Origin of the sequence: Marinilabilia rubra (assembly GCF_003121985.1) — a bacterium.
GTDB classification, from domain to species: Bacteria; Bacteroidota; Bacteroidia; order Bacteroidales; family Marinilabiliaceae; genus Marinilabilia; species Marinilabilia rubra.
This window is the reverse complement of sequence record NZ_QEWP01000007.1, coordinates 57,672-115,342: the sequence shown is the minus strand read 5'-3', so window position 1 is coordinate 115,342 and position 57,671 is coordinate 57,672. Positions and strand designations below refer to the sequence as shown.

The window sequence follows — 57,671 nt, the reverse complement described above, 5'->3', positions numbered from 1 at the left end:
GAAGAGGGAAAGGTTCGCCTTACCTCGATGAAAGACTCGGTACGTATTCTTGGGATTTGCAAAAAAATTAACAAACAGCTCAACCGCGAGCAGAAAGTGGTGGTTCTGGTTCGATTATACGAACTTGTAAACGCCGATCATAAATTTACCGAACAACGCATGGCTATCATTAATACGGTGGCCGATGTGTTTAAGTTGCCGCGGAATGAAATCAGCAATATTGAGAGTTTCATTATTCATAATGATCCTGAGAAGCTTGATTTTGCCGGGCTTTTGATGGCAAAAGATGAAGATCCCGGATTGAAAGAAGGGCGTTTCATTCATGCCCCCGGATTGCATGGGGCAATAATTATTCTTCGCGTCAAAAGTGCCGATCTTTATTTTATGAGATATACCGGCGATCAGGAAATATTCCTGAATGGCTTGGTTATCAATAGTCGTCGCATTTATCTTTTTCCCAATGGCAGCTTTATAAAAGTGCCAAAGGGAAAACCGATCTACTTTACTGATGTTGTCGGGCATTTTATGACCGATGCCGACTCCTCCCGTATCACGTATGAAGTCAAAGATGTGGGGTTTCAGTTTAAAACCGGCGATATTGGTCTTCGTAATATTGAAATTGCGGAAGAACAAGGTAAGCTGATTGGAATAATGGGGGCTAGTGGTGCCGGTAAAACCACTCTTCTTAATGTGCTTTCAGGGATTGAAACCCCAACCAAAGGACAGGTTCTGATAAATGGATATGATCTTCACCATGAGAAAGAACAAGTAGAGGGCGTAATTGGTGTTATCCCTCAGGATGATCTTTTGATTGAAGAACTTACCGTATTTGAAAACCTTTATTACAATGCCAAGCTTTGTTTTAAAGACAAGGGCGAGGAGGAAATAACTCAACTTGTCAATGAAACCCTTAAAAGCCTTGGATTGTATGATCGTCGGCAATTGAAGGTTGGGTCCCCTCTCAACAAAATGATTAGCGGGGGGCAAAGAAAAAGGCTCAACATCGCTCTTGAGCTGATAAGAGAGCCCGGAGTTCTTTTTGTGGATGAACCTACCTCCGGGTTGTCATCACGTGATTCGGAAAACGTGATGAACCTGCTTCGGGAACTTTCACTTAAGGGGAAACTCATTTTTGTTGTTATCCACCAGCCATCGTCTGACATCTATAAGATGTTTGACAAGATGTTTATTCTCGATACCGGTGGATATCCTGTTTACTATGGAAACCCAAGTGAGTCATTGATTTATTTCAAACGTCTCGATGCCCAGATTAACAGTGATGTTGGAGAATGTCCCACTTGTGGTAACCTGAACCCGGAATTAATTTTTAACATCATTGACTCTAATGTCATTGATGAATACGGAAACTATACTGATAAGCGTAAGGTCGCTCCTGAGGAGTGGCACGACCATTATAAAGAGATAATAAATATTCCGGAGGTTAAGACTGTAGAAGACAAGCCACCCAGAAGTTTGAATATTCCATCGTGGTTTAAGCAGTTTAAGATTTACACTTTACGTGATTTCTACTCCAAAATTAGTAACAAGCAATACATTCTCCTGAATTTGCTTGAAGCGCCTTTGTTGGGTTTTATTTTGGCCTATTTGGTGCGGTACATTGCCGATCCAACCTCCGACGTTTATATTTTCCGTGAGAATGAAAATATCCCTCCCTACATTTTTATGGGGATTGTGGTGGCCTTGTTCTTTGGTTTAATTATCAGTGCCGAAGAAATATTTAAAGATGCCAAGATATTAAAAAGGGAAGCTTTCTTAAATCTTAGCAGATCAAGTTATTTATTATCCAAAATTTTGATTCTTTTTACCATCTCAGCCATTCAGATGCTTTTATTCGTTGGTGTTGCCAATGCGGTTTTGGGTATTAAGGATATGTATCTGGAATTTTGGATTGCTTTATTTTCGATATCAGCATTTGCCAATATTCTTGGGTTAATCATTTCTGCTTCATTTAATTCTATTATAACCATCTACATTCTCATTCCTTTGCTGATGATTCCACAAATGGTATTGGGTGGGGCAATGTTTACTTTTGATAAATTGAACAAGGATTTTACCAGTCCGGATGTTGTTCCTGCTGTTGCAGAGTTTATGCCGTCAAGATGGGTCTATGAAGGACTGATGGTACATCAGTACAAACAGAACAACTTTAAAAAGAATATTTTTGACGTAGAACGAAAGGAAAGTGCTGCTGATTTTAAGCAGGTTTATTACATCCCTGAACTGAGAAGTATAATTTCTGAATCCGTTGAATACGTTAATGACGGGGATAATATTTCCCGTGATCAATATGAAAAAAATGTGGAATTGATCCACAATGAAATCAATCTTGAGATGAATCGGGTTCCTGCGATTGATTTTACTGAGCCAGAACGAATAAATCCTGAAGATTTTTCTCCGGAGCTTGCTGCCGAAATTAATGATTATCTCGATAAACTTTTGGCTTACTATCAAAATGTATTTTATAAGGCCAATACCATTAAGGAGAAATTTCTCACAGCTAATATTACCAGCAACAAAGATAAGTTTCAGCGCATAAAAGACGATTATTTCAACGAAAGTATTGAAGATATTGTCAGAAAGGTGTTTGATAAAAATAAAATTTTAAGAGAAGAAAATCATCTTATCCAGATGGTGGATCCGATTTACCAAAAGCCGGAGCCTTCTAACTTTTTGGATTTCAGGACTCATTTCTTTGCTCCATCCAAGTACTTTGCAGGCAAATATTTTGAAACTTTATGGTTCAATATCACTGTCGTTTGGGTTCTTACCATCCTTCTCTATGTGATTCTCTATTTTGATCTGCTTAAAAAAGGTCTTAATTTTGCTGGGAATATTAAATTGACTGGAAAAAAAAGGAAGTAACCTTTTTTTAATCAAACAAGTATATAAAGAACGAATTCAAAAACAATAAGCTATGGTTAAGAAACTAATGTTTGCCCTTTTTATACTAGCTTCTGCTAATTTGTTTGTTTCATGTGCAGGCGGTTCAGATAAAAAGAAAGCCGACCAGAAAGATGAACTAACTTTACCGGATTCTATGACAGGCGATGCGCCGCTGAAACTATCAGAGGAGATCATAGGTGATGTGATACAGAATATCTCCTCACCCGTTGAAATGGCCAACCTGATTAAATCTACCGGGGTTGATTTCTCACAACAAATGCTTAACAGCCCTGAAAATATTTCTGATTACAGTACCAGTTTTAAAAGAGCTCTGAATCTTGGGGTGTATAGTGCTGATCTTGGCTATATCAATACTTATGACAAGAGCAATATTGTAGTGTCATATTTGTTGGCGGTTAAAAGTTTGGCAGATGGAATCCGTGTCGGACAATTTTTTGATTTTGAGTCCTTGAAGAGAATGGCCAGTAATTCAAGCAATCTGGATTCCCTCATGCAGATATCAGTCTCCAGCTTTAATCAGATGGATAATTATCTGCGTCAACAGAATCGTAGTAATGTTAGTGCTCTTGTAATTACCGGCGCGTGGTTGGAAGGACTTTATATCGCTTCTAATGTAATAGAGGAAACTAATAATGAAGATTTGATTAAGCGTTTAGGGGAGCAAAAAGAAGTTGTGGATATTCTTTATATCATTCTTCAGAATTATGATCAAAACCCCAATTTCAAAGTTCTTATTGATCATGTAGGCGATTTGAAAGAACTCTATAAGAATGTTAAAATCACCAAGGAAGTTGGTGAACCCAAAAGAATTGAACAGGATGGAATGCTAATAATTGTACAGGACGAAGTAAGTCATGTGAATATTTTGCCTGAAGACCTTGGCACAATAATTGACAAAATTAAAGAAATCCGAGCCGATATCGTGAGTTGATATTGAGGAAATTGTATTTAACTTTGTTGCCTGTTTATTGAAAGATTAAATTATTGTACCATGAGAAAAATATTATTTTCATTCCTTTTCATATTTGCCCTGGGGTCAAGTGCTCTTTACGGACAATGTGACCAGGATGCTCTATTGAAGCAAGCACTTTCCCAGATGGGGGATGGACAATATATAAAAGACTTTGCTGTAGACCTCCAGGGAGGTGGAGAAAAGAAATTCTCTGTAATGCTTAATAGTCGAAGTCTTTATAAGTTCAATGTTGTCAATGGAAGCGGGAATTCAGGAGAAATCCTAATGCAACTATATGACGGAGACAAGTTGCTCGTTACAAACAAAGTAGATGGGAAAGTTTATCCTGCATTTGGCTTTATTTGTAGATCTGCAAAAGTTTATAGTCTTGTTTTCTCATTTCCCGAAGGCAGCGGATGCGCCCGGGCTATTCTTTCACTTCAAAAACAATATTCGGCAGGTGAAAGCTTTTAAAAAAAGAATTGGGAATCCATTCATAAAAGAATAGCTGTAATTAATAAAGAAAATCTCTGCATTTAAGTGAATGTTGAGATTTTCTGTTTTTTATAAGCAACCATTTTTGTTTTTTTGCGTCTATTTTAAGACGATTTTTTAATTCTAATCTCAAAATCTTTGTATCATGAGTTTTAAGAAACTTTCGATTAACCTGCCCGAGCGCATTTTGCTCGCCCAAATTGTGTTAGTTTGTGCCGTTTTATTAATGGTAGTCCTTTAACAAGTCTGTTAGGACACTTTTTAATTCGGAACTTTAAAGCAGCCCTAATCCTGATGAGGCTGCTTTTTTAATTAAAAGACGTTTCTTATCCCGTTGAAATTGGTTCTAAATTCAGAAGGTGTGCAGTTTTGCTTTTTCTTAAAGATCCGGTTAAAGTTGGAGATGTTATTAAATCCACATTCATAGCATATTTCCGAAACACTTTTTGTAGTCTCAATCAACATGCGGGTGGCATAACCCAATCTTACTTCATTTACAAAATCCACAAATGACTTTCCGGTTCTTTGCTTAATTAAACGGCTAAATGAGACTATAGACATATTCAACAGTTTGGCCGCATCCTCAAGCTTAATACGTTGTACATAATTATCTCTTACAAAATTGTAAATCTTTTCAATCTTGTCGCTGTTGTAAAAATCGTTGTTTTTCTGAAAAGAGATATTGGTCAGTAATCTCTGGTCTCTGGAAATGGCAAGGTCGTAAAGCAGGGATTGAAATTCTATATACGAATCAAAACTCCTTTTTTTACTCATGTGGATGAGCCTGTCTGCGGTCATTGAAGTTGTTTCTTTCGAGAAGAGGATTCCCCGGTTAGAGTTATGAAAAAGTTCACGTATGGGTTTTAAAATGTTCTTGTGCAGAAGTTGGTTCTGAAACAGATCTCCCGGGAATTGGAGCGTTATTTCATGTAGTAAACCGGATCCGCTGTTTTTGTAATTTTCCCATCCATGGTAGAGGTTTGGACCCACCATTACCAATTCCAGATCGTCAATTTCTTCTATATGGTCTCCAACTACTCTTCGCGCTCCGCTTGCATTTGCTATGAAGTTTAACTCATATTCCGGGTGAAAATGTACCGGAAAATTAAAAAGTCTTCTTTTTCTGTCAAAAACAAGAAAACAATCATCTTCCTGAAGAGGGGTTATTTCTCTGTGAATCTTGTTGTTCATTGGATGTTATATTTAATAACTAACCAGGATTTATATGACAAATATAAACTAAATTGATGATAAAATACTATTGTAATGACGGATTAATATATGGACTGTAAATTCACAATGGTCAGAAAAATAGTGTTTTGGAAGTCTTTTTTTGGTTTGATGGAGTGAATCTTAAAAAATAGTGATATATTTTGCATTAGTTGGGGTTGTATTTTATGTGGTTTCTGATGCTGTAAGGTGTCTTATTGCTGGTTGGTTGTCCGTTAGATTTCTTTGCAAACCTCTGAAGGATTTTTCCTGAACTGCTTTACAAAGCACTTTCGAAAATATTTGACATCGTTAAATCCAACATTTTGAGCAACCTCAGGTATGGGCATTGATTTAGTCTTTAACAGCTCATAGGCTCTTTTTAATCTGATTGTCCTGAAAAAAGGGTTTACAGACTGGCCGGTTAAGCCTTTTATTTTTCGATACAGGGTAATAGAGCTCATATTCATTTCCGAAGCAAGATTTGAGACGTCATATTCAGAGTCTGAAATATGGCTCTCAATGATTTGGTGCAGTTTGTTAAGGAATTGTTCATCGGCAGAAGAAATTGCAATATCCGTTGGTGTGGTTTTTATATCTGTTAAAAACTTTTTTTGTAATTCTTCTCTGGAGTTTAGAAGGTTTTTTATTCGAACTAAAAGAATATCAGGATTGAATGGCTTGGCGATGTAATCATCTGCGCCGGTCTCCAGTCCTTTTACCATCATCTCGTTTGAATTGAGCGCAGTAAGCATGATGACTGGTATATGTGAGGTGTTAAATTCAGTCTTAATTTTATTGCAGAGCTCAATTCCACTCATTTCAGGCATCATTATGTCTGTGATAATCAAATCCGGTGTGTGCTTCCGGATGTGCTGCATTGCTACGAAGCCATTTTGGGCAAAGGTTAGTCGGAATTCTTTATTCAATAATATTTTTAGCAACTCTACCAGCTCGGGGTTGTCCTCTGCAATCAAAATGTCAGGTAATTTCTTTCCTCCTTTTTTAACAGGTTCTTTCTCGTCGTTTAATGTCGGGGGCAGCTCTTCCTGTTGTCCTGATCTCGAAACTTCAATAAATGGGAGTTTTATATGAAATGTTGTTCCTTCGCCGGGAGTGCTCTCAAGGAAAATCGTTCCATGGTGAAGTTCTACCAGTTGCTTGGTTAGATGCAAGCCAATGCCATACCCCCTTTGGTTGGAGGAGGATTCTTTGACACGGTAATATCTGTCAAATATTTGGTTAATTTTTTCCCTGGGAATTCCATTTCCGGTGTCTTTTAATAAAATTTCCAGGCCGTGATTGTTTAGGTCAGTGTTGGATTTATCAGGGAAGATATTGATCTCGACGCTTCCGGATTCTTTGTTGTATTTAATGGCGTTGGAAATTAAATTGCGAATAATGGTTTCCAAATCCTGTGGGGAGAATGGAAATATACAGGAGTTTATGGTTGAACTGAAGTTTATATGAATATTCTTTTTTGAGGCTAGCTCCTGAAAATCACCCGTTATATCTTTTATGAATGCGATAACATCACTGTAGCTGTATTCTGTTTTCTTTTGGTGTTCTTCAATCTTTTGGGTTTCTAATAACTCGTGAATAAGTCTTAGAAGTGTTTTTGCGTTGCGGTAAATTATTTGCAAAAGGCGTGGATCCTGATTTTTTGTTTTCAGCATTTTTTCTACCGGAGCAAGAATGAGGGTTAGGGGAGTGCTTAATTCGTGTGATATATTTATAAAAAAGTCAGATTTTAGTTTGGAGAGTTCTTCTGCTTTCTCAGCCTTAAGGCGTTGAATTTTCAATTTGTCAGAGTACCTGGCCCTGATGAACGAATAGCGCCATATAAAGTATAAAAGAAGAAGAAAAGCAGAAATATAAATTCCGTAAGCCAAGTCTGTTTTATAGTAAGGGGGTGTTATTTCCAGATATATGTAATCGCCCTCGTGGTTCCAGTAATTATCGTTATTGGAAGCTTTTACTCTGAATTTATACTCACCTGGTGATAAATTGGTGTAGGTGGTAAATTTTTGATGACCAATGTATTTCCACTGTTGATCAATGCCTTCCAGCATAACTGCATATTGGTTTTTTTGAGCATTAATATAATTTAATGCTGAAAAATACAGGTTTATTGAAGCCGACTGTTTAAAGTTCAGGGTTAGGGTGTCATTGGAAAATATTTGTCTCTTTTTTTCTGTAATTGGAGCATGGGATATGTCTGTGATATAAACCGGAGGAATCAGGGAATTTGATTTTATGTTTTCGGGATTGAAATAGACCAATCCTTCAGCCGTACCAAAGAATAAAATTCCTTCATTGTTTTTGTAAGCTGCTCCAGGGTTGAAAAAATTACTTGGCAAGCCATCTTCCTGAAAGTAATGATGCGTTTCGCCGTTTTGTGGATCAAAAGAGGCAAGACCATTGGAGGTGCTTATCCAGAGCCTTCCGCTGTTGTCTTCTAGGATGCCTGAAACAATTTCGTTGGGTAAGTCTATGCTGTCGGTAAGATTAAAAAATGTATCCGAGTTTTTATCATATCGATGAATGGCCATGTTGGTTCCCACCCAAAGTTGGTTTTTGGAGTCTGTCAGCAATGAGTAGATCCAATCTCCGGATAAATTGTGCTCGTTGTCGTATTTTTTTATTGTGAAGGTTTCAGGGTTAATCCGGTCCAGACCTTCATAGGTTCCAAGCCATAAAAAGCCATTTTTGTCTTCGGTAATGGTTAGTGTAAAATCACTGCTAATGGAGTTCTTTCGAGGATGGAATTTGAATTGTTTAAATTTTTCCTGTGCAGGGTTGAAAAAATTGAGTCCGCCTCCGTTTGTTGCAACCCAGATATTATTTTGTGAGTCTTTAAAAATGTCACGTACATCATTGTGTCCTATTGAATAAGGGTTTTTTGGATCATGGATCCAGCTTTGCTTTCCGCCTCCGTAATTATAAAATCGTAGACCTGTTAAAAAACCGCCTGTCCATAAATTTTCTTCAGAATCGATGTGGAGTGCTAAAATGGCATCTTCTGATAACTGGATTGAATATCGACTCTTTTGAGGGGGAATGTACGATCCCTTTTTTAAATCGTAGATGTTAAGTCCTCCTCCATCGGTTCCTATTATAAGTAATGAGTCCTTGTTTTCTATAATGGCAGATACATTGCTGTGAGTCAAGGTGCTCTTTTTGTGAGGATTCCTGGTAAGTGTTTTAAATGCCTGGCTGTTGTTGTTGAGCACGTAATTAATGCCGCCTCTTTGTGTGCCAACCCAGAAATTTCCCTGGCGGTCTTCAAAGAAACACTGGATATTGTTATCATTTAAAGAGGAAGGATCTTTATCGTCGGGGTAAACAACTTTTAGATCCAGGGCATGGTTGGTTACTTTGTACAGTCCGGCCCGGTTGCTGCAAAGCCAAAGGTCGCCGTTATTGTCACTGTTGATGTTCCAAATCCATTCCTCTTCAAAAGACTCAGGCGTGTTCTGGTTCGGAGTAAACCGGGAAAATTCACCTGTGTTTTTATTGTATATATCGAGACCTCCTTCATTTCCGATGAAAATTCTTTTGTATTTATCTTCATGTATAGAATAGATAAAGTTAGATCTTATAGTACCGGGAGTTTCTTTCCTGTAATTCTTCGTTATTCCGGATTCCGGATTATAACAAAAAAGACCCTCCGATTTTGAGCCCATCCATAATAAATTGTCGCTGTCAAAGAATAATTCCGTGATATTTCCCAGTTCTAATTGGGTGTTACTGTTACTGTCAATGTTCAGGGGGAGCAACAGTTGCTTTTCTTTATTGTATCTGCAAATGCCATGATTGCCCCAGCTTACATAAATGGTGCCGCCCTTGTCTTCGGCTATAGCCGGAACATAGTATTGAACTTGCTTTTGGTTTTCTCTGTTTAAAAGAGGTATTCTGTTAAAAGTTCCTTTTTGCTCATTGTAAAGATTTAATCCGTAGTTGGTTGCCACCCAGAAATTCTTGTTTTGATCCTCCAGTAGCTCATAGATTACATTTCCCGATATAGATGTGGTGTTATCTGCATCATGCAGGAATATCCTTGTATTTACCCCGTCGTAGCGATGCAGGCCGTTTTCGGTTGCAAACCAGATAAATCCAAGATGATCTTGAATGATGTCTGTAATGCTGTTGTGATTAAGCCCGTTATTTGTATTGATGTGTCGGAAACTAAAATCGAGAGACTGGTTTTTGGCAGACATTCCGGAATAGGCTGTAATTAAGATGAGAAGAATGGTTAAGATATACTTCATGGCCAATGTAATCTCTTTTTGATTGTATTAAGATACACAAATATTGCTTGATCTTTTTAAAATAATCCTAAAAACTATGCAGCGAAAATAAGATGCAAAATTTGTTTTTTATTTTTTGTGATATAATAATCCTATAAAAAGATAAAATAGTATAGGATGGTTGGTTTTTTAGGAAAACAAAAATTTTGAAAAATTCACATTGTATTGTTTGAGTTGTTTTGGCTGAAATGGGGTCAAGAACCAGAAAAAGAGATGTTAAGGCTGCAGTTGGGTGTTTTTGTGTGTAAATAATGAAACAAATGCACCCTTAAAATGAAAGAAATGTTTCCATGATTTATGGTTTATGATGATAAATTTGCATTGGTGTTGTTTCCTTATGAGTGGTCTTTGGAAAGAAGACAATGAAAAAAGCTTCAATCCTGACTTACGTAAAAAAGTAAAAAACGATTTTTTAACTATTAATCAAAACTGTTTATGAAAAAAATGATGAGAGTTTTTCTCGTAATGTTTTTGGTGTCCTTACATATTAATGCTTTTGGACAACAAAGAACTTTAACGGGGACTGTAACAGATGAGAGTGGTTTGCCTTTGCCGGGGGTTACGGTGGCTGTAGAGAATACGACCAAAGGAACCATTACCGATGCAAATGGAAATTACACTATTGATCTTCAGGAAGGGGAAAATAGTCTGGTTTTTTCTTTCATTGGCTTTGAGTCGCAAACCATTGATGTTTCAGGGCAAACCAGTTTGGATGTTACCCTGAAAGAAGCGGTATTGGGTATTGATGAAGTGGTGGTTGTTGGCTATGGTACGGTAAAGAAAAGTGACCTCACAGGAGCTGTTGGAAAAGTTGGTGGCGAAGAGTTGAATGCTATGGCTACCGCTGATCCCGTCCAGAACTTACAGGGTAAGCTTGCAGGTGTTAATGTGGTTTCAAATTCAGGAGAGCCCGGAAGTGGAACGCGCATTCGGGTAAGAGGTATCGGAACCATAAACAACAGTGATCCGCTTTACGTTGTGGATGGGTTCCCAATGAATAATATGAGTAATGTTGATCCTTCAAACATCGAAAGTGTGGAGGTTTTAAAAGATGCTTCTGCTACTGCAATTTACGGATCAAGGGGAGCCAACGGGGTTGTACTTGTTACTACCAAAAGCGGAAAAGAAGGAAAAGCCAGGTTTGATGTGAACAGCTATGCCGGGGTTCAGGTTATTAACGAGCGGATTGATATGGCAAATGGGTATGAGTTTGCTGAATTGAGAAAAGAAGCCTATGAAAATGCCGGATTGACTGTGCCGAAAGTTGAAATGCTGGATTACGTTATTAATAATCAGTTAGAAGGCACGGATTGGCAGGAAGAGTTGTTTAATGTGGCTCCTATTCAGAATTATTCTTTGTCTGTTTCGGGTGGTACTGAAAGTGTGAACTACAATGTTGGCGGTACCTATAATTCTCAGGAGGGAACCATTGACAATAGTGGAATTGACAAACTCTTTCTTTACTCCAATACTCAATACAATTTTTCAGAAAAAGTGTCTTTGGGAGCCAATTTGAGTTATACTTTCTACGAAAAAAATAACAATAATAACAATCAATATGGTGGCTCACTGACTGATGGTTTGCAAATGGATCCATTAACGGCTGCATGGGACGACTACACCAATAATTACGGAAAGCGGTTTATTACCGGAGGTACTACCATCGCAAATCCTGCAAGAATTGTAGATGAGGCCGAACATAATACTTCATCGGCTCATCGTCTGATTGCTAATTTTGATTTAAACATCAAAGATGTTTTCATTGAAGGGCTGGCTTTTAAAACCATGTATGCCGCCGATATTCATTTGGGAAAATCAAAAGCCTATTATCCTGAATTTTATATTGCTCCTGATCAGAAAAGAGACAAAAGCAGTCTTTATGAACAACGATTTGAGCAGATGGACTGGGTGTGGAATGGATACTTTTCATACAACAAAGATTTAGGGACGCATTCTGTCAATACTACTCTGGGTGCAGAAACTCAAAGTTTTAATTACAATGCGATCAATGCAACTGCATTCGATGTGCCATTCGATGAAGACCTGATGTATTTTGACCAGGCTCAGGATCCTGAACAAAAAACAGTGAATGGCGGAGCTGGAAAAACAACTCTTATGTCTTATTTTGCCCGAGCCAATTACAGCTTTGATAACCGCTATTTGTTAACAGCAACATACCGTGCTGATGGGTCTTCCAAATTTGTAGGAGACAATCAATGGGGGTATTTCCCTTCCTTCTCAATGGGGTGGAATGTTACTGAGGAGTCTTTTATGTCAGATGTTTACTTCTTTGACCAGCTGAAGTTTAGAGCTGGCTGGGGACAGGTAGGTAACGAGGCTTCGGTAGCGGCTAACAGCTATTTGGCTACAATGAACACAGGATATACTTATGTTTTTGGCAATTCACCTGTTGATGGAGCCAGAGCTGGAGCCTTGAGTAATCCTGATTTGAAGTGGGAGGTCACTGAGCAGCTCAATGTCGGAGTAGATATGATGTTCCTTGATCAACGGTTAAGCGCCAGTATCGATTGGTTTGACAGAGACACCAAAGATATGATCTTGCGCACTCCTATACCCTATTATGTTGGTTCCGGTCGTCCTGCGCGCAATGCCGGTACTATGAATAATACGGGAATTGAAGCTTCACTGACCTGGAACGAAAACAAAGAAGATTTCCAGTATTCCATTAGCTTGAATGCATCATCCATCAAAAATGAAGTGACCAGTTTGGCCGGAGGCGAGCCTATTAGCGGTGGAAATGCTCAGAAAATGGGTTCGGTGACACGCACAGAAGAGGGGCATGAGATTGCTTATTTCTACGGTTTGGAAACCGATGGCATCTTTAATAATGAGTCAGAACTCAATAATTATACCTGGACCGATCCGGAATCAGGATCGACAAAGGCCATTCAACCAAGTGCTGGTTTAGGAGATCTTAAATTTGTTGACCAGAACAATGATGGTGTTATTAATGAAGATGACCGTGTGAAACTTGGTAGTGCCATACCTGATTTTACAGCTGGATTAAATCTTCAAATGGCTTACAAAGGATTTGATTTTAAGGCCTTCTTTTATGGAGTTTTCGGGTCGGAAGCAGTGAATGTGCTGAAGTATTACACACATGGCTCCTTCTCTCAGTCTAACTATCATACCGATAAAATGAACCGGTGGACTCCCGACAATCCGGATACCAACGAGCCAAGGGTGATCTCAACAGATCCCAACCAGAATAGCCGGTTTTCAGATCGTCATGTCGAAGATAACTCCTATATCCGTTTGAGAAACTTGCAGATAGGTTATACCCTTGATGAGGGATTCGTTGAGTCCATTGGTCTGGGAAGTGTCAGGTTTTACCTCAATGGCGACAACCTTATGACTATTACGGATTACAGTGGTTACAACCCTGAAATTGCAGGAGGCGGAGATTTATCGAACGGAGTAGACTTTGCTACTTATCCTATGGGAGTTACGCTCACCGGTGGAGTTAATATTAAATTCTAGTTCTGCCTGAAAAGGATGATTTTAAGTAAAGTCGAAAAATAAAATAATATGGATATGAAAAGAATGAAAAATATAGTCCCTTTTCTTTTAGGGTTTTTGATAATGGGGTGTTCCGATTTTTTGGAGGTAGATCCAATTAACACCCAAAGTGAAGAAAACTTCTTTGATGAACCTGAAAACGCCATTTTGGCTGTAAACGGGTGCTACGACATCGTTGGGATGACTGAAGGTCCTGGCCCTGACGGAAACTGGATGACTCACAATTATGAGTTCTTTTGGGGAGACATTTGCAGTGATGATGCGGAGAAAGGGAGTCAACCTTCCGATTTTCAGGATATAACTGACTTGGCTACATGGGATGCCAAACCTGAAAACGGACCGGCCAATGCATTGTGGATAAAGATTTATGATGGGATGTCCCGGTGTAATACCGCTTTAACACAATTAAAATCCAGTCCTTTGGAAGATGAACTCCGGCAAAGGCTGATGGGTGAAGTTTATTTTTTGAGAGGGTATCTGACTTTTTACGGCGCTCGTGTTTTTGGAGGAATCCCTGTTTTTACAGAAAATGTAACACCCTCTGATTTTGGGGCTGTTGAGCGCGCAACACTTCATGAGACTTTTCTGCAAATTGAGTCTGATTTCGAGGCTGCTATTGGGTTTTTGCCCTATAAAGGAGAATACGGTGCTGAGAATATGGGACGTGCTACAAAAGGTGCTGCCCGGCATTATTTGGCAAGGTTGTATATGTATATGATCGGGACTGATGCTGAGAATTCTGAAATAGGATGGCAGGATGTGTATGATCAGACCAATGCGATCATTCAATCCGGCGAGTATGAGTTGGTTGCCAATTATGCAACCATTTTTGAACCTGAAGGGGAGAATAATGCCGAATCTATCTTTGAACTTCAGATGCTGGAAGGAAGTGTTGAAAATGCCCCTGAAAAAACCGGTAGTAACTTTAGCCAGTTTCAAGCCAACCGACTTGATTGGGGATGGGGATTTAATAATCCCACTGTTGACCTTTTTGAGGCTTTCGAAGATGGCGACCCCAGGTTGAGTTGTACCGTTTATGGTCCTTCTTACAATGAAGGTATCATGGGAGGCCAAAAATGGGACTATGATTTGAGTGAGCAAATGACGCCCTATTTGAATCGAAAAGCAGCTTTGATGCCTGGTGAGCGTCCCAGCATTTCAAAAAGCAGCAGCACCAATATCCGTAAAGCACGCTATGCCGAAACAATGCTGAATCATGCAGAAGCGTCCTATCATTTGGGTAATGAAGCAGAGGCCAGAAATATGGTCAATATGATTCGGGAAAGAGCCCGCAACAGCACTTATGCCCGCGGCTTTACAGAAGGTTCTTTGGATTACATACTTACAGGGTTTGCAGATAATTTGCCCGACGTTGAAGCTTCAGGAGATCAGCTACTACAGGCTATTTACCATGAACGCAGGGTTGAGCTGGCCATGGAGGGACTCCGTTTTTGGGACCTGGTACGTACCAATCGATATCTGGATGTACTGGAGAAAATAAGGACCACCTTTATGGATGCTGAAGGAAATAATCTGCGTTATGAGAATATAAACCTTGAAGCGAATGCTCAAAGTCATTCGATTACTGGCCCCAACGGAACTGTAGTTCCGCTGGCCCCAATTCCTCTGAGAGAAGTAGCAGACTGGGGAATCGATCAGAATCCGAATTATTAAGTAATTAATTTGCTTACACTTAAAAAAGAAAGCATTATGAAAAATATTTTTAAGAGTATTTCCTTCCTCCTTTTGCTTATGGCAGGCCTTTTTACCGGCTGTCAGGACAAAGAATGGAGTGAGGATTATGATATAGAATGGCCGGTTTCCGAAATTTCACAGATTTCAACAAATGAGGCCCAAATAGAAGATGTAATCACCATCACCGGCACCAATCTTGACTATGTAAATGATGTGCTGGTGGGAAATACAACTTGCGAAATAATCGAAGACGAAAGTTCAGCTTCACAACTGACCTTTAAGTTACCCAGAAGGGTTGAGAGTGGAAATGTCTCTGTGCGTAATGAATATGACAGGACATATGTTTTTGAGGAGTTTTTAAATGTTTCTTATCCTAAAACATCAGTGAATCAGTGGCCGGCAGAAATTACAGCTGGTGAAACGTTTAAGATTCAGGGGGATAATGTGGATTTGATTACATCTGTAGTGGTTGATGGTAACGAAGTTGCTATCAGAGCCGGTGATGATACAAACTCCATTACTGTTCCAACAGCAGGTATGGCACTGGAAATAGAGAGTACTATCTCTATAAGTGTTACTGCTCTCGGCGGTATTGAGGGAGCAGCCAAAACCACAGGTGTTTTGGTAGAGGAGCCCACCGATATTTATGATCCTGTTGAGCCTATTGTTTTATGGACGTTTGAAGATGGTGAACCTGTCACTGAAGCAGCTGATGCTGCTCCAGATGTTGCAGAACGCAACTATGGAGGTCTCGTTGCACCGCGCGGAGATAATTATTATTCCGTGCTAAAAACTCAAACCGGTGGATGGAGCAATTTCATGTACATTGTTAAGCAGGGGCCATTTGACTTGAGTGAGTTCCATGAACCTCATATTACTATGCTGGTCAATACCAATGGCAAACGAGGATATATTAATCCGTTTATGACTCAGGATGGTGAAATCAAAGATAACCATCTGACCAATGGCAATGCCAATGACCGGATGAAATATGGTGATAATTATGCCGTTGAAACTCAGGGATGGGAATGGCGTTCTTACCCGATTAGTAAATTGTTCCCCGACTTCGATCCTAAAGGAACATTTGAAGAAATCAGTATGCGTTTCACTTCCGGAAACGTTGGAAACGGAGATGCTCCTGAGGACTTTGAAATTCATGTAGATCAGATCATGATCACCGATGGATTGCAATTACCGGTGGTTACTGTTATGGACTTTGAAGAAAGTGCTCCTGCCTGGGAAGATGAGGGTAAAGGTTTTGCCGGAACGGTGATGCAAGCGGCTCCTACCGGAGGTTTTGCTCAATATTACAATGTGAGTGGAACTTCTCCCGGAAGCTGGACCTGGACGGGTGCGATTGCCGTGTATGAATCCATTGATCTGACAGAGGTTGTGGATCCACATCTAAGCTTCCTGGTAAATACCAATGGTAACAAAGGATTCTTTCAATTTGAGACCTATCAGGATGATGTTAAATGGGGTGGAAGTATTCCTAACACTTATGAGGTAACTACTGAAGGCTGGACGGCCATAACTCTTAGACTTTCCGATGTCTTTACCGGAAACTGGGGCGGAGACGGAGATGCTTCTGAGTTTGATCCCACGAAAGCAATGGATTATCTGAAGATTGGTTTTACTACCGGGAATATTGAAGAAGGAATGCAATATGAAGTGAATATAGATGAGGTACATATTTCTGACGGAGGTATGTGGTAATAGAAATAATAACCGGGAGAGAGAATTTTTTTCTCCCGGTTATTTTAATTTTTTGTTTATGAGTTGGATAAAGAAAATATTCCTTTTGTTTGTGTTTTTATCAGGGAGCCTTGCTTTTGCCCAAAATAGTACTGTGAGCGGTATTGTTTTTGAAGATCTTAACGAAAACGGGAAGTTAGATAGTAATGAAGTCGGAGTAGAGGGTGTTGGTGTTTCATCTTTGTCCGGTATTGTTGAAACAGACTCCCGTGGGGGATTCAAGCTTGAAATATGTAAAAATGACATTGTTTTTGTTATCAAACCTTCAGGTTATCACTTTCATCTCAATGAATATAATATACCCAAATACTTCGAACAAATATATCCCCAAGGAAGTCCCAAATCTCTAAACTATGCAGGGATAAGACCTACACTGCCAAAGGATACTCTTTTATTTCCTTTAATCCCCTCAGATACTCAAAGTGGTTTTAGGGTTAACATGGTGGCGGATCCCCAAATGCCGCGGAAACGAGAAGTCTGGTTCTTCCGTGAAACCATTATTCCCTCTCTTTTAACGGCCAACTCCGAAGTAACAATCTTTCTTGGCGATATTGCTGATAACAACCTGGATGTGTTTCCACATTTTATGGGGTCTTTAAAGGCATTAGAAAATCCGGTTTATGCAGTTTTTGGGAATCACGATGTAAATTACCGTTCTCCTGATAATTCATTAAAAGCTGAAACTTTTCGCTCCTGGTTTGGGCCTGATTATTATGCTTTCAATTATGGAAATACTCATTTTGTTGCTCTAAACACGGTCGATTACTTCGGATGGAATGATGAGTATAAAAAGAAAGGCAGCTATTTTGGTGGTATTGATTCCACCCAACTGCAATGGTTGGAGCAGGATCTTGCTTTAGTTGATGAAAATTTCCGCATTGTATTGTTGACTCACATTCCCCTGCATCCTGATTATTTTAAAAAACAGGACTTAAAAAAGATTTTCTCACTGCTTGAAGACCGAAGAGAAGTGACAATAGTTTCGGGGCACTTACATCAAAATAAATCCTGGGCTTACGGGCCGGAGCTGTATTGGAATGGAAAATCGCAACTGCGAAGTGTTATTGCAGGGTCTGCTTCAGGGTCTTGGTGGAGTGGCCCTTATGCTTCAGACAGCATCCCTCAGGCTACTTGTGTAGATGGCTCTCCTCAGGGGTTTTATCAATATGCTTTTAGGGATGATGGTTTTAATTACCGGTTTGTTCCTGCTCAAAAAAAGGAAGATTATCAATTGAGAATATCCTCTCCCCACAGGATTGTCAAGTATAACCCGGAGAAACCGCATCGTGTGGTTGTTAATGTATTCTCCGGAGATGAAAGATGTAGTGTGAAGTTTTCCATAGATGGAGGGACCTTCACGGGGATGAAGCAATTTACTGGTGTTGATCCCTTTGTTGAACGAACCCATTTTAGAAGAATTAACGGAGATAATTGGTCCCCCGGTATATCTCAAACAGACCATTTATGGGAGGGGGAATTGCCTCTTAAACTTGAGCCCGGAATTCATACAATAAAGAGCGTGGTTGGATTTCCGGATGGTAAAAAGTATTCTGCTACTACTCAGTTTGAGTTAGTTGATGATGGACAGTAAAAATGGGAAAATTTATGAAATATATATTAGGAGTGTTGATCGCGATAGTTTTGCTGTCGTCTTCATGTGAAAAAGATGATAATAAGAGTCCGCTGAATGAACTCAAGAACTTTGAAATCTTAGAATTGGATGTACCCTTTCAGATTTCAGATAATGTTGTTTCAGGTTTTGTTTCTGCAGGAACAATCCTGACAGACAGGACGATTGTTTTTGAAATTTCCGAAAAAGCTTCTCTTTTGATTGATGGAACTGAGCAAGTGTCCGGTGTTTCTAAACACGACTTTACAGATGAGGTGGAGGTCGTGGTGGTTGCTGAAAACGGTGCCAAAAAACCTTATACCATTATTGTTGGCAAAATGGCCAATGAGGAACCTGTTTCGTATGCAGGGAATGATACTGTTATCTATGTTGAAGAAGGAGTGACCAATAAGGAAGTTGTACTCGACGGCTCAGGGTCAATCGATGAAGATGGCGAAATAGTCTCTTATCGATGGGAAGAGGAGGGAGCCCAAATTTTGACCGGTATGTCGGGAGAAGTCAATCTTCCTTTAGGAAAACATACCATTACTCTAAAGGTTGAAGATAACCTTGGAGCAACACATGAGAGTCAGTTGACAATTTATGTGAGAGAAATTCAGGCCTACACCCCGTTAGACTTAGATGCATCCACCGCCACTCAAAACCTTTTGTTAAATCTTGGGAAGATTGCCAATGGTCCTGAGTTTGCTTTTGGGCAGGAATTTCCCATGTCATTTAAGCTTAATAGTCTGCGTTGGAGTCTTGAAACTTCTGATAGTAAAGAGGTAACAGGTGATCATCCTGCGGTATACGGCATTGACCCTCATTATATGCTCTATAAGTCGGAGGATCAGAAACAACTCCATATTGATGAAGCCCTTTATGCTTATCAAAATGGCGGAATCATCACTTTCGATTTTCACCAGCAAAGCCGCTACAATCACAAAATTTATATGGATGATATAACCGATGATCGTGACAAATCTTTGATGTATGATATCGTGAATGATAATGATGGAGCCCGGGATTGGTTCTTTGAAGAATTGGACCAGGTTATTGCTATGATTAATAATGATCTGGGATTCCCGGTTGTTTTCAGGTTATATCACGAAATGAATGGAGGTTGGTTTTGGTGGGGAAGTAAAGCTACCAATCACTCCAAACAATTATATATTGACTTTTTCAGATTAGCTGTTGATTATATTCGTGACCGGTCGAACCTTGTCCTTTTTGCGTGGTCTCCAAACGTTCCGTTCGATACCGATTATTATCCCGGTAATAATTACGTAGATATTGTGGGGGTTGATTACTATGAACCTTCTGCCAGTCAGTTAACTTCGGTTTTGAAACAGGTTTCTTCATTTGCTGCAGAGAATAAAAAGATTGCAGTTCTTTCTGAAACAGGGCAACGAGATAATTACATAAATAATTACCCTGACTTCTGGACCTCAACCATTCTGAAAGGGATTAAGGATGGGGCCGATGAAATTAAAATTGCCTGGGTGCTTGGATGGTTTAATGCCCCCTGGACTTCATCCCAAAGTGATTTGTTTATCCCTAATGCTGAATCACCCGCTTCTGCCAGAAATGATTTTGTTGAATTCTATCAGGATGGTACCACACTTTTTCTTCAGGAAACCCATGAAATGCAGCTTTATGAAACGCCATAACCCATTAGCTCTGGTCTTCTGTAATATATTTCTCTATTGTGGAAAAAGAAAGTAAAGCGAGATGAGATAAAGTGGTCTTATCGGGCCTATTTGTATTTTATTGAAGATTCCATAGCCTAGGGCTGATTATAATTTGGTGGATGTCCTGACAGAAAGGTTCCGCAGATGAAATATTTCTTTCCCCAGGGGCATTCCCAAATTTCTTATGCTGTTTTTTTAAATCACAGGTAGATGATTAAATACAAAGAAATGAATAGGTTTGTTATATTAGGTGTGGTGCTTTTGGTGTTTGCCATTTCCTGTCAGTCACCCGGAAATTCATCAATGATTCCCTCTGAAGGAATAGCTAAGAAGTATGAAAAACCGGTATTGAATCTGATAGATTTTTTTAATAAGAATGCTTATGACCCAGACACGGGTGTCTATTATTCCGAGATCTGTAATTCCGGGGAAAGAATGTCTCCTAAAGTTTACAATGTTGCATTAAGCAGATTAATCTATGGTCTTTCGTTTGCGAGTCGATTGGATCAATCATATATAGAAAAAGCTGAAACTGCATGTAAATTTCAATTAAGTCAACTTACATCCAGAGATTCAATAGGTGATTATTTCATCTCATACTTTGATGTTAAGGCCTCAGAGGCAGGTAGCTCAAAGAACCTTGATATCTGGCAGCAGGCTTATGGACTTTGCGGGTTGGTTGAACTATATAGAAACCAGCCAAGTGATTCACTCCTTTCTTCTATTCACCAATTTCACGACTCATTTTTAACCAGGTTTTATGATAGTGAATACGGAGGCTTCTATGGAGAGTATGATCTGAAAAGTGGCCAGGTATCCGGGAGTAAGTCTCTTCAGTCCCTGATTTACCCGGTTACTTCTTACATGGCAAACTTGTGGTTGGCTGATACCATTAACAGACCTAAATATGAGCCTTATCTAAAAGAAAATTTAGAAATAGCCTGCCAGAATGCCTGGAATGAGAATTTAGGCTGGGTAAATATGACGTTTGATAATGATTGGAAGCCATTTGCTCCGGATTCAGAAGGGGAACAACGCTTAACCGTTACTCCCGGGCACAATTTTCAATTTGCATCCTTGTTTCTGAGGACTGGGACCTGGGATTTCTTAAGTCAAAATGAAAGACAGAAATATAAGGATTTAGGGACCAAGATTCTGGACATAACCTTAGATAAACCAATTTTTCAGGGAAAAGATTTATCGCAGGGATTTTATAGTGAGGTTAGTGTTTTAAATGATGATGTGACAGATTATCGAAAGACCTGGTGGCAACATTGTGAGGCTTTAATTGCATTATCGCTGGCAAATGGGAAATATAAAAATGAAATATCTGAATTGGAAGAATTTTATTTTAATCACTTTCAGGATCAGGATAATGGGGGTGAGTTTTTCTACCTCGATAGAGAAAACCATCCACAGAAAAAAGAATTAAAAGGAAGTATTGGTAAATCGATTTATCACACGATTGAGGCGGTACGGTTTCTTAGTGAAAGAACAACCTTTTAATTGACTCCTATTGAAAATTTGAATGGCACTTAATAATCCTCTTTGAATGAAACTTTATGATAGAATCTGTTTTTCCGGGCTCCGGATGAATGGAAATTTCTTTAAATCTTTTTTGAGAATCGGACTGATGGCTGTGTTACTCGTCTTTTGGGCTTCGTGTAAAGAGGTGCTTAAACCGGGTAACCCTCCTAATATTCTTTTAATCTTAACAGATGATCAGGCTTACGGTGATTTGTCAATGAATGGGAATCCATGGGTGGAAACCCCTGTAATAGATAATCTGGCTCAGGAAGGTGCTTATGCCAGTCATTTTTATGTGAGCCCTGTTTGTGCACCTACCAGAGCGAGTTTGCTTACAGGTCGGTACCATCAAAAAACCGGTGTTTCAGGTGTGACAAGAGGTCGGGAAGATATGTCTCTCGAAGAAGAAACCATGGGTGATGTGTTTAAAACGGCAGGTTATACCACCGGAATTTTTGGCAAGTGGCATAATGGTGCGCATTATCCTTATCATCCTTTGGGCCGCGGCTTTGATGAGTTTGCAGGCTTCACTTCCGGACACTGGAGCAGTTACTTTAATACCACCATTGAGAAAAACGGAAAGCCTTTTGAAACGAAAGGTTATCTACCCGATGTTTTGACCGATGAGGCCATTCGTTTTATGCGGGATGCAGCCAATAATGGTCAACCGTTTTTGTGTTATGTCCCCTTTCAAACGCCACATACCCCTTTGCAGGTTCCGGATAAATATTTTGATAAATACAAAGCTAAAGGGCTGGATGATTTCAATGCATGCATTTATGGGATGTGTGAGAATATTGATGACAATGTTAACCGTTTATTAGTTGCCCTGGACGAGATGAAAATGACAGAAAACACTATTGTTGTTTACTTCTCAGATAATGGGCCTTTAAATTACCGGTATAATCTGGGGTTAAAAGGACGAAAAGGTCAGGTCAATGAGGGAGGAGTCAGAGTTCCTTTTATTATGAAATGGCCGCAACAGGTGAAGGGGGGCATTGTCATTGATGAGTCTTTGGCACATATAGATATTCTCCCCACTTTAGCAGATCTGGCAGGGATTGACCATGAGTTTAAGAATCGTCTGGATGGCCGGAGTTTTAAATCATTACTGGATGGCCAGGGAGCTCTCCCGGATCGGTTTCTTTTCAATGAATTTTTTGGCAAAGAGCGGGTTTTGTATGATCCTTATTTAATGGTGGGTGAGAATTTATATGATGTCAGAGAGGATCCATTGCAGAAGAAAAATCTGAAAGAAGATGCGCCTCTAGTTTACGACTCCTTAAAAACTGTTTTTGATTCATGGATGGCTGATGTAAAACCCGAGGAGTCAGGCAAAAAGTATATTCCACTTGGTTATGACGCCTATCCGGTTACTACCCTGCCGGCTCATGAAGCTCATCTGTTTCCGCCTTTTGAGGCCCGCAAAGATCGTCGTCACACAGGAATTGCATATCACAGCTTATATGGATGGGCCCACGACTGGATTGACTATTGGACTTCCACAGATGCTTATGCGGAGTGGTATATTGATGTGGTCAATTCGGGAAGATATAAAATAGAGATGGATTATGCTTTGTTGCCTGAGAATATTGGTACTGTGTTGCACCTGAGCATTGGGGATAAACATTTATCTGTTGAAGTGGATGAGGCTTTTATGCACTCTCCCCGGGAAAATCATGACCGGGTTGAACGAGAACAGGAGGCTCCTGAAACAGACTGGGGAACTTTATCACCAGGAGAAATAAGTTTGCCTGAGGGAAGGACGAGAGTTAAGATTCAGGCTCAGTTTATTCCCGGCTCTAAGACTATTGAGTTAAAGGGGCTGAGAATAATTAAACAATAGTAAACATTATTATTAAGGTAATGAAACGAGCATGAATTTTACTTGCTCGATTGGCACTTCCAGCCGTTGAGAATTGAATTAAACACACCAACTAATAAAATTACATTACCATGAAAAAAGGCATAATTTTTATTTTACTGCTGGTCTTCTCTGTTGCCGGAGTAGCTCAAAAGCAGGGATTTGCGCGTTTTATTACTGCAGAGGGGAAGTATTTAATGGATGGAGAGAATACTTACAGATTTATCTCTATGAATATTCCTAATCTGAATTACGTTGAAGATGAAATGACTTTTAATCGGGAACATCCTTATCGTTTTCCCAATGAATATGAAATAAGAGATGCTTTTGAAACAATAAAGCAAATGGGGGGTAAGGTTGTCAGGATGTACACGATTCCCGTGAAACGGTCTGATGAGCCGGAGGGCGTTCCTTCATTTGTGACGGGGCCGGGTGAGTTTGTAGAAGAGGCATTTGTGGTGAATGACATGGTTTTAAAAATTGCCAATGAGACAGGGGTGCGTGTTATTTTTTCATTCCTGAACAATTGGAAATGGATGGGCGGTGTTCCTCAATATGCCGAATTCAGAGGAAAAGGTTTTGATGATTTTTGGGTTGATGAACAGCTGATTGAAGACTTTAAGAAGACTATTGAATTTACTATCAATCGCACCAATACATTGACGGGTGTAAAATATAAAGACGATAAGGCCATTATGTGCTGGGAGACGGGAAATGAGTTGAAATCTCCATATCCCTGGGTGAAAGAAATTGCCGCTTACATTAAGGAGTTGGATTCTAATCATTTGCTAATGGATGGTTTTTATGCTGTTGATGATCAGCGTTATGTTCATCCCGAGTCTGTCGAAGATCCAAATATTGATATTCTCTCTTCACACCATTATGAACAGAATCCTTTTGACCAGTTCGAAAACATAAAAAAGAACCTGGAGATTATTGATGGAAGAAAACCTTACATTCTCGGAGAGCTTGGTTTTGAGAGTACTTCAGCACATGAACGTATTTATGATTACATAATTGCCAACGATGAAATTGCCGGAACTTTTAACTGGAGTATTCGATCTCACAGGCGTGAAGGCGGTTTTTACTGGCATTCCGAACCGGTTGGTCACAACTTGTATAAAGCTTATCATTGGCCCGGGTTCGACTCAGGGGAGCAGTACGATGAGAAAGGGCTGTTGAAGTTAATGTGGGAGAAAGCCTACGAGATTGACGGGAAGGAAAGGCCTGCCTTGCCGGTACCCAAAGCCCCCGGACTGCTTTCGGTTAACAACGTCTTCGAGATTTCCTGGCAGGGCTCTGTGGGAGCATCAGGATATAATATTGAGAGAGCAGAAAATAAAAATGGTCCGTGGGAACAGATCGCCTTTAATGTGTCAGATGCCAGGGTGCAATATTTTCCGCTTTTTAATGATGAAACGGCTGAATTGGGGAAAAGCTATTATTACCGGATAGAAGCCATTAATGCCTCCGGAGTTTCGCCAAAATCCAATATTGTAGGGCCGGTTAGGGTTTCAGAAAAAGCCCTGATTGATGAAATGGGAAATCTTATGGAATTATACATTGCCAAGGGTGTTGATTTTGACACCGAATTGGATCGAAAATTTAAAGAGGATACCGAACGCTTGGTTGGTGATAAGGGCAGCGAAGTGATTTATTTCGTTCCGGGCAATGTAAAAAAAGTCACCATTTATTCCTTTGAGCAGAATCAAAATGTGGCCTTGAAAATCGGGCAGTCAGGTGACGGAGAAGATTACCTGCCCGTCAAAATAAACATTTCCGGCAATAGAACCGGGGAGGGTGATTACGGTTATTGGGATGCCATTCAATACACCATTGATTCCATTGATAAAGGGGTTTCGTTTATTAAAATTGAATTCATGGAAAAGGCACAGATTGGCAGAACTCAAATTGTGTACAATTAACCAGTTGGAGAATTGAGTTAAATATCTATTCCTTTAGTCACGGGTGCAGGTGTGTTGGTTCTGCCCCACAGATTCTAAATGTTTAAAAAAAAATAGGAAAAATGAACGTGAGGTTGACTTTTAAAGGATTTCCCTGCTTTCTGACTATCTTTTTTGTAGCTGTTTTAGGGTGCGATAACCCTAAAAATGAGAATGGTACAAGTGATGTTAAGCCCAATATTCTCATTATCCAGGCCGACGACCTTGGATTTGGGGATTTGGTCTTACACAGGAAGAATGGGAACAACGAAATGTGCTTGGTTTAAGAGGGATGAAGGGGAATAACTGGGAGAATGGTTTCCGGTCACCTCTATTTATTCGTTGGGCCGGACAGTTTGATGCCCAAAAAGTATCAGTCCCGGTTAAAGTCGAAGACCTGTTTCCCACCTTATGCCATTTGGCTGGGATTGGCATTCCTGATTCACTTAAATTGGATGGAAACATTTTGATTGACAGGAAGGGACAAGTTCTGGCGACCGGGGAGCCGGTTTTTATTGCACATCATAATCCTTCAGGAGATTCTTCTTATACGAGTTCTAAGGATCCTTCAGGTCAGGCTGTTCCTTTTACTAAAGAATACATCTCAACATTTGGTTTCGACAGCCAGCGTCTGGCCTTAAGAAAAGATGATTATAAGTATATACGTGAATCAGGAGATGGTCAATTGTTTGATTTAGATTCAAATCCGCGGGAATTAGATGAATATGAGTTGGCTGATGATGCAATAGCCGGTAAAATGGAAAACGATTTGCAACATTGGTATCGTAATATCAGGTCCTCTGAAAAAGCCTTTACAATGCCGGTCTTTCAGATCGGTTATCAAAAAAGAAGATGGACACAAATATACGCCTGTGCCCCGTCTGCTATTTCGGAGGGTTTGATTAATAAACAACATTTCCTTGGCAATTGGGGCATGCCTGGTGATTCCGCCGTGTATGATATTAATGTTCATGCTGAAGGAGAATATGATGTTTATCTGGTTCATGAAATTGAAGACTTTCCGGAGATGCTTTTTCAACTCAGAGCAGGTGAAAATACCGTCAACTCATGGTTAACGGATTCCGGGAATCGTGATTTTGGAGTGCTTATAGAGGGTGAAAGGGCTTATTGGAACAATTTTGACTTAAAGGAGACTTTCAGAAAGAGTATTGTAAGATCGAAACTAGGTAGTCTTTTTCTTTCGGAGCATGACAAGTCTTTGGTTCTTCAACTTATTGACCGGACAGGAGAAGCAAAGAGATCCTGGGATAACCGGGTTATTGCTTTACAATTTGAATTAAAATGAAACGAGCATGATATTTTTTAAACATAAATCTCACAAGAGAATATGTTTAAAAGAATATTATGCGAGAGCGAAGCGGTTCCATTCGTTCTCAAATTTTTAATTAGTTTTTTACTATATAATTACAAAATTTTAAACGGATGAAATAAATTATGAAATTAGATATTGGTAGTACCACTGTTTTGGCAAACGGAGTTAAAATGCCTCTCCTTGGGCTTGGAGTGTTTAAGTCGGCTGACGGAGATGAAGTGCAAAATGCGATTAAGTATGCTTCCGATGCAGGCTATAGGTTAATTGATACAGCTTCTGTTTATGGTAATGAAAAGGGAGTTGGGGAAGCAATAAGTGAACTTTCCGTTCCACGGGAAGAGTTGTTTGTTACTTCCAAAGTTTGGAATAGTGATCAGGGCTATGATAAAACTTTACAGGCTTTTGATCTATCGCTTAGTAAATTGAAGCTGGATTATTTAGATATGTACCTTATTCATTGGCCCGTTAATGGGAAGTATTTGGATACCTGGAAGGCTATGGAAAAGCTTTATAAAGAGGGCAGGGTAAAGGCCATTGGGGTGAGCAATTTTCTGCAGCATCAGCTTGAAGATATTATAGATAATACCTCTGTTATTCCGATGCTGAATCAGATTGAACATCACCCCTGGCTCACCCAGCCCGATCTGGTTAGCTTTTGTGAAAGCCGCAAAATACAGGTCCAGGCCTGGGCGCCTTTGATGCAGGGAAAGATTTTTGACATTAAGCTGTTTGGTCAGCTTGCCGAAAAATATGGAAAATCACCTGCTCATATTGTTATCCGTTGGAATCTCCAGAAAGGAATTGCCGTTATTCCCAAGTCCGTCAAGCAACATCGTATTGTTGATAATGCTCAGGTTTTTTGATTTTGAGATATCGGAAGAGGATATGGCATTAATCGATGCCCAAAATCGTGATGAAAGGTTGGGCCCTGATCCTGATAATTTTGATTTTTAGCTGAGTAGGGGCAACTGAGAGAGTCAAAAGGGCAAAATTTACAAGCCGCCCAATCGAAGGGGTATTGAAATACTTCGAGATTCGGGCGGTGAAGTAAATTTTGTTCTTTTGAATAGCTGTTATTTTACGTTTTTCAGCGCCCCTAAGTAATTTTTACTGATAATGATTTCCTGTTTTAATTTTTTGGATATGAAAGATGTTTGGAGATATCACTTTGGTTTATGGCCGGTATTTTTGATTTTTGTATTGACTTTTGTGGGTTGTGCGAATAAAGAAATGCCTGAGTTATTAACTCCTAAGAATAATCACACCCTTACCAACAATACTCCCGTTCTGGCATGGAGCCCTGTGGAGTGCGACTGGCAGGAGGTGTGGATCAACGGCACAAAAATGGACTCCCTTAAATCAGATGTCAGTTCTTACGTGCCTTTTGCTTTGTCGTATGGGGAAAATGAGTGGCAGGTTGTTTCTGTAAAAGGAACTTCCCGTTTGGCGTCAGAGCCACGAAATTTTGTGGTGGAAGATAAGCCACTTGCAGAGTTGCCTGAGCAATCGCAATTATTGCGTCATGACTGGTTAGTGAAATCATCTGCACTTACCGATTTGAAAGGGAAAGAACTTTCCAAAGGACATATTCTTTCGGATGAATGGTACAAAACTTCTTTACCGGCCACTGCGCTTACGGCGTTGGTGCGCAACGGGGTTTATCCCAACCCTTACATTGGAAAGAACAATATGCATATTCCTGATGCGAATGATGATTTCAATGTTGAACATGATTTACTGAAATACAGTCATATTAAAGGCGAAAATCCATGGAAAGCCCCCTATTGGTATGTAACTTCTTTTAAGTTAAATGAGGTAGAACCAGATAAAAAAGTCTGGCTCAATTTTAATGAGTTAAATTACAGAGCAGAATTGTGGCTTAACGGGGAGTTGCTGGCGGATTCATCCGAAGTGGTTGGTATGGAGCGCCAGTTTCGGTTTGACGGGACCAACGTAATAAAGAGACAAGGTAAAAACCATCTTGCTGTGGCTGTTTTTCCGGTCGACATTCCCGGAGAACCGGGAGTCCCCCCTCTTGAGCCCTTTGGAGACCCGGGGGTAAACATGGGTGATGGCAGGATAGGAAAGAATTACACCAAGTGGGACGCCCTTGGTTGGGACTGGCAGCCGGCAGTGAGAGACAGGGATATGGGTATTACCGAAGATGTGTTTTTGTCGTTTACGGATGAGGTAGAGCTACAGGATGTTTACATCACTTCTGATCCGCATCTGCCAGAAGCTGATTATGCCGATATGGTAATCTCAGGAAAGCTGGTCAATCATTCAACTGTCGTAAAAGAGGGCACATTGTCGGGAGAGATCATTAATGAAATTGATACCACGCAGTTTAAAGTTCCTTTTGTCCTGGAAGGAGGAGAGTGTGAATATGTAAAGCTGGACAAAAATGCTTTGAAGCAATTGAGAATAAATTATCCAAAACTGTGGATGCCTGCAGGATATGGAGAGCCCCATCTGTATGAGGTAAAACTTACTGTTGCAACGAATGCCGGGGATGTGTCTGAGATCAAAGAGCTTCATGGAATTCGTGAGATAGAGTCGCGAGTGGAAGGTAGCCGCATTTTTACAATTAATGGGGAGGATATCTTCCTGAAAGGAGGTAACTGGGTTATTGATATGACGCTGAACTGGACTGCATCCCGTTATGAGGAGGAAATATTGCTTTCCCAAAATGCCAATCTCAATATTTTAAGAGTTTGGGGCCCCACTGGTGTTCCACCAAAGCGATTCTTTGAAGCGGCTGACAGGAACGGTATCCTGATTTGGCAGGATTTTCTGAACGATTATTGGGGAACATTTAAAAATACACCAGGGTATCAGCCCGAAAAGGATTTGTTTAAAAACATCTCTGCAGGAATTGTAAAAAGGTACCGCAATCACCCCGCATTGTTTATGTGGTGTGGAGGCAATGAAGGCGTGAATCCACGTGAAGATTTGTTGGTGAATGAGGTATTGGCCAATTACGATAACCGGGCAGGTCGTTTTTATCTGAAGACTTCCAATGGTCATGGTCTTCATGGTGGTGGTCCGTATCATTCTATCCGTCCGGACGAGTTTTTTACACACCCTAAGCTTCATGGTTTTAGTAGCGAGATTGGATCCAGTGGCATCCCTGTGATAGAAAGTGTGCGTAGGTTTATTCCACAATTGGGAGAGGATAAAAATCCGGAACGTTATCCTGTGGATGGCACCTGGGCATATCACGATGCTGCCAATTTTCCCGGAAAGGACTTAAGGAAATTCACAGCTCTTGATAATATCATCCGGAAGGACTATGGAGGCCTTAAAACCATGGATCAGGAGGGCGTCGAAGAGTATTTGGCTAAAGCCCAGATGCAAAACTATGCCGCCTATCAGGCCGCCATAAGTTCCATTGGCATTCAGATGTGGGACAACTCTACAGGTATGTTGTTATGGAAGTCAAATTCCAGTTGGCCCAGTCTGGTGTGGCAACTTTACGATTGGTATGAACAGACCCATGCAGGTTATTATGCAGCCAAAAAGGCTTTTGCCCCATTTAGTGTGCAGTTGAACAGAGCTACAGGGGAAGTCTTTGTGGTTAATGCAAGCCTTCGTAGTTATGAGGATGTTTCTGTAACGGCAGAGATGTATAGCGTTTCCGGAGAGGTTGTATGGGAAAAGACGAAGGATGCAAATATTCATAAATCTAAAGCCTTCAACACGAGTATTGTTATTCCTGATGAGCAGGAATTGGTTTTTGTTAAACTCAAGGTGGTTGGGGACAAAGAAGGTTTATTGGCAGATAATATTTACTGGTTGCATCCTGAAAATGATTTTAGAGCACTTTTTAAAATTAAAACCCCGGAACTGAAATCCGAATTGACTAGTGGAGACTCCCAGGGCTCCGATTACAGGGTGTCTGTCAAAAATATTGGAAAAACACCTGCTTTACTGGTTCGGCTTAAGTTGGTAAGCAAACTTTCCGGTCATGAAATTTTACCAGCATTATGGAGTGATAATTTTTCTACCATTATGCCGGGGGAGGAAAAGCAGTTTGCTGTCACCCTTCCAAAAGGTGCATGCCCCGATGCTGTTGATTTGGTCGTAAAACCTGTTAATGAGTGAGAGTCTTTTGTTCCAATCGATTCGAAATATGCTGATGGCCATCAAGCCCTGTGGTTTTTGAAATTCTGTCTTTTGAATTTTGGAAACTGTAAATCGGATAAAAAAGTATCTGGTAGATGTGTGTTTTATATTTGCTTATTTGAAGGTTTCTTGTGAATTGAAAAATTCTTTTAAAAGTATATTCAATAGAGTTCTAAGGTCTGGTACTTGATCGTAGAAAAGGATAATTGGAAGATTGAATTGACATAAAAGTATCATTAATAGCTTAAAAAGTACTTGGTTTAAGCATTAAAATCCGGTTTTTTTGTTAATTCCTAATTCCCGCATTCTGAAAGGAGGTGTCACGACTGTTTGAGTATTTCCTTACGGATTTTGGGTAATTACTATTTTTGTTTAGTTTTCGATCATGGTAGGTTGCAGATAATCACCTTGTTAATTGTTTTGAATTATGACACGGATCACTCTTTTATTTGCTCTGGGACTTGTTCTTTTTTCCTGCAAAAACAATACAAAGGATAATGAATCTCGTTCTCCTTCATCTAAACTGTTTGAACAACTAAAGGTTGTTGAGGGTAATGGTGTCCTCTTCGGACATCAGGATGATCTGGCTTACGGTGTAAACTGGGCTTATCAGGAAGACCGTTCAGATGTTAAGGAGACAGCGGGCGACTATCCTGCTTTATTCGGTTGGGAGCTTGGGGGCATTGAACTTGGTCGTCAGGTAAATCTTGATAGTGTCCCTTTTGATAAAATGCGGGAATATGTGATTAAAGGATACGAGATGGGTGCTGTTATTACTTTTAGCTGGCATCCGTTTAGCGCTCTTGATAATACCCGGAGTTCCTGGGATACAGATCAGCAAGTCGTTAAGCATATTATTCCGGGTGGTAGTCATCATGATATTTTTAAACAACATCTTGATAAAGTAGCTGCCTTTTTTCACTCATTGAAAACGAAGAATGGCAATCCGGTTCCTTTTATTTTCAGGCCTTGGCATGAGATGGATGGAGACTGGTTTTGGTGGGGGAATTCACATTGTACTTCTGATGAGTTTAAAACTCTTTTTCGTTTTACGGTTGAATATCTGAAAACTGAAAAAGGGGTTGATTTCCTGACGGCTTATTCACCGGATAATCGCTTCAGCTCAGAAGAGGAGTATCTTACCTGGTATCCGGGGGATGATGTTGTTGAAATAATTGGCGTTGACAATTATGGCGATTTCCGGGTAGGAAGTGAAAATGTTGAAGCTGCCCAAAAGAAGCTTGAAATTGTAGTTGAATACGCCCGAAAAACGAATAAGATAGCGGCTTTTACAGAGACCGGATTGAATATGGTGACCGATGATCAATGGTTTACCCAAAAACTTGCAAAATCTTTCCTGGAGAGTGAGGTGGCAAGTGAAATCGCGTACGTTATGCTTTGGAGAAATGACGATACCACCCATTTCTTTAGTGCCTATCCTGAACACAGCTCTGCTCCGGATTTTAGGAAATTCACTGACCATGAAAAAATATGGTTACTTGATGACTGGAACAGTTTTAAAGATTCGTTGAATTTGAAGAGTGAAAAATAATTTGCTATAAAAAATAGTTACATAAAAAAGTACACAATGAGCATTTTTGAAGATAGATCCGAAAAGATCAAATTAGCCCATGAGCAATTGTTGACCCAATCCAATGAGGAACTTTTTAGTACCAATGGAGTTTTTAACCGGTTTAAAAATCCGATTCTTACGCGTGATCACGTGCCTTTGCACTGGCGGTTTGATATGAATCCTGAGACCAATCCTTATTTTATGGAGCGGATTGGGTTTAATGCTGCTTTCAATGCAGGTGCCATCAAGTGGAACGGCAAATATGTATTGGTGGTGCGAACAGAGGGAAATGACAGGAAGTCGTTTTTCGCTATTGCAGAAAGCCCCAATGGAGTTGATAATTTCAAATTCAGGGATTGCCCCATTACCCTTCCTCAGACTGATGATCCGGATATCAATGTTTACGACATGCGATTAACGAAGCATGATGACGGCTATGTGTACGGTGTATTTTGTACTGAACGCAAAGATCCTGATGCCCCGGAAGGAGATACCAGTAGTGCCGTAGCTTCTGCAGGTATTGCCCGGACAAAGGATCTTATTAACTGGGAGCGTTTGCCGGACTTAATTTCTACAAGCGGACAACAGCGCAACGTAGTGTTGTTTCCTCATCTTATTGACGGAAAGTATGCTTTTTATACCCGCCCTCAGGATGGTTTCATCGACACGGGTAAAGGTGGTGGAATTGGCTTCGGACTGGCTGATGATATTGAGCATCCGGAGGTAAAGGAAGAGGTTATAGTGGATGGAAAGCGGTATCATACCATATATGAAGTGAAAAATGGCCTTGGGCCTGCTCCCATTCGCACAGATAAAGGATGGTTGCAACTGGCACATGGGGTGCGTAATACTGCCGCGGGTCTTCGTTACACGCTCTATATGTTTATGACCGACCTGGAGAAACCATGGATTGTTACGCATAAACCTGCCGGACATTTTATGGGCCCCCTTAAAGAGGAACGTGTGGGAGATGTATCTAACGTTCTGTTTGCCAATGGTTGGATTGCCGATGACGATGGTAAAGTATTTATCTATTATGCCTCATCAGATACAAGAATGCATGTGGCCACTTCGAGTATTGATCAACTAGTGGATTATTGCATGAATACTCCTCAGGATAAATTTTACAGTGCCGGATCGGTAGAGAATATTAATGAATTAATTGATAAAAACCAGGCCTTTGTATAAGGCATGACGACATAGTATGATGGGAAAAAATGATCTGTTAATCGATGACCTTAATAAGGAACTGAAGGGAATTCTGGATTTCTGGATCCGGCATACCATTGACGAGCAGTTTGGTGGCTTTGCCGGAGAAGTGGATGCCAGCGGCAATAGGGTGGCAAAGGTTGATAAAGGTCTTGTCTTGAATGCCAGGATTCTTTGGTCTTTTTCCGCCGCTTACAACCATCTGAAAGATCCCAAATACCTTGAATGGGCTCATCGCGCCTACGATTATCTGGTTAATAATTTTTGGGATCAGGAGAACGGAGGCTTGTTTTGGGCCGTTGATTATGAGGGCAAAGTGTCTGACGACCGGAAGCAGATATATGGACAGGGCTTTGGAATTTATGGCTTTTCTGAGTATTATAGAGCTACCGGAAAGAAGGAGAGTCTGGAATATGCTGCAGAGTTATTTGAGCTGATTGAGAAATACAGTTACGATGCCCGGCAAGGTGGATATCTGGAAGCCCTTTCGGTCAATTGGGAGCCCATGGAGGATATGCGCCTCAGTTTAAAGGATGCCAATAGTCCCAAAAGCATGAATACCCATCTTCACATTCTGGAACCATATTCTAATCTTTACCGTGTTTGGCCAGAGGAGGCACTCAAAGACAGAATGAAATCCCTGGTACGGGTGTTTCTCGATAAAATTCTCAATACTGAAACAGGACATTTTCACCTCTTCTTTGATATGGACTGGAGCGTTCAGAGCAATACTGTTTCTTACGGGCACGACATAGAAGGGGCCTGGTTAATTAATGAGGCTGCCGAACTGGTTGGAGATGAGGTCTTACTAAAGGAAGCGCAGCAAAAAACATTGAAAATGGTGGATGTTTTTATGAAAGAGGGGATTGCTGATGATAGCTCCGTTTGGTACGAGAAAGACCTCGATACCGGTCATTTGGATACCGACCGTCATTGGTGGGTGCAGGGAGAGGCTCTTGTGGGGCTTCTGGATGCTTACGGGCATTCCGGAAAACAGGCCTGTTTTGGGTTGTTGGTGAAAATTTGGAGTTACATCAAAAACCATGTCATTGACCATGATAAGGGCGAGTGGCACGAACTGGTGAAAGACGACGGCCTCCCATATGGCAACCAGGTCAAAGCCGGATTCTGGAAATGCCCTTACCACAATACCCGTGCACTCATTGAGTGTATACAACGGATACAAGAAGTTCATAAAGACAAAGAACTGGCTGATTAGTCCTGAGGATTCCAAAGGTAAGGGAGAGTACCTCGTCCCAGGCTACTTATTTATGGGGGTTCCGTAACGATTAATCCAGAACATCTGATTGATGAAATAATAAAAACTAACATTAACCATCTTTACAAATGAGTTCGACCATAATAAAGCTCAGAGAGAAAATAGGCTATGGATTTGGGGATGCCGCCTCATCCATGTATTGGAAGATTTTCACCTTTTATCTGGCCATCTTTTATACAGATGTTTTTGGCATTCCGGCTGCTGCAGCCGGAACCATGTTTTTGGTGACCAGGATCTGGGATACGGCCAATGATCCCATCATGGGAATTATAGGTGACCGGACCAATACCCGATGGGGGAAATTTCGTCCCTATCTTTTATGGATTGCAGCCCCCTTTGCCATTATCGGGATTTTGTTGTTTACTACTCCTGATTTGAGCGTTAATGGCAAGATTATATATGCATACATTACTTACACATTGATGATGATGGCTTATACGGCCATTAATGTGCCTTATGCAAGCCTTCTGGGTGTGATGACGGCCAAATCCGATGAAAGAACCAGCTTTGCTTCTTACAGGATGGTCTTTGCCTTTGGCGGAAGTCTGCTTGTGGTGGCCATTTTTCAGCCAACGGTGGATTTCTTTAACAACGTGGTGAATATTGGGGCTGAAGTTTCTTATCAGTTGACCATGGTGATTATCGGAGTTATCGCCATTGGGTTTTTTCTGATGACTTTTTCCTGGACCCGTGAGCGAATCAAACCACCCAAAAATCAGGAAAGCAGTCTGAAAGAGGATTTCAAAAACCTGTTGGGAAATGTACCCTGGTTTATAATCCTGGGAGCAGGTATTATGACTTTAATTTTCAATTCTGTTCGCGATGGAGTGGCCATGTATTACTTTAAGTATTATGTGATTGATGAAACTGCCTTGTCCGTCTTTTCTGCCACATTCGCTTATAGTACCTTTTATTTATTTCTGGGGCAGGCTACAAATATGATTGGCGTGATAATGGCGAAACCCATCTCAGCGATAATCGGGAAGAGAAAGACCTTTATGTATGCCATGTTTATGGCTGCAGCACTGAGTGTTGTTTTTTACTTCTGCAACCGCGAAAACTATGTCTTTATCTATCTTCTTCAGGCATTGATAAGTTTTTGTGCCGGAATTATTTTCCCGCTCATGTGGTCTATGTATGCCGATGCAGCTGATTATTCCCAGTATAAGACCGGGCGCCGGGCCACCGGACTGGTTTTCTCTGCTTCCAGTATGTCTCAAAAACTGGGATGGACTCTTGGAGGATCTATTACCTTGTGGCTTTTGGCTTTCTTTGGATTTGAAGCCAATGTGGGGCAAACGCCTGATACTATCGAAGGTATAAAGTATATGATGAGTTTTGTGCCTGCTGTTGCAGCAGTAATTTCAGGTGCCATCATGATCTTCTATAAACTCAGTGATCATAAAATGGAAGAAATTATTGCAGAGCTGGAAAGAAGAAGGGCTGCTGAATAAAAACAAAACGTTATGCTTTCAATAGAATTGGATCAAAACTGGCAATTTTCTCAGGCTGGTCTTAATGTGTGGAGTGATGCCCGGGTTCCCGGTACCGTTCATACCGATTTGTTGAGGAACGGAATTATTGATGATCCGTTTTATCGGACCAATGAAAAAGATCTTCAATGGATTGATAAAGTTGACTGGAGCTATCGTACCCATTTTGAAGTTGATTCATCTTTATTGGAGCATGATGTTGTGGAACTTTGTATTCATGGGTTGGATACTTATGCTTTTGTTTTCCTGAACGGACATATAATATTAAAAGCCAATAATATGTTTCGTGTATGGTCGGTCAACGTAAAGCGACATCTGGATATTGGGAATAATGAGCTTCAGGTTTATTTCCGGTCTCCGGTAAAGCAGGGATTGTCAGAGCAAAAGTACTTCGGAATGCGGCTGCCTGCCGTCAATGACCAGAGTGAGAACGGTGGATTGGGGCCTAATAAAGTCAGTGTTTTTTCAAGGAAAGCCGGTTTTCATTATGGTTGGGATTGGGGCCCTCGGTTTGTTACTTCAGGAATTTGGCGTCCCATTGAGTTGTTGGCATGGAATCAGATTAAAATAAAAGACGTTTTTATTGCCCAGGAAAAAATTGATACGATTAATGCACAACTTAAAGCCATTGTCAGCGTTGAAAATCCAGAGCCCTGGAATGTTAAAGTTGTTGTAGAAAATGTAACAGACAATTCCACCATTGAAAGTAAAGAACTGCAATTATCCCCGGAATTGCCCCAGGTTGAAATCCCCTTTAGCATTGAAAATCCTCGTTTGTGGTGGTCCAATGGGCTTGGAGAGTCTTTTTTGTACCATTTCAGAGTAAAAATAATTTCAGAAAACGGAAGTGAAGTTGAGAAGGAAATTCGCACCGGACTACGTAGTTTAAATCTGGTAAGAGAAAGGGATGAATTTGGTGAATCATTTTATTTTGAGCTGAATGGGCAGAAAGTATTTGCCAAGGGCGCCAATTACATCCCCAACGATATCTTTTTAACCGAGGTGAAAGCTGACGATTACCGGAAAGTTATTTCGGATGCGGCATCTGCCAATATGAATATGATCCGGGTCTGGGGAGGTGGTATTTATGAAGAGGATATCTTCTACGATCTGTGCGATGAAATGGGCATTATGGTGTGGCAGGATTTTATGTTTGCCTGTAGTCTTTATCCGGGAGATCAGGAATTTCTGGATAATATAAAGCAGGAAGCCATAGACAATGTGGTACGCTTACGTAATCATCCTTCCATAGCCCTGTGGTGTGGGAATAATGAAATTAATACCATGTGGGGCTTTCATGGTGATGAAGACCCGTTGGGCTGGAAAAAATTATACTCTTCAAAGCAAAAAGAATTTGTTAATGACGCCTATCTGAAAATTTTTCATGAGATACTTCCCGAGGTGATTGAAAATTACACCGATGGCGATGATTACTGGCCTTCATCTCCCCAGGCTGGATACAAACCGGAAAAACACTCCACATTTGATACCCTTTCCTCAGGTGACCAGCACTATTGGGGAGTGTGGCATGGATTACATCCTTTTTCAGCCTTTGAGAAATATGTCGGGCGTTTCATGAGTGAATATGGGTTTCAATCGTTTCCTGAATTTGAAACTGTAAAAAAATATACCATTCCTTCCGATCACGATATTGAGTCGGAGGTGATGGCGGCCCACCAGCGAAGTGGCTTCGGGAATCTCAGGATTAAGGAGTACATGGAAAGGGAATACAATGTGCCGGAAAATTTTGAGCAATTTCTCTATTTGAGCCAGGTGCTTCAGGCAGAGGGAATACGCATGGCTGTTGAAGCACATCGCAGAAACATGCCCCGGTGTATGGGGTCGCTCTACTGGCAGCTCAACGATTGCTGGCCCGTTGCTTCATGGGCGAGTATCGATTATTATCACAACTGGAAAGCTTTGCACTATGCTGTTCGAAAAGCTTTTGAGCCTGTCATTTTGTCTGTGTATGAGGGCGGCAGCCTTCTGAAAGTTTTTTCAGTTTCTGACCGTGTAAATGACTTTATTGGAACGCTTTTGGTGAAGGTGCTTTCGTTTTCCGGAAAAGTGATCAGACAACTTGAGCTGCCGGTTCAGGTGGAAGCCAGTTCAAGCAAAATCCTGTTTTCCACCGATCTGGAGGCATTGCTAAAAGGAGCAGAAAAGGATCAGGTGGTTATTCATTGTTCCCTGTATGAGGAAGGAAAAGTACTTTTTAATGCATTGCATTACCTTCTTCCTCCCAAAGAATTGAAACTGCATGACCGGCCAAAAATAAAATTGAAGCTATCCGATACAGAACAGGGGCTCTGCCTTAAAGTTTCAAGCCCAAAACTGGTGAAGAACTTAATGCTTTTTATTCCTGATTTACAAATTTTGTTTTCGGATAATTATTTTGATTTGCTTCCGGGTGAAGAGAAAGAGGTATGGTTTCACACCTCTTTAAAGGCCAACGACCTGAATGGAAAAATCAAATTCAGGCATGTCGTTGTCGGTTGACCCTTATTATACCTCTTGGTTGGAAGTTTCAAGCTCTTTCCAAATCATATCTTTGAGTTCCTGTATGCCCTTTTGAGCTACAGAGGAAATAAATACATATGGAACATCCGGAAGATCCTGTTCTATTTCAGACTGCAGTTCCTCATCAATCATATCTGACTTAGTGATGGCCAGCAACCGCTGCTTGTCCAATAGTTCAGGGTTGTACTGACGAAGTTCGTTGAAAAGGACATTATATTCTTTGTGGATGTCATCACTATCTGCAGGAATCATAAAAAGCAAAATGGAGTTCCGCTCAATGTGTCTTAAAAATCTTAATCCAAGACCTTTTCCCTCGTGGGCCCCTTCGATAATTCCGGGAATATCAGCCATGACGAATGAACGGCTGCCACGGTACTGTACCATGCCCAGGTTGGGAACCAGTGTTGTAAAAGGATAATTGGCAATTTCTGGTTTGGCCGCACTAACAACCGATAGCAAAGTGGATTTTCCGGCATTGGGAAAACCTACCAGTCCCACATCGGCCAGTACTTTCAGTTCAAGGGTAACCGATAGTTCAGTTTCAGGTTCTCCCGGTTGAGCATACCGTGGTGTTTGATTGGTGGCCGATTTAAAATGCGAATTTCCTAATCCTCCGCGTCCACCTTTCACAAGAATATATTCCTGCTCATGTTCGGTTATTTCGCAAATGGTCTCGCCAGTTTCGGTGTCTTTGGCTACTGTACCCAATGGAACTTCAATGTATTTGTCTTCTCCATCGGCACCAGTGGAAGTTTGTCTTCCCCCTGATTCGCCATGACCTGCAAAAATGTGTCGTTGAAATCTTAGGTGCAAAAGCGTCCAGGTATTTCGGTTGCCTATGAGAATAATGTGGCCCCCACGGCCTCCATCTCCACCGTCAGGACCGCCTTTGGCAACGAATTTTTCCCGTCTGAGGTGTCGTGATCCCGGTCCGCCTTTACCCGAACGACAAAATATCTTAACGTAATCAACAAAGTTTGATCCTGACATGGTGTTTTGGTTAAAAAGCCGCATCAGAAGTCCTCTGATGCGGCTGATTTATACTTGTGTTGAAAGGCCTGGTTTAAACCTTTATCGCGTCAATGGCTTCAGAGATCCTTTGGAAAATTTCATCAATTTCTCCAACTCCCCGAATAGGCGCATAAGTGCCTTCTTTCTTGTAAAATTCAATTACAGGGCATGTCCGCTCTTCGTATACCCTAATGCGCTTTTGAATGGTTTCCAGATTGTCATCAGAACGGCCTGAAACTTTACCCCTCTTAAGCAAACGCTGGATAAGTTCTTCGCGGTCCACCTCAAGGTTCAGCATAATATCCACATTCTCCCCGTGCTTTTGCAGCACTTTTTTCAATGCAACAGCCTGGTCTACCGTCCTGGGAAAACCATCAAATATGACCCCTTTAGTGTTTGACAGAGATTCCAGTTTTTTTTCAAGAATTTCAATGATGGTCACATCGGGGATTAGCTCTCCTTTGTCAATAAAGGATTGTGCAATCTTTCCCAGATCACTGCCTTCTTTGATCTCCTTTCTGAGAATTTCTCCGGTTGAGATATGGGCTAAGCCATATTTCTCAATGATTTTTTCACTCTGTGTGCCCTTGCCCGAACCGGGAGGGCCAAAAATTACAATGTTCAGCATAGGATTATGTTTAGTAGTCGATTACCGTGTAAATGTCAGGGAGATTTCTCCCGTAGCCGTCGTAATCAAGACCATAACCTACAATGAAATCATTGGGGATTTCTAATCCTACATAGTCGAGTTCAACATTGCGCTTGCAAGCATCCGGTTTAAACAAAAGGGTAGCAACTTTAACATCGCGGGGGTTTTGTGCATTCAATTGACCAATCAGCTTTTCAATGGTTACACCGGTGTCAACTATGTCCTCCAACAATACAACTGTCCTACCTTCGATTTTTTCATTTAATCCGATAAGTTGTTTAACCTTTCCCGTACTTCCCATTCCCTCGTATGAAGACAGTTTTACGAAGCTGATTTCACAAGGGAAGTCAATTAATTTCATCAGGTCAGCCGAAAACATGAACGAGCCGTTTAAGATACAAATCATTAACGGATTTTTGTCATGTAATTCAGCATTTATTTTACTGGCCATTTCCCACAAGGCTTTCTTAATGTCACTGGCCGGGATAGACAAGGCAAACTCTTTGTCTAAAAGTTTGATGCGCTTCATCGAGGATTGTTTTTTACGGATTTTTAAACTGCAAAAATATAAAAAAATGAACAGACCGGCGTAATTTGTGTTCATGTTCGTAGATTTGTTAGTCTAAGAAGATCAATTGCAAATCGTTATTCATCAGATAAATCTTAATTTTATTGTCTTGCAGAGTAAATTTTCTAACATCCGTAACGATTACAAACGGCTTTCGCTGAGACGAGATAATTTGGAAGGCTTACCGCTTCTTCAACTTAAAAAGTGGCTTGAAGAGGCTGTTGAGACTGAACACACCGAACCTACAGCTATGACTCTGGCGACTGTGGATGCTACAGGCCAGCCTTCTCAAAGGGTAGTACTTTTGAAGGACATATCTGATAAAGGGCTTACCTTTTTTACCAATTATCTTAGCAAAAAAGGACAGCATATTGATTTTTCTCCCAAGGCATCGGTGAACTTCTTTTGGGCTATGCTGGAGCGACAGGTTCGTTTGGATGGTGTTGTGAAAAAAATATCAGCCAAAGAGTCAGATGCTTATTTTGCTTCACGTCCCCGGGAAAGCCAGATCGGGGCATGGGCCTCTCCACAAAGCGAAATGGTTCAGGATAGTGCTTATCTTAATAAAATGTACCGCGAATTTGAAGAGAAATTTTCAGGAATGGAAATTCCCCGTCCTGCACGATGGGGCGGGTATGTTCTGGTACCCCATCGTATTGAGTTTTGGCAGGGACGGCCGGGAAGAATGCACGACCGATTTGTTTATCAGGCGGCAAAAGGAGGCGAATGGGATATCTTTAGACTGGCTCCCTGATGACCGCGGCTGAGTTAAATTCCACAGGGGGGAAGGCTGGGAATTATGCCAGAGTCTGGAAAAACAATTTGTTAATCTTTTTTGAAAATTCGTAATCAGCTGTTCGTTCTTAAGTTGTTATTGGAGTTAATGCGAAATTATTCTGTGTTATACGAATTGTATTTAACCTGACTTCCGTCAGACAGGTATCTAAGGATACAGTAATGCGATCTATTGTATAAATATTTGTTCTCCTTATTTTGTTAAAGACTGAAAGACCTCTTCCAGCGATTCATGTTCCTGGTTCATGGTTAAAAGAATCAGATCATTATCAATCGCCAGCTTAAACAAAGCAGGTCTTATATCAACTCCGGAAGAGGTCGTAACCAACCATCCATTGCCACTGATACTTACTGCTTCAACCCCGGAAATAGCATTGATGGTTTCGGGTGCTACTTTTTTATCATACTCCACAAAAACTCTGGTCTTACCGTTTTGAAGACCTTTTTCGAGGTCACTTGCCGATCTGTCAGCTACAATAAGACCATTGTTGATAATGATCACTCTTTCGCAAATGGCCCTGACCTCTTGCATAATGTGGGTTGATAGTAAAATTGTCTTTTCCTTTCCCAGGTTACTTATGAGGTTGCGAACCTCCACGATCTGGTTGGGATCCAATCCGGTTGTAGGTTCATCCAGAATAAGCACTTCCGGGTCGGGCAATAATGCCTGTGCAATTCCCACCCGTTGACGAAAACCTTTCGACAATGCTCCGATCTTCTTGTGCCTTTCGGGAGTCAGCCCCGTGACATCAATAATTTCTTCAATTCTTTCTTTTCTGTTGTTAAGCTTGTAAAGGCCTGCCACAAAGTTGAGATATTCAGCGACATACATGTCGAGATAAAGTGGATTATGCTCAGGAAGGTATCCCACTTTCTTGCGCACTTCCAAGTCATTCCCTTCCACCGGCAAATTGCATACACTGGTTATTCCTTCTGAGGCAGGTAAATAACCGGTAATAATCTTCATCATTGTTGATTTTCCGGCACCATTAGGGCCTAAAAACCCTACGACCTGACCGGAAGGAATTTCAAAACTCACTTCGTTGAGGGCCTTTTGAGACCCGAAATATTTGCTGACTCCAGAAACGCTTATTGACATTTTCCTCTAAGTTTGTGTCAAAGTTATTAATTTTGGTTCATCAAAAAACAGATAATTTGAATTTTAAAAGCCTCATAAAATGAGTGATCCGCATAAATTTTGTCAATCCTTTTTTCAGTATAATCGAAATAAAACACTTGCAGTTAATGTTGGCGATGTAACCATCGGCGGAGAAAGCCCTGTCAGGGTCCAGTCTATGACTACTACCAATACACTCGATACTGAGGCTACGGCTGAGCAATCACTTAAAATTGCAGAGGCCGGAGGCCAGATTGTTCGTATTACCACCCAGGGCAGACGGGAGGCTTTAAATCTGAAGAATATTAAGGAGGTTCTTTCCCGCAAAGGATGCAATGTGCCGCTTGTTGCCGATGTACACTTTAATCCTTCGGCAGCCGAAATTGCCGCAACTCTAATAGAGAAAGTACGCATCAATCCGGGAAATTTCACAGGAGGTGCTAAAAAGTTCAGAGAATTTGAAGCAGGAGGCCCTGAAGATCAGGCCGGGCTTCAACAAATAAGGGAAAAACTGGTTCCTTTTTTGAAACTATGTAAGGAGCATGGCACTGCAATCCGCATTGGGACCAATCATGGAAGCCTCTCCGACCGCATTATGTCAAAATATGGTGATACTCCCGAAGGGATGGTCGAATCGTGCATGGAATATCTGAGAATCTGCCGGGAAGAGGATTTTAATGATATTGTGTTGAGTATTAAAGCCAGCAATACCCGTGTAATGGTGCATACCGTGCGATTACTGGTGGCTGCAATGCACAGAGAAGAAATGTCTTTCCCGCTTCATCTCGGGGTTACCGAAGCCGGAAGTGGCGAAGATGGCCGGTTAAAGTCTGCAGTAGGCATTGGAGCTCTTTTGGCCGACGGAATTGGTGATACTATCAGGGTCTCTCTTACTGAACCTCCCGAAAATGAAATTCCCGTTGCTCAAAAGCTGGTAAAGCATTTTGTGAAAAGAAGCGGACATGCCCCAATCCCTGAAGTGAGCCCAAAACATTACAGTCCTTTATCTTACCAAAAAAGGCAAACTCATTCAGTGTTAAATGTTGGTGGTGAAAATGCGACCGTTGTTGTTGCTGATATTAGGGATCAGGAAATTCCGGAAAAAGTGGAAGAAATGCCCGAATTTGTCTTATGCAATGCCACTCAGATGGATGCAATTCCTGATAAGTGGGATGGAGTTTTGCGAATTGTTTCCAGGGATGAAATTCCTGGTTTATCAGATCGTCGTGTGGTCCCCTTATTTAATGCCTCCGATAATTGGGTGGATTTTGAAGGGCCAGCTGTTGTATCAGTTAGCTTCTCCGATCTTGATATAAGCTTTGTAACCCGGATGAAACAAAAGGAAGATGTTGTGCTTTTGCTGCATTCAAATCACGAAAACCCTTTAGCCGAACAACGTGCTTTCTTTCTGGAAATGCAAAATCAGAAAGTAACACATCCGGTTATTATTTGGCGGGAGTCGGGAGATGCTGATGCAGAAAATTTTCAGATTACTTCTGCTGCCGATACAGGCATTCTTTTTTTGGATGGCTATGGAGATGGCATTTGCTTAAAAGCACCTAATCAAGATGTGGGAATCACCTTGTCAACCTCTTTTGGTATCCTGCAGGCTTCAAGAGTGAGATTTTCAAAAACAGAGTATATTTCCTGTCCGGGCTGTGGTCGCACTTTGTTTGATCTTCAAGCCACCACCGAAAAAGTGAGAGCCCGAACCGCTCATCTTAAGGGGCTAAAAATCGCTGTCATGGGTTGTATTGTTAACGGAATTGGTGAAATGGCCGATGCAGATTATGGGTATGTTGGGGCCGGACGGGGTCGTATTTCCTTGTTTCGAAACAGGGAGCTTATCCGGAAAAACATTCCTGAGAAAGATGCTGTTCAGCAGCTTGTGGATTTGATTAAAGAATATGGTGATTGGCGTGAGCCCGTTGAGTAAAAGATGCAGTTGGTCAAAAAATACACCACAAATACGTAAAAGTCTGGTCTTTCTGACGACCGAATTTTGCAGTTGGAGTGTATAATGATTAAATTGCAGAGTTGTGAAATCTGACAATGGTTGTAAATAACACATATCCAGTCTCATGAGGTTACTTCGTATCGTTTTATTATTGTTCATCCCTGTTGTTGCATATTCCGGTGAAATATCACTTGAGGGCACATATCAGGGTGAAAATTTGTATGTTAATAACCCGAATTCCGAATCAGGTGTTGGGTTTTGTGTATATGAAGTAATGGTCAACGGAATGACCTCTACCGATGAAATAAACTCCAATTCTTTTGAAATTGATCTGGCTGTATATCGCTTTGCCATAGGAGATCCGGTTCAAGTGGTAATTAAATATAAAGAAGGTTGTGTGCCCAGGGTTATTAATCCGGAAGTGATTGCTCCCAGGGTATCATTTAAAACACTTGACATTGCCGTTAAAGACAATGAGCTACAGTGGAAAACCACTGATGAATCAGGACCCCTGCCATTTATTGTTGAACAGTTCCGGTGGAATAAGTGGGTTCAGGTTGGTCAGGTAAAAGGAAAAGGTGTTCCCGGAACTCATCAATATGATATCACGGTCCGATTGCATTCAGGCGAAAACCGCTTTAGAGTGCGTCAGACAGATGATCAGAATAATCGGAAATATACACCAGAAGTTAATGTGACTGTTGATAAACCTGAAGTTGCTCTGACTTCTGATAAGGTAGAAAAGCAACTTGTTTTTTCCAGGCCTACCCTTTACGAAATCTATGACATTTACGGACGCATAGTGGTGAAGGGTTACAGCGACTCGGTGAATGTTGACAACCTTTCCAGAGGTGACTATTATCTTAACTTTGCAAACAAAATGTCCATGTTCTCCAAACGCTGATATTTGGGGATATGAGTCGTTGGTTGTAACTTGCGCCCGTATTATAAAACCAAGGGCATGACTAAATATATCCTAATATTTGCTGCATTAATCATTGGTGGATTTCTTTCCATTCAAGGTAGTATCAATGCACAGCTTTCCTCTTTTTTAAAACATCCTCTTCAGGCTTCACTGACTAATTTTTTGGTAGGAACAGTCATTCTCATTCTTCTGAATGTTATTTTAAAAACAAGTATGCCCTCGTTCGCTGAAATGAAAGCCGTTCCATGGTATTTGTTTCTGGGAGGGGCCATTGGCGCAATGTTCGTAACCTCTGTTGTTTTGTTAATTCCACGAATTGGAGTGACCACCATGTTGGCTGCCTCGATTGCCGGGCAATTAATTGTAGCGGCAGTTATCGATCATTTTGGTTTTTTCAGTGTGGCCGTGCACCCTGTTTCTTTAAGCCGGGTAGCCGGAATTGTTATGCTGATTTTGGGGATAGTCTTGATTCAACGATAATAAGTTATGTACAGAATCTTCCTGTTATTGCTGCTCCCCGGATTTTTCAGTGCTTGTGATCCCTTTAATGCCATTCTGGAAGAGGATGATGTTGTTTATTATCATTCTGATGCAGACAGTAAAGATGAGTCTGAAGTCGGAGACACCCTGAAGGTGATGACCTGGAATGTTAAATTCGGAGGTGCACGCATCGATTTTTTCTTCGATTGTCACGGCGACAGGGTTTTGATGGAATCGTCAGAAGTTGTGGACAATCTAAAACGCCTTTCTGCTTTTTTAAAAGCCACTCGTCCGGATATTTTGTTTGTACAGGAAGTTGATGTTAACAGCAAGCGCAGTGCTTTTGTCGATCAGGTTGAATGGTTGCTGGAGAACAGTCATTTCAGTTATGCTGCGTATGCCTCCCAATGGCGGGTAAGCCACATCCCTTCTGATGGATTGGGACGCATGGACTCAGGAAATGCTATTTTTTCGGTAACTCCTTTGTTTAAAGGACGCAGAGTGGGACTGCCGCTTATCGGAGAACAGAATTTCTTAGTACGTTACTTTTATCTTCGCCGAAATCTGCTGGATGTTTCCACAGTGATTGGAAAAGACACCCTGCATCTCTTGAATACCCATCTGTCTGCTTATTCCAATGACGGCACAAAAGAAAAGCAAATCGATGTGGTTTATAGTTATTTGGATTCTCTTGACAGATTGAATCTTCCCTTTGTCATCGGTGGAGATTTTAATGCATTGCCACCGGGAACTAAAAATTTGAAAGGATTTCCTGATTCTGCATGTGATGACGGGGAGTTTGAAGCGGATGACTATTCTTTAGAACAGACCTGGATGAGATCCTTTTATGATCAATTTCAAGCGGCGGTTTCTTTAGAAAAATATCAGGTCAATAATTCAGTCTTTTTCACACATACTACTGATAAAAACGGGTTCTGGAACCGGAAACTGGACTACCTCTTTACAAATTCAGCGGTATTGCATGATTCAACCACCACTCATCAAACTGAGTTTTTTTCAGGCATGGAAACTATGCCATTGTCCGATCATTGTGCTCTTGAGACAGTGGTAGTGCTCAGGAAAAATCCATGAAACAGAAATTTGATGTTTTCAAGTAAAAAAGCGGCCCGGACAGAATGTCCAAACCGCTTTCTTAATGAATAGAAAGGCTGGCCGGCAAATCCAGGTCAGGGGGGATGTTAGGGATGAGTTAGTGAATCTGCCAAATAAAGGTTAAAGGGCCTTCTTTTCCAATCCGAATATCATAATAATGAATTAGTCCCTTTATGTTTGCAAGTTTAAGCAGTTTAGTAAAGCCCGTCAATAGTACTTTAGTATAGTTTTTTGGTTATGTAAAGCCGATGTTGATTGTGGTAAGAATGGTCAATGTGTTGTTAGTTAGATATTTGGATCTGAGTAGCAATATGGGCGTGTATTTCTTTTATTTTTTAGTAATTGCAAGGACTGATGAATTCATATTTTGTAGGTGCATGGTATAAGAAATGGAGGATTCAGCTTTCCGGCCTTTGTAAGTTGTGAATTTTGCAGTTTTAGAAATTGAACTGTTTTTGCCAATGAAAACCCTGGTATTGATTATACTAAGATTTTGAAGAGTGGATTCCGTATTGGTAATGGTTTTTGAGCCTAAGTGCGTTTTTATTTTCTTTACTTGGGAAGACAAGGTTGTGGCTGTCTCGGATTGTGGCACCGTTGGATTCATAAAAATATAGCTACTTGCCTCTGAAGGTTTCAAATATCCATGCCTTAGGCTGTACATCCGAAAATTCATCCGGTTTGTAAAAGAGTATTGAACAGATGACAGTCCACCGTATTTTAGGATACCATGAGGATTTTCCGGAGTGCTGTAACGATTTAACCTTTTTTGCCTGATTTTTAGTTAAAAGTATGATTCAATGCTTCGTTAATCTAGGCTGTAGTTTAGTTTTGCGATGATGTTGACAATTAGGTCCTTTCTATAAATTACGTACCTTGTGAATGACACAAATAGGGCTAATCCATCAAGTCCCTGATAAGTTCGCCCCCTGTCTGCCCTGCTTACCGCCAGGAAGGCATTGGTGGAATTCAATAAAATCGCCATTTTAAACTACAGCCTTAATCTATTGTAAAGTGGTGTAAATCAATTTTTTGTAATCATGGAGATGATTGCTTTAAATCCTTGTTTATTAGCAGTATATGCTTCGTATTAAATCTTAAATCTAACGATTTATTGATGATTTGGTTGGTGATTGAATGAACAAAAAACCTTTGGCGTCATTGTATTAAAAGTTCAGAAACAACAAGATTATAGTACTTTAGCAGAGTATTTTGTTTGGGTTCTTGTCATTTTCATTATTTTTGAGTCTAAAGTATATGCCATCAAGTTATTTTATGACATCATTTGTTCAACATCTTCTCGCATCAATTGGCACCAGCAACGGCAAAAAAACTAAGTCCGGGCATGAAGCAGGGGTGATTGACATGGTTGATACATTCTCCCGTTTCCTTAATCAAAGTATCTACTGGGCCGATTTTAGTCGCAGTAAGTTTTTGTATATCTCCTCACATCCCCTTTTTCTAGCTGGTCATACCCCTAAGGAGATTCAAAAAATGGGGTTTTCGTATTATGAAAAAATCATTGAGCCCAATGATATGAGGACCATAATGGTGTCCAATGAAATTGGCTTCCGGTTTTTTAACACTCAGCTCCCGCTTGACTGGCGCAGGAACTGCTATTTGGCTGTTGATTTTAGAATTCTTCAGGAAGATGGCAGCTATATAATGGTGACTCAAACCATGGTTCCGTTTCAATTGTCGAATGAGAATAAACTAATATCCACGCTTTGTTTTGTTTCTCCCTCGCTTTCACCTAAAGCAGGAAATGCTGTTATTCAAAACTTAAGTGAACCTTTGCAATACCGCTTCAATCCCGAAACCAGGCGCTTTTACCTCCGTTACCAGGATGAGCTTACTCCACGGGAAAAAGAGATCCTGTTGCGCAGTGGACAGGGTGAGCCCAATTCTACAATTGGTGACGAGCTGAATATTTCTGTATCCACCGTAAAACAACACAAGAGGAATATTTTTCGCAAACTGGATGTCACTAATATTTCTGAAGCTATTTATTATGCCAGGTATAATCGGTTGATATAGGTGTCTGGGTGTGCGATGGCACTTCTTGTTTCCTCATTTTTAGTGTAGAAAAAGTGAAATATCTCGCTGCCTGGTTAATGATTTCTTGGGGATTCGATTAAGTAGGGAGCGCTGAAAAACGCCTACTTTATTAGCGTTTAAAACTTTAAATCATATCAACAAACTCCTAAGTGCAAGGTTATTCCACATCAAACTCGGATTTCTTTGCACTTAATCATAAAAAAACAGCTAATCAAAAGAACAAAATTTACTGCACCGCCCGAATCTCGAAGTATTTCAATACTCCTTCGATTGGTCGGCTTGTAAATTTTGCCCTTTTGACTTTTTCAGCAGTCCCTAAGTAAATCATCTCATTTGATATCATCCTTCACCCTTATACTTTTTCAACAGCCCCCGTGTAGCGAATAAGAAAAATGATATTTTGAGCTGAACTGTTCAATAACATTCCACAAACAAACTGGTTTTGTTCCCATTCAGGAATAATTTCCTTAATTTTGCGGCCTGTAAACTCGCACAAATAAACAGTTACATTATGGCAGATAAATCAAATCAACCGTTGTTTAGCGAGTTCGCTCCTGTTTCAACTCAGGAGTGGATGGACAAAATAACAGCGGATCTCAAAGGGGCTGATTTCGATAAGAAGCTCGTTTGGAAAACGAATGAAGGTTTTAACGTTCGTCCCTTTTACAGGGAGGAGGACCTTAAAAACCTTGAGTATCTTGACACTCTACCGGGAGAATTTCCCTTTGTTCGTGGAACCAAAGCCCACAACAAATGGTTGGTGCGTCAGGATATCGTGGTGAAAGATGCGAAGGAAGCCAACGAAAAAGCGCTGGATATCCTTAACAAAGGAGTTGACTCTTTGGGATTCTTCATCGAAAATGAAGAGCTGATTACCAAAGAAAACGTTTCTGCACTTTTGAAGAACATTGTTCCAGAGGCTGTGGAGCTTAACTTTTCTACCGCTCATGGTAACCAAAAGCTTTATCAACTCGTTGTTGAGGAGTTTGCTGCACGCAATTGCAAGCTCGAAGAAATTAAGGGTTCTTTGAATTTCGATCCACTTGGCAGTCTTACCGTAAGCGGAAAATCCTGCGTGCCGGTTGAAGAGCTGCTCGACAATGCAGCTGTTCTGGCCGGAGAAGGAAAAGCAATGCCTCAGTTCCAGACCATCAGTGTAAATGCTAAGCATTTCAATAATGCTGGTGCTTCCATCGTTCAGGAGCTTGCTTTTGGCCTGGCTATAGGTAATGAGTACCTGGCTCAAATCACCGAGCGCAACCAGGACATCAACACTGCTGCTAAAAACATCCGTTTCAACTTCGCAGTAGGTGGTAACTACTTCATGGAAATTGCCAAACTTCGTGCCGGACGTATGTTGTGGGCTAAAATTGTGGATGCTTACAAACCTGTCGGTCTTGAAGTGAAGAAAATGCACACACATTGCGAAACTTCAGAGTGGAACAAGACCATCTATGATCCTTATGTGAACATGTTGCGTACCCAAACTGAGGCGATGAGTGCAACCATCGGTGGTACCGACTCATTGACCGTGGCGCCTTTCGATCAAGTGTTCCGTCAGCCTAATGTATTTAGTGAACGTATTGCCCGCAATCAGCAACTGTTGCTGAAAGAAGAATCTTACTTCAGTATGATTGTGGATCCTTCAGCAGGAAGTTACTACATAGAAAATCTGACCGACAGCATTGCCAGCGAAGCCTGGAAGCTGTTTGTGGAAGTTGAAGAAAAAGGGGGATATACCGCTGCTCTGAAAGCCGGATTTATTCAGGCTAAAGTGAATGAAACTTCTGATAAACGTAAAAAAGAGTTGGCCCGCAGGAAAGATACCTTGCTGGGAACCAACCAGTACCCCAACAATCTGGAAGCCGTATCTAAAGAAATCAGTGAAGACAAAGCTTTTACAGATTCTGAAGAAGGCAACACTGTTGAGCCTATTCAACTTTACCGTGGTGCGGAAGAATTTGAAGCATTGCGTTTGGCTACGGAAAGAGCAACTAAGCGTCCTAAAGTCTTTATGTTGACTTACGGAAACCTTGCCATGCGCCTGGCACGTTCTCAGTTCTCTGGTAACTTCTTTGGATGTGCCGGATACGAAATCATTGACAACCTTGGTTTCGAAACTGTAGAAGAAGGTGTTGACGCTGCTAAGAAAGCCGGAGCTGACGTGGTTGTGCTTTGTTCTTCTGATGAAGAATATACAGACGCTGCACCTGCTGCCTTTAAAGCATTGAATGGCGATGCCATTTTTGTTGTGGCGGGAGCCCCTGCCTGTGCCGACGACCTGAAAGCTCAGGGCATTGAGCATTTCATCAATGTGCGCACCAACTTGCTGGAAACACTGCAAGGGTTTAACAAAATGTTGAATATTCAGTAAATTTTAAACGCAAAGACGCGGTGACGCATAGTTTTTATTGAGAGAGATGACTTCAAAGACATCTTTGGACATTCAAATTTAAGTTCAGCGCCTAAGCGCCTCTGCGTTAAAAATATTTATCATGAGACCAGATTTTTCAAAAATAGAATTCAAAGGAGATAAATGCCCTATTGATCCCAAAACCTGGGAGAAAAAGAACGGCATTAAAAAAGACTGGGTTACACCTGAGCAGATTCCGGTGAAACCCGTTTACAACAAAGAAGACCTGGAAGGCATGGAGCACCTGAACTATGCTGCAGGATTGGTGCCTTATCTTCGCGGGCCCTACTCGGCTATGTACGCCATGCGTCCCTGGACCATCCGTCAGTATGCAGGTTTCTCTACCGCCGAAGAGTCTAATGCATTTTACCGTCGTAACCTGGCGGCCGGACAGAAAGGTCTTTCTGTAGCATTTGACCTTGCTACCCACCGCGGTTATGACTCTGACCATGAGCGTGTGGTTGGTGACGTAGGTAAAGCCGGTGTGGCCATCGACTCTATCCTTGATATGAAAGTGCTTTTCGATGGTATTCCATTGAATAAGATGTCGGTTTCCATGACCATGAACGGTGCTGTACTGCCTGTAATGGCTTTTTACATCGTTGCCGGTTTGGAGCAAGGTGCCAAGCTTGAGGAATTGAGCGGAACCATTCAGAACGACATTTTGAAAGAGTTCATGGTGCGTAACACTTACATCTACCCACCAGAGTTCTCAATGCGCATTATCGCCGATATCTTTGAGTACACATCTCAGAAGATGCCTAAGTTTAACAGTATCTCCATTTCTGGGTACCACATGCAGGAAGCCGGTGCTACTGCCGACCTGGAATTGGGTTATACCCTGGCCGACGGTCTGGAATACCTGAAAACTGGTGTTGCTGCCGGACTGAGCGTTGACGCTTTTGCACCTCGTTTGTCTTTCTTCTGGGCCATCGGAATGAACCACTTCATGGAGATTGCCAAAATGCGTGCTGCACGTATGCTTTGGGCGAAAATCGTGAAACGTTTCGATCCTAAGAATCCTAAGTCTATGGCGTTGCGTACGCACTCTCAGACTTCAGGATGGTCATTGCAGGAGCAGGATCCTTTCAACAACGTTGGTCGTACCTGTGTGGAAGCTATGGCTGCCGCTTTGGGACACACCCAGTCGTTGCACACCAACGCGCTTGATGAGGCCATTGCATTGCCTACCGACTTTTCGGCACGTATTGCGCGTAACACTCAGATTTACATTCAGGAAGAAACCAAAATCACCAAGGCTGTTGACCCATGGGCTGGTTCTTACTATGTAGAAGCATTGACTAAGGAATTGGCTGACAAGGCCTGGGCACACATCGAAGAGATCGAAGAGATGGGTGGAATGGCCAAAGCCATCGAAACAGGTCTGCCAAAGATGCGTATTGAAGAGGCTGCTGCCCGTACACAGGCTAAGATCGACAGTGCCAAGCAGGTGATTGTTGGTACCAATCGTTACCGTCTCGAGAAAGAAGATCCTATCGATATTCTTGAGATTGACAACACTGCCGTGCGTAAGTCTCAGATTGAGCGCCTTGAAAAGCTGCGTGCCGAGCGTAACGAAGATGAGGTTAAAGCTTCTCTTGAGGCTATTACCAAAGCTGTTGAAACCGGCGAAGGTAACCTGCTTGAGTTAGCTGTTGATGCTGCCATGAAGCGCGCTTCTCTGGGTGAAATTTCTTATGCTTGTGAAAAAGTCGTTGGAAGATATAAAGCTGTGATTAGATCAATTAACGGAGTATATTCTTCAGAGGCCGGAAATGACAGCGAGTTTGAACAGGCTCGTGCACTGGCTGCTGAGTTTGCAGAAAAAGAAGGTCGTCAGCCCCGTATCATGATTGCCAAAATGGGTCAGGACGGTCACGACCGTGGTGCCAAAGTAGTGGCTACCGGATATGCCGACATCGGTTTCGACGTGGATATGGGACCATTGTTCCAGACTCCTGCTGAAGCTGCCCGTCAGGCTGTTGAGAACGACGTTCACGTATTGGGTGTTTCTTCTCTCGCTGCAGGACACAAAACTTTGGTTCCTCAGGTTATTGATGAGCTGAAGAAGCTTGGCCGTGAAGACATCATGGTGATTGCCGGTGGTGTTATTCCTCACCAGGACTATCAGTACCTCTACGATTGTGGTGTAGTGGGTATCTTTGGCCCCGGATCATCTGTATCACGTGCTGCTATTGATATATGTAAGCTATTACTGCACAGTCACGAAGAGTAAGAACTTTCGATAGTGATATTTTTAAGCCCCTGCCGGTCTCCGGTGGGGGTTTTTTGATGGTGTAAACGCGGAGACACAAAGTCGCAGAGGGTTAGTTTGAGAGAAGATTAACATGCGAGCTCCTTTCGGGGCACGAAGGTAAGCATGACGATGAGGTCTATAAATATGCGACCAACTTCGTGGTCAATGGGGTATGTTGTTGATCGTTGAAGCGTATCGCTTTCTCCGGAATTATTTTATGTGTTGGTGTTGATATGAGCCTGAAGGGCTCCTATCTTTTATCTTAAAGAAATCATAATGCCGCTACGAATTTTGTGTTGAAACAGCGTGCTGGCCTGTCCGTTTTCCGGGCCGGCGGAAAGCGGGAAGCCAAAATGGGCGACCTTCAAGACCTTGCGCAATGGCCGGAAATTTTGGTTTTCGAGGGCTGATTGGTTTAAACGGACTAGTCCCGATATCGGTTTTGTAAAGTTTTTTTGGAAAACTCTCAAAAACAATAATCGGGATTTTGGTCTCTTTTTGGGGCAATGCCAAAAAGGACAAATAAGAAAAAGACATTTCGGGAAGAGGATATCAAATTTATCGAGATGTTTGACGTGCCTTTTAGAATAGACTATTTGTTAAGAGAGTGTTGATTTACAGTAAACTTCGTGGTAGGTTGCTGATGTTGGCTTTTGAAAACATTATTTTTTAAGGTTGATTTTAAGGATAATGATGGACCGGGAGCCTGAAGGGCTCCCATATTTATAGAAACAATTACAGTTAATATAAACCGACGCCGAAGGTGTCGTATATTCAAAATAACGGTGATGGTTTCACTTCAAGTGAAGCCATCACTAACAATAGTTTGTTGGAAAAATGAAACATTTCATTTATTTTTGTTAATCAATTATTACCTTAAATGCCAATATTATGACTGATTCTAACCTTTTTCCTGGGACGCCTTCCGACCACCGGCGCTTATACCAACTACTTCAATTTTTGAATCAAAAAAATATTCCGCTTCGGCTTTGCCTTTATTCTCGTTCGAACCTTGCAGGTACCTCCTTCGACCTTTGTTCGACTTCTGTTCGGCTGTTCTTCGGCCCTATAGAGTCGGAGAAATGCCGAAGAACGGCCGAACAAGCCCCGAAGAAGGTACGAATTAGCCCCGTAAAAGCCAATGTGTATTCTGATTAAGCATCAGTAAATCAAAGATATGAGCTAATATGTGATTAAACCTCTATTTCAAGTATAAGAAATCAGTAACTATTAATCTTAAAAACCTACCAGAATGAAAAATCTTAAATCTTTCTTTCAGACTATGCTCTTCTTTATTGTTCTCATTTTCCTGGTTGAATACTTCTTTACTTTTGGACTCCAGGTGCCAGGTTGGAATGCTGCAGTCCAAACTCTTAGGTCTATTTTGCCAAGTGTGTTAGTGGTGTTTTTTGTGTTCTTTTTCAGGGAGGTTTATAGAAAGTAAACTTTTTCTATGCTTTTTTATTGGATTTACGCCTCCTTTCAAAAAGGTGGCTATTTCGGTCTGACTGTGCCAGGCATTTCGGTCAAAATGTGCCAGTCTGAGAGATGGTGCAATAGTACAAAAAAAATGTTATTCTGCTTTCAAAATATCTCTTCTTAAAGAGGGCCCATTTAAATCGATTCGATGGGATGAGTTCACCAGTCGGTCGAGTATTGCATCAGCGATTGTTCCTTCCCCTATAATGTCATACCAAGTTGATACTGGTATTTGCGATGACACGATTGTTGTTTTTTGGTTATAGCGGTCATCTATTATATCCATTAATGTTTCACGATCATGTTTGTCAAGGGATTGAAGACCGAAGTCATCCATAATCAACACATCTGCTTTTGAGAGTTTGTTGAGCTCTCTCATGTATGTACCATCCACTTTTGAGAGTTTAAAACGTTTAAACAAACGGGAGGTAATGGCATAAACCACTTTATATTCCATCATGCATGCCTGATGTCCTAAGGCTTGTGCCAAATAGCTCTTCCCAACACCCGAGGGGCCTGTAAAAATGAGATTTTCGTTTCTTGCGATAAAGTCAAGTGAAGAGAGCCTTTGGAACATATTCTTGTCCAGTTGTCTGCCAGCCTGATAGTCCACATCTGCCATAGTGGCTTTTTGACGGAATCCGGCCTGTTTTAACAATCGCTGTATTTTTTTGTTTTGCCTCTCTTCCCATTCATGGTCGGTAAGTAAAGCCAGATAATCATCAGGTGTTACATCCATCAGCTGATTGTTTTTAACCTGCTGCAGGTGTAACTCCGCCATCGCATTAATGCGCATTTTCCTGAGTTTTTCGATTGTTTGATTGTTGTTCATGACATTTGATTTTTACTTGTTTGTATTTCTATTTGTAGGCTGAAGCGCCCCGGATATTGCTATGAAAAGGGATATGCGTTTGAGTGTCATCTTCAAGAGGTTCAAAGTCTTTGTCCTGATTATTCTTAAGGATATTTTTTATCCGTTTGTATGAGTATGTTTCCACGTTGAGGGCTATTTGGCATGCATTATTTAATCGCTCTGAGCTATAATCACGATGTAATTGTATGATGCCCATCGCTCGTTTATAGGCCGTTTCAGGATAATCACTTTCTCTTAAGAGTCCCTCGATAAGCAGAAGTACATGCTCTCCATGCCTGGAAGCTTTCTTTTTAAAATAGTCAGGACTCCATTGGCGATAGGCCTTATGAGTACTACTAAGATGGTTTTCGTTGGTAGTATATACTCCCGGAGCCGGATTGCGACAGTGACAGGCAATGCGCTCATGATTGTAGAAAACCTCTACCGTTGACTTGGTATATTGTATTTGAGTACGTTTACCGATGTACCGATAAGGAACGCTGTAATAATTCTTGTCTGGAGAAAAATAGACATAGCCGGTCTTTTGTACCTTGGCCCTGCGGTAGTCTTTTAGTTCATAGGAGGACTCTGGCAATGGTTTCAAAAGTTCACGCTCGATGGATTGGAACAGTTCGCGACGACTGGCCTGTCGGAGCTGAAGCAAAAGATCGTTATAAGGGCCTAAAAGCCTCCTTATTTCTCTATTAAGATCTTTCAGAGAGAAGAACGTCATCTGGCGCAAGGGGTAATATATGCGCTGATAAACAAGATTTACGGCGTTTTCAACCAGCGCTTTGTCTTGTGGCGAGTAACCACGGGTTGGGTTGATAACGCAGTTGTAGTGACGCGCGAAGTCCTTAAAAGAGCGATTGATTTCCGGCTCATATTTACTGGCCCTTGTCACTGCCGATTTTAAATTATCAGAAACGATGGCTTTGGGAACGCCCCC

37 protein-coding genes (2 of these 37 cut by a window edge) are annotated in these 57,671 nt (G+C 41.1%); 29 read left to right on the top strand and 8 right to left on the bottom strand.

Annotation, left to right across the window (positions count from 1 at the left end; all coding sequences use genetic code 11):
* The 3 genes in view from DDZ16_RS10320 to DDZ16_RS10310 are tightly spaced (at most 60 nt apart) and all read left to right on the top strand, a layout consistent with a single transcriptional unit that may run on beyond the window.
* Positions 1–2,883, top strand: partial view of an ATP-binding cassette domain-containing protein gene (locus DDZ16_RS10320; RefSeq protein ID WP_232526606.1) — the 3' portion only. It extends 192 nt beyond the left edge of the window; the window shows 2,883 of its 3,075 coding nt (coding positions 193–3,075); its start codon lies off the left edge, out of view; the stop codon is at positions 2,881–2,883.
* 52 nt (positions 2,884–2,935) lie between these two features.
* A complete protein-coding gene (locus tag DDZ16_RS10315) occupies positions 2,936–3,856 on the top strand; it encodes a hypothetical protein (RefSeq protein ID WP_109264382.1) in 921 nt (306 codons plus the stop codon).
* A 60-nt stretch (positions 3,857–3,916) separates the two neighbouring features.
* Complete coding sequence (locus DDZ16_RS10310; RefSeq protein WP_109264381.1) at positions 3,917–4,351, top strand: hypothetical protein; 435 nt, start codon at positions 3,917–3,919, stop codon at positions 4,349–4,351.
* A 333-nt stretch (positions 4,352–4,684) separates the two neighbouring features.
* Here DDZ16_RS10310 and DDZ16_RS10300 read toward each other — a convergent pair whose 3' ends face one another.
* Together DDZ16_RS10300 and DDZ16_RS10295 are read right to left on the bottom strand one after the other, a co-directional pair.
* Entirely contained in the window at positions 4,685–5,563 is an 879-nt protein-coding gene (locus DDZ16_RS10300; RefSeq protein WP_109264379.1) for a helix-turn-helix domain-containing protein, read from the bottom strand.
* Between the two features lie 254 nt (positions 5,564–5,817).
* Positions 5,818–9,852 carry a hybrid sensor histidine kinase/response regulator transcription factor gene (locus DDZ16_RS10295; protein ID WP_109264378.1) on the bottom strand — a complete coding sequence of 1,345 codons (4,035 nt, stop codon included), beginning with the start codon at positions 9,850–9,852 and terminating at the stop codon, positions 5,818–5,820.
* Positions 9,853–10,335: 483 nt separating this feature from the next.
* On the opposite strand from DDZ16_RS10295, the gene DDZ16_RS10290 reads away from it, so the two are divergent.
* From DDZ16_RS10290 to DDZ16_RS10210, 17 genes are all read left to right on the top strand, one after another.
* The gene (locus tag DDZ16_RS10290) at positions 10,336–13,392 is read left to right on the top strand and encodes a SusC/RagA family TonB-linked outer membrane protein (protein WP_158275650.1); all 3,057 of its coding nucleotides are present in this window, start codon (positions 10,336–10,338) and stop codon (positions 13,390–13,392) included.
* Between the two features lie 54 nt (positions 13,393–13,446).
* The gene (locus DDZ16_RS10285) at positions 13,447–15,105 is read left to right on the top strand and encodes a RagB/SusD family nutrient uptake outer membrane protein (RefSeq protein ID WP_198416699.1); all 1,659 of its coding nucleotides are present in this window, start codon (positions 13,447–13,449) and stop codon (positions 15,103–15,105) included.
* Positions 15,106–15,141: 36 nt separating this feature from the next.
* On the top strand, positions 15,142–16,842 hold the full coding sequence (locus DDZ16_RS10280; RefSeq protein WP_109264376.1) for an IPT/TIG domain-containing protein: 1,701 nt from the start codon (positions 15,142–15,144) through the stop codon (positions 16,840–16,842).
* A 58-nt stretch (positions 16,843–16,900) separates the two neighbouring features.
* Entirely contained in the window at positions 16,901–18,472 is a 1,572-nt protein-coding gene (locus DDZ16_RS10275) for a calcineurin-like phosphoesterase family protein (protein WP_158275649.1), read from the top strand.
* Between the two features lie 14 nt (positions 18,473–18,486).
* Positions 18,487–20,160 carry a glycosyl hydrolase gene (locus tag DDZ16_RS10270; protein WP_158275648.1) on the top strand — a complete coding sequence of 558 codons (1,674 nt, stop codon included), beginning with the start codon at positions 18,487–18,489 and terminating at the stop codon, positions 20,158–20,160.
* Between the two features lie 249 nt (positions 20,161–20,409).
* The gene (locus DDZ16_RS10265) at positions 20,410–21,687 is read left to right on the top strand and encodes an AGE family epimerase/isomerase (protein ID WP_158275647.1); all 1,278 of its coding nucleotides are present in this window, start codon (positions 20,410–20,412) and stop codon (positions 21,685–21,687) included.
* A gap of 46 nt (positions 21,688–21,733) precedes the next feature.
* The gene (locus DDZ16_RS10260) at positions 21,734–23,554 is read left to right on the top strand and encodes an arylsulfatase (RefSeq protein WP_109264372.1); all 1,821 of its coding nucleotides are present in this window, start codon (positions 21,734–21,736) and stop codon (positions 23,552–23,554) included.
* Between the two features lie 110 nt (positions 23,555–23,664).
* Positions 23,665–25,497 carry a glycoside hydrolase 5 family protein gene (locus tag DDZ16_RS10255; protein WP_109264371.1) on the top strand — a complete coding sequence of 611 codons (1,833 nt, stop codon included), beginning with the start codon at positions 23,665–23,667 and terminating at the stop codon, positions 25,495–25,497.
* A gap of 101 nt (positions 25,498–25,598) precedes the next feature.
* Complete coding sequence (locus DDZ16_RS10250) at positions 25,599–25,802, top strand: hypothetical protein (RefSeq protein WP_109264370.1); 204 nt, start codon at positions 25,599–25,601, stop codon at positions 25,800–25,802.
* A 5-nt stretch (positions 25,803–25,807) separates the two neighbouring features.
* The gene (locus tag DDZ16_RS10245) at positions 25,808–26,821 is read left to right on the top strand and encodes a sulfatase-like hydrolase/transferase (RefSeq protein ID WP_109264369.1); all 1,014 of its coding nucleotides are present in this window, start codon (positions 25,808–25,810) and stop codon (positions 26,819–26,821) included.
* A gap of 149 nt (positions 26,822–26,970) precedes the next feature.
* Positions 26,971–27,711, top strand: a complete 741-nt coding sequence (locus DDZ16_RS10240; RefSeq protein WP_317046370.1) for an aldo/keto reductase — start codon at positions 26,971–26,973, stop codon at positions 27,709–27,711.
* 280 nt (positions 27,712–27,991) lie between these two features.
* A complete protein-coding gene (locus tag DDZ16_RS10235; RefSeq protein WP_158275646.1) occupies positions 27,992–30,952 on the top strand; it encodes a glycoside hydrolase family 2 protein in 2,961 nt (986 codons plus the stop codon).
* Positions 30,953–31,400: 448 nt separating this feature from the next.
* Positions 31,401–32,525: a glycoside hydrolase family 26 protein gene (locus DDZ16_RS10230; RefSeq protein WP_109264367.1), complete on the top strand. Its 1,125-nt coding sequence runs from the start codon at positions 31,401–31,403 to the stop codon at positions 32,523–32,525.
* Between the two features lie 36 nt (positions 32,526–32,561).
* Positions 32,562–33,734: a glycoside hydrolase family 130 protein gene (locus DDZ16_RS10225; protein ID WP_109264366.1), complete on the top strand. Its 1,173-nt coding sequence runs from the start codon at positions 32,562–32,564 to the stop codon at positions 33,732–33,734.
* A gap of 16 nt (positions 33,735–33,750) precedes the next feature.
* The gene (locus DDZ16_RS10220) at positions 33,751–34,974 is read left to right on the top strand and encodes an AGE family epimerase/isomerase (RefSeq protein WP_232526605.1); all 1,224 of its coding nucleotides are present in this window, start codon (positions 33,751–33,753) and stop codon (positions 34,972–34,974) included.
* A gap of 128 nt (positions 34,975–35,102) precedes the next feature.
* The gene (locus DDZ16_RS10215; RefSeq protein ID WP_109264365.1) at positions 35,103–36,488 is read left to right on the top strand and encodes an MFS transporter; all 1,386 of its coding nucleotides are present in this window, start codon (positions 35,103–35,105) and stop codon (positions 36,486–36,488) included.
* A gap of 12 nt (positions 36,489–36,500) precedes the next feature.
* Entirely contained in the window at positions 36,501–39,026 is a 2,526-nt protein-coding gene (locus DDZ16_RS10210) for a beta-mannosidase (protein ID WP_109264364.1), read from the top strand.
* Between the two features lie 6 nt (positions 39,027–39,032).
* Here the strand turns inward: DDZ16_RS10210 and obgE are convergent, their stop codons facing one another.
* The 3 genes from obgE to hpt all read right to left on the bottom strand — a co-directional run bounded on the left by obgE (position 39,033) and on the right by hpt (position 41,236).
* Positions 39,033–40,037 carry a GTPase ObgE gene (gene obgE / locus DDZ16_RS10205; protein ID WP_109264363.1) on the bottom strand — a complete coding sequence of 335 codons (1,005 nt, stop codon included), beginning with the start codon at positions 40,035–40,037 and terminating at the stop codon, positions 39,033–39,035.
* A gap of 73 nt (positions 40,038–40,110) precedes the next feature.
* Entirely contained in the window at positions 40,111–40,686 is a 576-nt protein-coding gene (locus tag DDZ16_RS10200) for an adenylate kinase (protein WP_109264362.1), read from the bottom strand.
* Positions 40,687–40,696: 10 nt separating this feature from the next.
* Entirely contained in the window at positions 40,697–41,236 is a 540-nt protein-coding gene (hpt, locus tag DDZ16_RS10195) for a hypoxanthine phosphoribosyltransferase (RefSeq protein ID WP_109264361.1), read from the bottom strand.
* Between the two features lie 148 nt (positions 41,237–41,384).
* Between hpt and pdxH the strand changes: the two genes are divergently transcribed.
* Positions 41,385–42,029: a pyridoxamine 5'-phosphate oxidase gene (gene pdxH / locus DDZ16_RS10190; RefSeq protein ID WP_109264360.1), complete on the top strand. Its 645-nt coding sequence runs from the start codon at positions 41,385–41,387 to the stop codon at positions 42,027–42,029.
* 234 nt (positions 42,030–42,263) lie between these two features.
* Here pdxH and gldA read toward each other — a convergent pair whose 3' ends face one another.
* Positions 42,264–43,169: a gliding motility-associated ABC transporter ATP-binding subunit GldA gene (gene gldA / locus DDZ16_RS10185; RefSeq protein WP_109264359.1), complete on the bottom strand. Its 906-nt coding sequence runs from the start codon at positions 43,167–43,169 to the stop codon at positions 42,264–42,266.
* A gap of 79 nt (positions 43,170–43,248) precedes the next feature.
* On the opposite strand from gldA, the gene ispG reads away from it, so the two are divergent.
* From ispG to DDZ16_RS10135, 8 genes are all read left to right on the top strand, one after another.
* Positions 43,249–45,123, top strand: coding sequence for a (E)-4-hydroxy-3-methylbut-2-enyl-diphosphate synthase (gene ispG / locus DDZ16_RS10180; protein WP_109264358.1), 1,875 nt, complete (start codon positions 43,249–43,251; stop codon positions 45,121–45,123).
* A gap of 145 nt (positions 45,124–45,268) precedes the next feature.
* Positions 45,269–46,048: a hypothetical protein gene (locus DDZ16_RS10175; RefSeq protein WP_109264357.1), complete on the top strand. Its 780-nt coding sequence runs from the start codon at positions 45,269–45,271 to the stop codon at positions 46,046–46,048.
* A 57-nt stretch (positions 46,049–46,105) separates the two neighbouring features.
* Positions 46,106–46,549, top strand: a complete 444-nt coding sequence (locus tag DDZ16_RS10170) for a DMT family transporter (protein WP_109264356.1) — start codon at positions 46,106–46,108, stop codon at positions 46,547–46,549.
* 6 nt (positions 46,550–46,555) lie between these two features.
* Positions 46,556–47,641 (top strand): endonuclease/exonuclease/phosphatase family protein, encoded by a 1,086-nt coding sequence (locus DDZ16_RS10165; RefSeq protein ID WP_109264355.1) that lies wholly within the window; start codon positions 46,556–46,558, stop codon positions 47,639–47,641.
* Between the two features lie 1,296 nt (positions 47,642–48,937).
* Positions 48,938–49,699, top strand: a complete 762-nt coding sequence (locus DDZ16_RS10155; protein WP_158275645.1) for a helix-turn-helix transcriptional regulator — start codon at positions 48,938–48,940, stop codon at positions 49,697–49,699.
* A 532-nt stretch (positions 49,700–50,231) separates the two neighbouring features.
* The gene (gene mutA, locus DDZ16_RS10150) at positions 50,232–52,094 is read left to right on the top strand and encodes a methylmalonyl-CoA mutase small subunit (RefSeq protein ID WP_109264352.1); all 1,863 of its coding nucleotides are present in this window, start codon (positions 50,232–50,234) and stop codon (positions 52,092–52,094) included.
* Between the two features lie 121 nt (positions 52,095–52,215).
* On the top strand, positions 52,216–54,369 hold the full coding sequence (gene scpA / locus DDZ16_RS10145; protein ID WP_109264351.1) for a methylmalonyl-CoA mutase: 2,154 nt from the start codon (positions 52,216–52,218) through the stop codon (positions 54,367–54,369).
* Positions 54,370–55,642: 1,273 nt separating this feature from the next.
* A complete protein-coding gene (locus DDZ16_RS10135) occupies positions 55,643–55,834 on the top strand; it encodes a hypothetical protein (RefSeq protein WP_109264349.1) in 192 nt (63 codons plus the stop codon).
* Positions 55,835–55,963: 129 nt separating this feature from the next.
* On the opposite strand, the gene istB is transcribed toward DDZ16_RS10135, so the two are convergent.
* Both istB and istA read right to left on the bottom strand, forming a co-directional pair.
* The gene (istB, locus tag DDZ16_RS10130) at positions 55,964–56,701 is read right to left on the bottom strand and encodes an IS21-like element helper ATPase IstB (RefSeq protein WP_109264348.1); all 738 of its coding nucleotides are present in this window, start codon (positions 56,699–56,701) and stop codon (positions 55,964–55,966) included.
* Positions 56,702–56,729: 28 nt separating this feature from the next.
* A protein-coding gene (istA, locus tag DDZ16_RS10125) for an IS21 family transposase (RefSeq protein ID WP_109264347.1) crosses the window boundary here: on the bottom strand, positions 56,730–57,671 show its 3' portion. It continues 606 nt past the right edge of the window; 942 of the gene's 1,548 nt are visible here — the last part of the coding sequence; its start codon lies beyond the right edge, outside the window; the stop codon is at positions 56,730–56,732.

Bases quoted from the DNA above. Each gene is read 5' to 3' on its own strand.
- DDZ16_RS10315 (WP_109264382.1), top strand. From the start codon at position 2,936: ATGGTTAAGAAACTAATGTTTGCCCTTTTTATACTAGCTTCTGCTAAT.
- DDZ16_RS10310 (WP_109264381.1), top strand. From the start codon at position 3,917: ATGAGAAAAATATTATTTTCATTCCTTTTCATATTTGCCCTGGGGTCA.
- DDZ16_RS10300 (WP_109264379.1), bottom strand. From the start codon at position 5,563: ATGAACAACAAGATTCACAGAGAAATAACCCCTCTTCAGGAAGATGAT.
- DDZ16_RS10295 (WP_109264378.1), bottom strand. From the start codon at position 9,852: ATGAAGTATATCTTAACCATTCTTCTCATCTTAATTACAGCCTATTCC.
- DDZ16_RS10290 (WP_158275650.1), top strand. From the start codon at position 10,336: ATGATGAGAGTTTTTCTCGTAATGTTTTTGGTGTCCTTACATATTAAT.
- DDZ16_RS10285 (WP_198416699.1), top strand. From the start codon at position 13,447: ATGAAAAGAATGAAAAATATAGTCCCTTTTCTTTTAGGGTTTTTGATA.
- DDZ16_RS10280 (WP_109264376.1), top strand. From the start codon at position 15,142: ATGAAAAATATTTTTAAGAGTATTTCCTTCCTCCTTTTGCTTATGGCA.
- DDZ16_RS10275 (WP_158275649.1), top strand. From the start codon at position 16,901: ATGAGTTGGATAAAGAAAATATTCCTTTTGTTTGTGTTTTTATCAGGG.
- DDZ16_RS10270 (WP_158275648.1), top strand. From the start codon at position 18,487: ATGAAATATATATTAGGAGTGTTGATCGCGATAGTTTTGCTGTCGTCT.
- DDZ16_RS10265 (WP_158275647.1), top strand. From the start codon at position 20,410: ATGAATAGGTTTGTTATATTAGGTGTGGTGCTTTTGGTGTTTGCCATT.
- DDZ16_RS10260 (WP_109264372.1), top strand. From the start codon at position 21,734: ATGAAACTTTATGATAGAATCTGTTTTTCCGGGCTCCGGATGAATGGA.
- DDZ16_RS10255 (WP_109264371.1), top strand. From the start codon at position 23,665: ATGAAAAAAGGCATAATTTTTATTTTACTGCTGGTCTTCTCTGTTGCC.
- DDZ16_RS10250 (WP_109264370.1), top strand. From the start codon at position 25,599: ATGAACGTGAGGTTGACTTTTAAAGGATTTCCCTGCTTTCTGACTATC.
- DDZ16_RS10245 (WP_109264369.1), top strand. From the start codon at position 25,808: ATGAAGGGGAATAACTGGGAGAATGGTTTCCGGTCACCTCTATTTATT.
- DDZ16_RS10240 (WP_317046370.1), top strand. From the start codon at position 26,971: ATGAAATTAGATATTGGTAGTACCACTGTTTTGGCAAACGGAGTTAAA.
- DDZ16_RS10235 (WP_158275646.1), top strand. From the start codon at position 27,992: ATGAAAGATGTTTGGAGATATCACTTTGGTTTATGGCCGGTATTTTTG.
- DDZ16_RS10230 (WP_109264367.1), top strand. From the start codon at position 31,401: ATGACACGGATCACTCTTTTATTTGCTCTGGGACTTGTTCTTTTTTCC.
- DDZ16_RS10225 (WP_109264366.1), top strand. From the start codon at position 32,562: ATGAGCATTTTTGAAGATAGATCCGAAAAGATCAAATTAGCCCATGAG.
- DDZ16_RS10220 (WP_232526605.1), top strand. From the start codon at position 33,751: ATGATGGGAAAAAATGATCTGTTAATCGATGACCTTAATAAGGAACTG.
- DDZ16_RS10215 (WP_109264365.1), top strand. From the start codon at position 35,103: ATGAGTTCGACCATAATAAAGCTCAGAGAGAAAATAGGCTATGGATTT.
- DDZ16_RS10210 (WP_109264364.1), top strand. From the start codon at position 36,501: ATGCTTTCAATAGAATTGGATCAAAACTGGCAATTTTCTCAGGCTGGT.
- obgE (WP_109264363.1), bottom strand. From the start codon at position 40,037: ATGTCAGGATCAAACTTTGTTGATTACGTTAAGATATTTTGTCGTTCG.
- DDZ16_RS10200 (WP_109264362.1), bottom strand. From the start codon at position 40,686: ATGCTGAACATTGTAATTTTTGGCCCTCCCGGTTCGGGCAAGGGCACA.
- hpt (WP_109264361.1), bottom strand. From the start codon at position 41,236: ATGAAGCGCATCAAACTTTTAGACAAAGAGTTTGCCTTGTCTATCCCG.
- gldA (WP_109264359.1), bottom strand. From the start codon at position 43,169: ATGTCAATAAGCGTTTCTGGAGTCAGCAAATATTTCGGGTCTCAAAAG.
- ispG (WP_109264358.1), top strand. From the start codon at position 43,249: ATGAGTGATCCGCATAAATTTTGTCAATCCTTTTTTCAGTATAATCGA.
- DDZ16_RS10175 (WP_109264357.1), top strand. From the start codon at position 45,269: ATGAGGTTACTTCGTATCGTTTTATTATTGTTCATCCCTGTTGTTGCA.
- DDZ16_RS10170 (WP_109264356.1), top strand. From the start codon at position 46,106: ATGACTAAATATATCCTAATATTTGCTGCATTAATCATTGGTGGATTT.
- DDZ16_RS10165 (WP_109264355.1), top strand. From the start codon at position 46,556: ATGTACAGAATCTTCCTGTTATTGCTGCTCCCCGGATTTTTCAGTGCT.
- DDZ16_RS10155 (WP_158275645.1), top strand. From the start codon at position 48,938: ATGACATCATTTGTTCAACATCTTCTCGCATCAATTGGCACCAGCAAC.
- mutA (WP_109264352.1), top strand. From the start codon at position 50,232: ATGGCAGATAAATCAAATCAACCGTTGTTTAGCGAGTTCGCTCCTGTT.
- scpA (WP_109264351.1), top strand. From the start codon at position 52,216: ATGAGACCAGATTTTTCAAAAATAGAATTCAAAGGAGATAAATGCCCT.
- DDZ16_RS10135 (WP_109264349.1), top strand. From the start codon at position 55,643: ATGAAAAATCTTAAATCTTTCTTTCAGACTATGCTCTTCTTTATTGTT.
- istB (WP_109264348.1), bottom strand. From the start codon at position 56,701: ATGAACAACAATCAAACAATCGAAAAACTCAGGAAAATGCGCATTAAT.